Genomic DNA, 56933 nt, shown 5'->3' with positions numbered 1-56933 from the left:
CGAAGACCGTGGACAGATGCGGTGTCGTGGCGAGCGGCGACCAATCGTGCCGGGGCCACAGCTGTTTCGCCAGGCGCAACAGACCGCGGCCCTGGGCACGGGACGCGGCCCGCGCCGCGGGTGCGGGCGTGCGCGCGTCGGCTTCCGCTTCGGCCCGCGCCGGATCCAGTTCGCCCGCGCAGACCGCCGCGGCCAGCGACGCGGTCACCAGCCCCGAGGTCCGGACGCGGCGGCGCAGATACAGCTCGACCGTCACGACGTCGCGGACCAAGCCGGACGCGACGGCTTCTTCCACACCGCCGGAGTGCACGTGGCCGCCGATCGGCAACCGTGAGTCGGCGAGCGCGAGCACCATCGTGAGACCGGACGCGGCCGGACCGATCGCAGCGGGTTCGCGCATCCGTCGATCCTATGTCCCGGCGTGTCGGATGGATGTCCCGGTCGTTTCGCGGAGGTTCCGGTCCGCGCCGGACATGTCCCGCACGAGCCGCGGCAGGTCTTGGCGGGCGAGGTAGGCGGCGATGCTCAGCTCACCTTCGGCACGCAGGACCGGGAAATCGCTGTAGAGGTCGAGGGTGGGCGCGTCGCCTAGGGTCATCGTCCAGTGTGCCGAGCTGAGCCAGCAGTGCCCGCCGATCGCGATGGTGGACTGGGTGGCCAGCGTCGCGCGCGGTGCGGCGAGTCCGTGCGCCCTGGCGCGAGCGGCGGCGATGAATTCCTCCCTCATGACGCACCGGCTCGTCGTGGGCGTGACCACTCACGAGCGGTATTCGACTCGCGGGAGGCGCGCCGGTGCGCGACTCGAGCATTTCTACTCACGCACCTGGCGGCGATCATGTGTTCGAATGTTGCGGGCGCACAGAATTCTTCACCAGGGCTACGCCCGGTGCATCTACCGAGGGGGCGAGGTGTCGACGCCGGACACGCGAGTATCTGCCGCACAGTGGATCGCGCGCGCGATCGCGATCGTGGTGCTGGTTCCGATCCGTCTGCTGTGGGAGGGCGTTCTGCTTCTGTGCCGCGCCACGGCGGCGGCGCTCGGGTACATCGCGCGACATCTGCTGGTCCCGGCGGCCGAGCTGATCCGGCACTGGGTGCTGCGGCCCGCGTGGATCGTCGTGAAGGATTTCCTGTGGGGCTGGGTGGTGCAGCATCTGCTGTGGGGCTCGGTGCTCACGCCGCTGCTGTCGCTCCTGCTGGAACACCTGTTGCGACCACTGCGGCGTGCGGTGGAGGTCTTCCTGTGGCGCAAAGTGATTCGTCCCGCTGGGGCCTGGTTGCTGCGCTGGGTCGTGTATCCGATCGCGTATGCCATCGCCTGGGTCTGCCACCAGACCGTCAAGTGGCTGATCGTCTGGCCCCTGTCGCGATTGTGGCGTTGGGTGCTGCACCCGCTCTGGAAAACGGTGCGCGTGACCGCGCGCTACGGGTGGCGTGTGGCCACGCTCATCGTGGGTGTGCTCGTGGTGCTGCCGTGCCGCGCGCTGTACCGCTACGTGCTGCGCCCGGTGTTCGCCGCCTTCGCCGTCGTCTGGCTCGCTGTGGTGGTGCGCCCGGTCCGCTGGGTGCACGGCACGATCGTCCGGCCGATGAACCGCTGGGCGGCCGAGATCATGACTTCCGTCTTCGGCCACTGATCCCGGCCGCACAACTCAGCGCGAACGTGGAGCGGCGAAGCGGGCGATCAGCGCCATCGCCGTGAGCACCGTCGCGCCGACGGCCACCGCGACGTGCATGCCGTCGACGAAGGATCCGCGCGCCGCCTCGATCAGCGCCGCGTTCCCGCCGGCCTGCTGGATGGTCTCGCCGAGCGTCGCCGCGTAGTCGCCCCCGGACCGGAAGATGAGCGCCGCGAGCGAACCGAGCAGCGCGAGACCCAGCGCGTTGCCGAGTTCGAAGCTGGTTTCCGAGATACCTACCGCCGACCCGGCCCGCTCCGGCGGCACCGAGGACACCGAGACCTCCGACACCAGCGTGAAGGCCAGACCGTAGCCGATTCCGGCAATCGTGGAACCGGCGAGGTACCAGCCGAGTCCGTCGTGCGCGCCGACACCGAGCAGCATCAGGTTGCCCGCCGCGGAGGCGAGCAAGGCGAACACGAAGGTCGCGCGGGCGCCGAAGCGATGCCCGACCCGGGCGCCGCCCACCGAGCAGACGAAGACCGCGATCGCCATGGGGATGCCGAGCAGCGCCGCCGCCAGCGGCGTGCGCCCGGTCACCGATTGCAGATAGACGCTGGTCAGATAGCTGAGGCCGGCCAGCGACATCATGCCGGTCAGGCTGGCGCCGATCGCCACCGAGAACTGGGGCCTGGCGAACAGCCGCAGATCGAGCAGGGGCTCACGCAGCTGTCGCTGCCTGCGCACGAAAACGGTCAGGATCACCGCGCCGACCAGCGCGACGACGATCGCTTGCGCATCGATGCCCTTGGTGGCGGCGTGTTTGATCCCGTACACCACCGGCAGGATGCCGCCGATCGACAGGACGACACTCGGGAGATCCAGCGGTCCCCGCACTCCCGCCCGATGCTCCGGCAGCACGAACGGGCCGAACGCGAGCAGGACCAGCAGCACCGGGATGTTGATGAGGAACACCGAACCCCACCAGAACTGGTGCAGCAGCACGCCACCGATGATCGGTCCGACAGCAGAGCCGCCCGCGAAGAACGCCGTCCAGACGCCGATCGCGGCCGCTCGCTCCCGCGCGTCCGGGAACAGGCTCGAGATCAGCGCCAGGCTGGACGGCAGCAACGTCGCGCCGCCGATGCCCATCAGCGCCCGCGCGGCGATCAGCACGCCCGCGCTGGGCGCGAACGCCGCGATCACCGACGCGATGCCGAAGACCACGGCGCCGGTCAGCAAGATGTTGCGCCGCCCGATCCGGTCGCCGAGATTGCCCATGGTGATCAGCAGGCCCGCGATCAGGAAGCCGTAGATGTCCAGAATCCACAGTTGCTGGTCCGCGGACGGATCCAGATCGAGGGTCAGTGTCGGCAGCGCGAGGAACAGCACCGAGATGTCCATCGAAACCAGCAGCACCGGCAGCAGCAGGACCGCCAAGCCCAGCCAGGCCCGCCGCGAGCCCGTCGTGGCCGGCTCGGTCCGGACCGGCTGCACGTCTGTCATCACCGAACATCCTCTCCATGACGCGTACGTCGTACGCATGATTCCGGGTACAGTGTACGCATGCTGCACCGCGCCGCCATCATCGACACCGCGATCGAGCTCGCCGACACCGAAGGCTTGGACGCGCTGTCCATGCGGCGCATCGCCGATCGGCTCGGGGCGGGAGCCATGTCGCTGTATCGCCACGTCGCGAACAAAGACGAACTGCTCGCGCTGATGACCGACGAAGTGGCCCGGCGCAACCCGTACCCCTCCCCCGAGGGACAGCGGTGGACCTGGCGCGACCGGGTCCGCATCGCCGCCGAGGTCGACTGGGCCCTGTACCGGCAACATCCGTGGGTGCTGCTCACCTTCGCCACTCCGCGCTACAGCTTCGGGCCGCAGAGCTTGGCCTGCCTGGCCTGGTTGGTCGACGGGTTCCTGGAACTCGGCGTGTCCACCCGCGAGGCGACCGGCATGTCCTTCACCGTCTGGAACTACATCTCCGGCGCGACGCTGCCCGAGATCAGCGCCGAACTGATGGCGCGCAAAGGCATGGATCCCGCGGGCGACAACGGGCTGCGGACGCTGCTGCACGGCACAGCAGAGGGACCGGTCCCCTCCGCGTTGGCCGATCTCGCAGGCAGCGGTGTACGCGATCTGACCCAGGAGGAGCTGCTCTACGACGGGCTCGACGCGCTCTGCGACGGCTTCCAGGCCAGGGCGGCCCGGCGCGACCGGTTGACCTCAACCTAACTTGATGCTGGAGGCTGACCGGCGACGCCAACGAACAGGAGCCACCGTGCACGCCATCCGCCTCCACGCTTTCGGCCCGGCCGAGAACCTGCGCTACGAAATCGTTCCCGATCCGGTGCCTGGCCCCGGCGAAGTCCGCATCGCGGTGGCGGCGGCCGGTGTGCACCTGGTCGATACCGCCCTGCGCAAGGGCGAGCCCGGGCCGTTTCCCTTGCCGCAGTTGCCGACCATCCCCGGGCGCGAAGTCGCGGGCACCGTGGACCGCGTGGGCGCCGATGTGGATGCGGGCCTGCTGGGCGCGCAGGTGGTGGCCCACCTCGGCCCGGTGCCCGGCGGTTACGCCGAATTCGCCGTGACGGACGCCGCCCGGCTGCACGAGATTCCGGCGAACCTCGATGCGGCGGAGGCGGTGGCGATGATCGGCACCGGGCGAACGACCATGGGCATCCTGCAGTTCACCGAGTTGAAGCCCGGCAGTGTCGTCCTGGTGACGGCCGCGGCGGGCGGCATCGGCACGCTGCTGGTGCAATTCGCGAAGAATGCCGGAGCCACGGTGATCGGGTTGGCCGGTGGCCCCGCGAAGGTCGATCAGGTGCGACACAATGGCGCCGACCTGGCGGTCGACTATCTGTTGCCGGATTGGCCGGACCGGGTCCGCGCTCGAATCGGCGACCACGGGGCGCACGTGCTGTTCGACTCGGTGGGCGGCGCGGTCGCCCGCGCCGGAATCGATCTGCTCGCACCGGGCGGGCAACATCTCGTCTATGGCTGGTCCGGCACATCGAACGACGAAGGGCCGGTCCGACTCTCCGCCGCAGAACTGGCCGAACGGGGTATTACCTCCGAGACGGTGATCGGTCCGCCGATGCTGGCGCGCGCGGGCGGCGATCTGCGCGTCCTGGAGAACCTCGCCATGGCCGAGGCGATCGCCGGACGGCTGCGACCCGGCATCCAGCGCTTCGCGCTCGCCGACGCGGCCGTCGCGCACCGCGCGCTGGAAACGCGCGGGACGACCGGCAAAGTGGTGCTGGAGCCCTGACTCACTCCACGTTGTCGCCGTTCACCACGGCATAGGCGAAGCCGTCCCAGCCCTTCGCACCAACGGTCTGCACCACGGTCGCGTCCAGGCTCGGTTCGGCGGTGAGCAATTCGACGAGTTCGCGACTGGCCTGCGCGTTCGGGTCCTCGGACCGCTCGTCGGCGATCGTGCCGCCGCGCACGACGTTGTCGACGATGATCACCGAGCCCGGCCGGGTCAGCCGCAGCGCCCACAGTACGTAATTCGCGTTGTTCACCTTGTCGGCGTCGATGAAGACCAAGTCGAACGGTTCCGGATCCTCCTGCGTGAGCACGGGCAGGCTGTCCAGCGCGGCGCCGACCCGGATCTCCACTCGGTCGCCGACGCCCGCACGGTCCAGATTCGCCCGCGCCACCTCGGCGTGCCGGGCGGCGAACTCGAGCGTGACCACCCGCCCCTTGGGGCCGACCGCGCGGGCCAGCCAGATCGTGCTGTATCCGCCGAGCGTGCCGATCTCCAGCACGCGTCGCGCGCCGACCGTCCTGGCCAGCAGATGGAGAAACTTCCCCTGCGGCGGTGACACGTCGATCGCGGGCAGGCCGGCCGCCTTGTTCGCCTCCAGCGCCGCGTCGGAATCGGGATCCGCCACCAGTGTCTCCACCAGGTAGCTGTCCACATCGGCCCATCCAGATGTCGTCATACCTCGCAGTCTGCCACCCGATTCCACCCGCGGGCACGCCTCCGGCGAGTAGCGTTCGGCACGGAGAGACGTACATGTTTCGTGAGCGCGCCGACGAATGGACGGACAGAAACGACATGACGAATCTTGCGCGGGCCACAGCGGTCACCGCCTGTCTGATCGCCCTGGGCGCCACCTCCCCCGCCGCGGCCGATCCCATCGGCGGGGCCGAATACGTCGCCGTGGGCGATTCCGGGGCGGCCACCACGGGCGTGCGGAACTTCGACATCTCGGCCCCGTTCCGATGCCTTCGCTCGACCGCGAACACACCGCAACTGGTCGCCCGGGACCTGGGCCTGCGGATCGACGACCGCACCTGCAACTCCGCCCTCATCGCGGACCTCACCGCCCCGCAGCAGCCGGGCATTCCGCCCCAGTTCGATCCGCTCGGCCCCGCCACCAGGTTGGTCACCGTGCACATCGGCGCCAACGACGCGTTGATGGCCGAACACATCGTCGCCTGCCACGTCTACGGCCTCTCCGGGGCCGGTATCTGCGCCGGTCCGGACTGGGACGTCGACATCGATGCGATCGCGGCGCCTTACGCGGCCGCATTGCAACAGATCTCGGCCCGGGCGCCGCACGCGCTGATCGTCGTCGACGGCTGGCCGCGCTACGTGCGCGACGGCGGCTGCCCGGCGCTGGTCGGTCTCCGCCCGTCCGACGCCGCGCCCATCCAAGCCGCCTTCGATCATCTCAATTCCGTGGTGTCCCGCGTCGCCACCGCGCACGGCGCGATCTACGTGGACACCGGCGCCGCATCGGAGGGCCGCGACGCGTGCGCGCCCGTCGGCGTCCGCTGGATGGAGCCCGTCCTCGCCACCGAGACGCTGCTGCCCTACCACCTCAACCCGCAGGGCATGCGCGGCATCGCCGATGTCGTCGTCCCGGCGATCCGCGCCGCCGGGCTGCCCGGCTGAGTGATTCGGCCGCGCCGACGCGACCGCCCCGAACTCGGGCGGAGTCCGGGGCGGCGCCGGCGCGAGGTTATTTCGTGAAGTTCTCCGGCGGCTGCCAAGGACGGCCGTGCGGGTCGTCCGGGCGCTGGGCCGGAGGTTGCTGCGGCGGCTGCTGCTGAGCCGGGAAAGCCTCATGCGGAGGGATGACCGGCTGGTGCGGCGAAGGTTCGAACGCCGGCGGGGGCGGTGTCGGGGTCAGCCCCTCGACCGGGGTCCGCGCCGTGGCCTCGGCGGCGCGCACGGCGCGCTCGATGGTCGGGTCGGGCGCGGTGTCGAACCAGTCCGCGACATCGGAGTCGTCCTCGGGCTTTGCTTCCGCGCCGTCGGAGGCGGGCGGCTCGTACCGGAACACACCGTCCTCGCCCTGCGTGCCGAAGCTCTTCGCGAACCCCTCCAGCGCCTTGCCGAAATCGCTCGGCACCAGCCACACCTTGTTGGCGTCACCGCGCGCGACCATGGGCAGCGTCTGCATGTACTGGTAGGCAAGCAATTCCGGCGTCGGCTTGCCGGATTTGATGGCGGCGAAGACCTTTTCGATGGCCTTGGCCTGGCCTTGCGCCTGCAGGTAGGAGGCGGCGCGCTCACCTTGTGCCCGCAGGATACGGCTCTGCCGTTCGCCTTCGGCCGACAGGATCGCCGACTGCTTGGCGCCCTCGGCGGACAGGATCTGCGCCTGCTTCGAGCCCTCGGCCGTCTTGATCTGCGATTCGCGCTGTCCCTCCGCGGTGAGGATCATGGCGCGCTTCTCGCGATCGGCCTTCATCTGCTTCTCCATCGACTCCTGAATCGACGGCGGCGGATCGATGCTCTTCAGCTCGACCCGCGCGACGCGCAGTCCCCAGCGCCCGGTCGCCTCGTCCAGCACGCCGCGCAGCTGGCCGTTGATCGAGTCGCGCGAGGTGAGAGTCTGTTCGAGCGTCATGCCGCCGACGACGTTACGCAGTGTGGTGACGGTCAACTGCTCGACAGCGGCGATGTAGTTGCTGATCTCGTACACCGCCGCCTGCGGGCTGGTCACCTGGAAATAGACCACCGTGTCGATGTGCAGGGTGAGGTTGTCCTCGGTGATCACCGGCTGCGGCGGGAACGACACCACCCGCTCCCGCAGATCCACCTTGGCGCGGACGCGGTCGGCGAACGGCACGAGGAACGTGAGTTGGCCGGAAACCGTCCGCGAATACCGCCCCAGCCGCTCGATCACCGCGGCCTCGGCCTGCGGCACCAGCGCGATCGACTTGAAGACCACCACCACGACCAGCAAGATGAGGACGGCGGCAACGATCAGTACAGCCATCAAGGCCCCTTCCAGACGACGGCGGTCGCGCCGTCGATCTTCATGACATAAACGGTCGTACCCGGTTCATAGACTTCGGTCGTGTCCATCGGCCGCGCGGTCCACACCTCGCCGTTCAGTTTCACCTGGCCGGAGTGCGCCGCCACCTGCTCGAGCACCAGAGCGGTCTTGCCCGGCAGGGCGTCCACGTTCGTCGGCGTGGGCGGAGGAGTTCCGTAGCGACGCCGGATGATCGGGCGCACACCGAGCAGCAGCACCGCCGAGATCACCGCGAAGACGACGGCGTCGGCCACGACGGAGGTATCCGCCGCCGCGCTGACACCCGCGGTGCCCAGCGCGGCGACACCGAGCATCAGCAAGGTGAGGTCGCCGGTGAGCATCTCCGCCGCCGCGAGCAGAATGCCCGCGACCAGCCAAAAAATTGCGGCCACACGACCACTGTAGTGCGCGGATCATGATCTCGGGCGCATCATCGACGAGTACTCCCGATGAATTCCACGCGTGGACGCGCGGTGCCCCTGGTCCGCCGAAAGCCACAGCGGCGGTGCTAGCTTCAGGCAGGTGAGCGGGCGTGACAGGTATGGCGACATCTTCTCCGGGCATCCTCGATCGAAGAAAAGGGCGGTGCCGACGGTCACCGCGGAACGCGACCTGGTGGTCGAGGATGCCGCCACCGGATTCTGCGGCGCGGTGGTCGGATTCGATCGCAGCTACGACGGCGAGTTCGTGAAGCTGGAGGACGCTCGCGGCACGGTGCGCCTGTTCGCGCTGCGCGAGGCGGCGTTCCTCATCGACGGCGAGCCGGTGACGCTGGTGCGGCCGCGGGCCGCCGCGCCGCAGACGCCGAACCGCTCGGCCTCCGGCTCCACCAGGGTGGAGGGCCTGCGCGCCCGGGTCGCCCGTGGCAGCCGGATCTGGGTGGAGGGCGTGCACGACGCCGCGCTGGTCGAGCGGGTGTGGGGCCACGATCTGCGCGTCGAGGGCGTCGTCGTCGAGCAGTTGGAAGGCTTGGACAATCTTGCCGCTCGGCTGGCGGACTTCCGGCCGGGCCCGGGCAGGCGGGTCGGCGTGCTGGTCGACCACCTGGTGACCGGATCGAAGGAGACCCAGCTGACCACCGGGCTCGGGCCACATGTCCTGGTGACCGGGCACCCGTTCGTCGACGTCTGGCAAGCCGTGCGCCCGGCCACCCTCGGCATCGCGGAGTGGCCGCGGGTGCCGCGCGACGAGGACTGGAAGACCGGCGTCTGCCGACGCCTGCGCTGGGGCTCCCCGCAGGACGGCTGGCGGAAGGTGTACGAGGCGGTGTCCTCCTTCCGCGACCTGGAGACGCCACTCATCGGCGCGGTCGAGCGACTCATAGATTTCGTCACCGAGCCGGACTAGCGACGGCGGAGGATGAGCGCCCCGCTCCGATGCCGGACGGTATCCGCACGGACTCGCTCGGCGCGGGCAGCGCGGCGCCCGCGGTTTCCGTGCTGCTCACCAATGCCCTTGCGTATGGATGCCCACCGGTAGCGCCCACCCTTTATGCTCGATAATTATGTGCTCTCCAAGTGCGACGCTGACGGTGTGGGCGAGCTCCTGGCTGGCCGGCTGCAGTGCGCCCGACGACGTTTTGGCCGCCTTGCACGCGTGGGCGCCGAAGCACACCATCGCGGCTGGTGATCCGCTCACCGGCGGCCGCACCGACCTACCCTGGTCCGCCCACGGCAACCTGCCGGGGAGCGGAGTCATGGCACTGCTCAAGGTGATTCGCGAGACGATGGCGCAACCCGGCGCGCAACTGCGGTTGGTGCTCCCGGTCCCAGGAGACATCCGCGGCGTCCCCGCGGGCACGGCGTTCGCCGCCGACGCGATCGAGGCGGGCGAGGGCATGCTGATCGGCGTACCCGGCACCGAGGGCACCGGCCTCATCCCGCGCTGGGCCGAGGACGACACGCTGCAATGGACCGTCTACAGTGCGCCCATCCCCTCGGCGCCCGGCCCCGACATGTCCCTCGGCGAAGCCGAATACGCGATGCGCGAAGCGGTTCGCGATGCCGCCGACGCGCTGATGAAGCTGCACACCACATCGCTGGGCGCGCCCGACTCCGATCCCCGCGAGCTCATCGAAGCCGAACTGGCCGACTATTCGCGGCACGACTATCCCGAGTCGATTTCATTGCGCGCCAGGCGCATTCTCGACACCGCCGATCATGTCGCGGCCATCCTCACGGTGGCGCAGCGGGAGCCCGCTTCCGCGCCCACCTCCGCCAGCGCGATCGGTGCGCAGGAATCGCTGCTGCGGCCGCTGTGGGACGCGATCCGCGCCGCGCGCCTGGTCGCCGTGCACGCCTCCGCGCGCGGAAGCCGCTGACATCATGCCGGGGCGGTGTGAGATGCGTTTTTCCCATCGTTGCCGCATGGCCGCCGTCACCATCGCGACTGTTCTGTTCGGTCTCACCCTGCACGCCCCGGCCTCGGCGATCGTGGGCGGCGCCGACGCGACGACATCGGAGTATCCGTGGCTGGCGGCCATCGGCACGCCGTTGTTACTCACCCGCGCCTCCGGGCAGTTCTGCGGCGGCGCGCTCGTCGCACCGGACCAGGTGATCACGACGGCGCACTGCGTGGCCCTGGCACAGACGCTGACCCAAACGCTCACCGTCACCTTCGGCCGTGACGACCTTCGCGGAAGCGACGGAAAAACCGTGCATGTCAAGAACATTCGCATGCATCCGGGTTTCCTGGCAACCGTTCTGGACATGACGACCGCGTATCGCAACGACGTGGCGATCCTCACCCTGGACGAGCCGCAGCCCGGTCCGACGATCACCGTCGCCCCGCCCACTTCGGGCAGCGCGACCATCCTGGGCTGGGGCGCGACCTCCGAAACCGACGAGACCAACACCCGGTTGCGCGCGGCGAACGTCCCACTGGCCGCCGATGGTGAGTGCGCCACCGCCTATGGTCCGGCCTTCGATCCGTACACCATGCTCTGCGCGGGCACTCCCACCGCGGACACCGCCCAGTACGACAGCGGCGGCCCGATTCTCGTCGACGGGCGACTTGCCGGTCTCACATCCTGGGGCGTAGGCGCGGCCCGCCCTGGCTTCCCCACTGTCTACACCCGCCTGACCAGCCCGGGCTTCTGAGTCACAGGCGCGGCGAGTTTCACTGCTGCGGCGGGTACGGCGGCTGCTGCGGCGGGTACTGGTGCTGCGGCGGATATTGCTGATACTGCTGTTGCCCCTGCGGCGGATAAGGCTGTTGGTACTGCGGCGCCGGATACTGAGGTTGTCCCTGCAAATTCTGCTGCGGAAGATACTGCTGGGGGTACTGCTGCTGCGGATATTGCTGGGGCTGGTTCGATTGATTCGACTTGTTCCGCTTGCTCAGCCAGATCACGAGCCCGATGACCACGGCGACGACCCCGATGCACAGCAGCAGACCTCCGATCGAGAAACCACCGCCGCCACCGCTGCGACCACGGCGCCTGGCCTCGGTGACGTCGAGCGCCACGGTCCATACGTTCGTGTCGGACCAGGCGTGCGGATCGAGCACGGCGGCATTGGTCAGCATGTCGGCATAGGTCATCTAGAGGTACCCCCCAGAAAGTCGGATTCGGCGATCGGTCGCAGGCGATGCTATCCGCGACCGCTCCTCCTCAATTCCCAGCAGTGGGACGGCGCGTGACCGCACAGCAGCCGACGGCGCACGGCGCGCCGTCGCGCGTGCAGCCGTAGCCGGGCACCGCGCCGAGCCGCCGGGGTTCGGCTCCGCGCAACTGCTCGGACACCAGTTCGACGACCAGCTTCGCGAAACGCGGATCGCTTCCCGGCGTCGCGGCCCGCGCGAAGCCCATACCGAGTTCGGCGGCTTTCCGCGCGGCCTCGTTGTCCAGATCCCAGATGACTTCGAGATGGTCGGAGACGAAGCCCACCGGACAGACGACCACGGCCTCGACCCCCTTGGCCGCGAGATCGTCCAGGTGGTCGACGATGTCCGGTTCCAGCCACGGCACCTGCGGCGGACCCGAACGCGACTGCCAGACGAGGTCGTAATCGGTGAAATCGGTTGCCGCGGCGCACAATCGGGCCGCGTCGGCGACCTGACGACTGTACAGCCGACCGCCGTCGGCAGGCGGACCCGCGGCGGCATCGGCCGACACCGGAATGGAATGCGCGGTGAACACCAGCCTTGCCGCGGCGCGCTGCCCGGCCGGGAGCCGATCGCGCGCCGCGCGAATGGCATCGGCGAACGTCTCGATCAACAGCGGGTGATCGAAGTACTGACGCAGCTTCAGCAGTTCCGGCGCGCCCGCACCGAAAGCCGCACGCGCCCGGGCGATGTCCTCGTGGTACTGCAGGCATCCGGAGTAGCCGCCCCACGCCGAAGTCGGGAAGACCAGTGCGGCGCCGACACCGTCGGCGGCCATCCGCCCGACGGTGTCCTCCACCATGGGATGCCAGTTCCGGTTACCGAAGTACACCGGCAGCTCGATACCCGCGGCGGCCAGTTCGGCCTCGACCGCCGTGATGATGTCGCGATTGAGCGCGTTGATCGGCGAGACACCGCCGAAGTGCAGATAGTGCTCGGCGACCGCTTCCAGGCGCTCACGCGGCACTCCCCTGCCCCGGGTGACGTTCTCCAGGAACGGCATCACGTCTTCGGGACGCTCCGGACCGCCGAAGGACAGCAGCAGCAGCGCGTCGGCGGTTCGAACCACGGTGTCTCCCATCCGATCGGCTCAGTTGATCGCCATGTTCTCCGGGAACCAGGTGTTGTGGCTGGCTCCGCCGTCGACGTAGATGATCGAACCGGTGGTGCCAGGCAGCCAGTCCGACAGCAGCGCCACGATCGACTTCGCCACCACCGTGGGGTCGTCGACGTCCCAGCCGATCGGCGAGGCTCCGTCCCAGTAGACGTTGAGCTGATTGAGCTTGGCGGCGTCGTCGGTCGCGGTGCCCGCGATCGCCTTGGCGGCCAGCGTCTTGATCGGCCCCGCGGCGATGAGGTTGGACCGGATCTTCTTGGCCGCGCCCACCTCGCGGGCGACATACCGGTTCACCGACTCCAGCGCGGCCTTCGCCACGCCCATCCAGTTGTAGAACGGCATCGCGGTGCGCGGATCGAAGTCCATGCCGACGATCGAGCCGCCCTCGTTCATCACCGGCAACACCGCGCGCGACAGCGACGCGTAGCTCCACGCCGAGATCTCGAACGCTTTGGCGGCATCCGGGCCCGGGCCGTCGAGGAACGGCCGAGCCTCCGGCCCCATGAGGGTGCGTGGCGCGAACGCGATCGAGTGCAGCACCCCGTCGATCCCCTGCGGAGCCAGTTCCCGCAGCTTGTCGGCCAGGCCTGCGAGATCCTCTTCGCTGGTCACGTCGAGCCCGATGGCCGGCGGGACCTCCTGGGGCAGGCGTTTGGCGATCCGGTCGATCAGCCGCAGCCGCTCCGGGATGCCGGTGATGAGCACCTTCGCGCCCTGCTCCTGCGCGACGGCCGCCGCGTGGAACGCGATCGACGAGTCGGTGATGATGCCCGTGACCAGGATGGTCTTGCCTTCGAGCAGTCCGCCCATGAGTTCTCGGTTCTCCTGAAATTCGAATGTGGGGTTGGCTGCGGGCGGCCTGGACCGGCCGCGCTACGCGTTCGGTGTGGTCAGTGGCCCATGCCCATGCCGCCATCGACCGGGATGACGGCGCCGGAGACGTAGGCGGAGTCCTCGGAAGCCAGGAAGCTGACCACGGCCGCGATGTCCTCCGGCTGGCCGAGCCGCTGCAAGGGGATGAACTTCTTGGCCATGTCGCGCATGTCCTCGGGCAGGTCGGCGGTCATGTCGGTCTCGATGAAACCCGGGGCGACGACATTCGCGGTGATCGAGCGCGAGCCGAGCTCGCGGGTGATCGAGCGGGCCAGACCGATCACACCGGCCTTGGAGGAGGCGTAGTTGATCTGACCGGCTTGGCCGCTCATGCCGACCACCGAGCCGAGGAAGATCATCCGGCCCCAGCGCGCGCGCAGCATGGCGCGGTTCGCGCGCTTGGCGCACCGGAACGCACCGGTCAGATTGGCGTCGAGCACCCGGGTGAACTGCTCCTCGTTCATCCGCATGAGCAGCGTGTCGTCAGTGATGCCCGCGTTGGCCACCAGCACCTCGACCGGACCCTGGTGCGCCTCCACCTCGGCGAAGGCGCCGTCCACCGATTCGCTGTCGGTCACATCGCATTTCACACCGAACAGGCCGTCCGGCACCCCCGAGCCACGATGCGTGACGGCCACCTTGTGACCGTCGGCAAGCAGACGCTGCGCGACCGCGAGTCCGATGCCGCGGTTTCCGCCGGTCACCAGGACCGACCGGGATGTGATGTTCGACATGGGGTTCAACCTACCTGGTCGAATCGGCAGGCAACGACCGGGCCGCCACGTTCGTCCGACCGCCATCCGAGCCCGGCCGCGTTCGTGAAACGCCACAATGACAGCGCGAAACGAAGCCCGATCACGCGGACCGGCCGGTGGTGTGCAGGACACCACCGGCCGGTCGGCATTCGATCGATGCGCCGCCTTTCACTCACCTTCGGCGAGCGACGCGAGAGGCGCTGCTCAGCAGCTGGGGCACCAAGTCACAGACAGCGCGTCGAACCCCAGATCCTCCACCTGCTTACCCGGCCCCACGTAACGGTACGGTTGTCCGCCGCCACAGTTGGAACCGGAGCTGAACAGCAACTCGACGTTCGTGTTGTTGATCACCGATCTGGTGCTCGGATCTCCCGCGGGTCCGCAGTAGTTCCGGAAGTTCTTGGTGTTGAGCGTGACCACCTTCGCCGTACCGGAAAAGCCGACACCGGAGTACTGACACAGACTGCCGGTTGGACAGCCTGCCGCTGAAGCTTCCGGAAGCGGAGCCACGACAAAGGCCAGCGCGGCGAACGCGATTGCGGTGACGATTGCAGAAATTCGCATGATTCCTCCCCAAATGGAGGGCGGCACTCCCTTACCGCCCGTCCTGGGCACGGTAACACACTTTCCCGGCTATGGGCCGTGTAATCGCCTGCGCGCCTTGCTGTTCGCAGCGCTAAGGCAAACGCTGGCGATACACCAGACCGATGACCACTCCCGCCGCGACGACCACCAGTCCGAGCAGCAGCCACGGACGACTGGCGTCGCCTCTGGTCAGCTCGTACCCGATCTGTTGCTCCAAGGTGTCGTATACCTTGGTCAACTCCTGCAAGGACGACGCGGTGTAGAACTCCCCGCTGGACAGTCGCGCTATCTCGCGCATGGCGTCGTCGTCCACCTCGACGCGTACCTGGTCTTTGCTGCCGTCCTCCCGGGGGATCTCGACGACGCCCCAGCGAGTGCCGAAGGAAATGGTCGAGATGGGGACGTTCTTGCTCTTGGCGAGCCGGGCGGCGACGTACTCGTGCCGGGGGTTGTCGACGTCCTTGAAATCCGGAACGGTCTGCTTACCGTCCGACATCAGCACGATCCTGGCAGGCGGTGGCTCCTGGGCGCCACCGAGCACCGTGGCGAGCGTCTCGATCGCCTGCAGCGCGGTGAGAATGCCTTCACCGGTAGCGGTGCGCTCGGCCAGCCGCACATTGTCGATCGCGGCTTTGACCGATTCGTGGTTCGTCGTGGGCGAGACCATCACCGAAGCGGTGCCCGCGAAGGTGACGAAGCCGATGTTCACGCCCTCGGGCAGTCCGTCGACGAACTCCTTGCCCGCCTTCTTGGCGACCTGGATGCGGCTCGGGGCGACGTCGGTCGCCTCCATCGACAGCGACACGTCCATCACCAGCATGACGGTCGCGCGGTTGCGCGGCACCTTCTTGACCGCGGTCGGTCCGGCCGCGGCGACGGTGAGGAACACCAGGCCGACCAGCAGCAGCGCGACGGCCACATGCCGGAACGCGCTCGGCCGCGACGGAGCGACCTTCTCCAGCAGCGCCATGTTGGTGAACTTCAACATGTGCTTGCGCCGGTTGCGCTGCACCAGGACGTAGCCGAGCGCGATCAGCGCGATGACGACGAGGAATCCCAGCCAGATCTGTGCGGTGAAATGCGAAATACTCACTGGCGTGGCACCCGCCCGGTCGGGGCGCCGAAGCTGTGGCGCCGGGTGGACACGAACCGGACCACGTCGGCGATCCAGTCCCGATCGGTTCGCAAGGTGAGCACCGGAGCGCCACAGCTGCGCAGAGCCTGTTCGACCTGCTGCCGGTGGCGCTGCGCGGCAGCCGCGAAATCGGCGCGCAGCGTGGAAGTCACGCTGAACTCGCGGGTGCGCCCGGTCTCCGGGTCGTGCAGTACGACGTCGCCCATGTCGGGCAGGGAGAGGTCGCGCGGGTCGAGCACCTCGACCGCGAGCAGATCGTGCCTGGCCGAGATCGCGCGCAGCGAGCGCTGCCAATCGATGTCACCCAGGAAATCGCTGATGATCACCGCGAGTCCACGTTTGCGCTGCGGACGGCGCAGCGATTCGATGCCGCCGCGCAGGTCGCCGCGCACGCCGTCGCGCGCGTGCGGTGTGGTCGCGATGCCGCGCAGCAGCGACTGGGCGTGGACGCGCCCGCCGCGCGCCGGGATGCGGGTCAACCGTTCGCCGGTGGCGACGACCGCACCGATCCGGTTGCCGCCGCCACTGGTCAGATGGGTGATGGCGGCCGCGGCGGCGATGGCGAGATCACGCTTCTGGCAGGCGGCGGTGCCGAAGTCGAGGCTGGCCGACAGATCGACCACCATCCAAGTCTCCAGCTCCCGGTCGGCGATCATCTGCCGCACGTGCGGATGAGTGGTGCGGGCGGTGACCGACCAATCCATCTGGCGCACGTCGTCGCCCGGTTGGTAGGCGCGCGCCTCACCCGGCTCGGAGCCGGGACCGGGGATGAGACCGAGGTGATCGCCGTGCAGCACGCCGTCGAGCCTGCGGCGCACGGTGAGTTCGAGGGTCTTGAGCGCGACCGTGAGCCTGGGGTCGGTCAACTCCCCCGCGTGGAAGGACGGCGGTGCGTGGGACGGCGACGTCGGCACTGGCGCGACCCGATCCGATGCCGAGGTCACTTCGGCGGAACGGTGCCCGCGGGCTGCGACTGCTGCCCGTTGGGCGGCTGGGGCACGGCCTGCTGCGGCGACGGCGGCTGGGGAACCTGCTGCGGGGCGCCCTGCGGCGGCGCGGCGGGCACGCCGGGCGCGACGGCCTGCGGGGCGACCTGTGGCAGGCCGACGGTCTGCAGAACGCGCTTGATGACGTCCTCCGGGCTGATCTCGTCGGCGAGCGCGTCGTAGGACAGCACCAAGCGATGGCGCAACACGTCCGGGATCACTTCGACGACGTCCTGCGGCACCACGTAATCGCGGCCGCGGATGAGCGCGACGGCGCGGGCCGCGGCGATGATGCCGAGGCTGGCGCGCGGCGACGCGCCGTAGGAGATCCAGCTGGCCACGTCCTGCATGCCGAAATCGGCCGGTTTGCGGGTCGCCGCGATCACCCGGACCACGTAGTCGACCAGGGCGTGGTGCACGAAGGTGTTGGCCGCGACCTTCTGCAGACGGATCAAGTCCTCCGGCTCCAGGATCCGGCTCGCCTCCGGCGGGGTGACGCCCATCCGGTAGATGATCTCGCGCTCCTCCTCCACGGAGGGGTAGTCGACGACGACCTTGAACAAGAAGCGGTCGCGCTGCGCTTCGGGCAGCGGGTACACGCCCTCGCTCTCGATCGGGTTCTGCGTCGCCATGACCAGGAACGGGTCGGGCATCGGGTAGGTCTTGCCGCCGATCGACACGTGCCGCTCGGCCATCACCTCGAGCAGCGCCGACTGCACCTTGGCGGGCGCGCGGTTGATCTCGTCGGCGAGCACGAAGTTGGCGACGACCGGGCCGAGTTCGGTGTCGAACTCTTCGCGGCCCTGCCGGTAGATGCGAGTACCGATGAGGTCGGTGGGCACCAGGTCGGGCGTGAACTGCACGCGGGCGAACGAGCCGCCGACCACCCTGGCGAAGGTCTCCACGGCGAGGGTCTTCGCGATGCCGGGAACACCTTCGAGCAGAACGTGACCACGTGCGAGCACGCCCACGAGCAGTCGTTCGACCAGGCGATCCTGGCCCACGATCACCCGCTTGACCTCGTAGATCGCCTTCTCCAGGGTCTGGACGTCACGCTCGAGGGTGCTGGGCGTCGAGACCGGCGCATCCTTCGCCGAGTTCGCTCCGCTCACACCGTCCGTCGAAGTCACCAACATCCCCGCTTTCGCCTTGGTCCTGTGCGTGCTGCCACAACTATTCCAGGTAATCACCGCCTGTGCCGCAACCGGACCCGACAGAATGGGAATTTCCGCGGTCCTCCGGCCGGGCGGGGCACCCGGAATGTCCGATATCAGGAGACGACGCGCACCGCGAACGGCATGATGCCGCCCTCGCGGACCGGGGACACCTTCACCACGTCGCCGGATTCCGGCGCCTCCACCATCTTCCCGTCGCCGAGATACAGCGCCACGTGCTGGCTGCCGTTCGGCCCCCAGAACAGCATGTCGCCGCGCTCGCGATCGCCGACCGGCACTCGGGTGCCCGCGTTGTATTGGTAGCCGCTGTAGTGCGGCAGTGAGACCCCCACGCCCGCGAACGCGTAGACCATCAACCCCGAGCAATCGAAGCCGACCTTCTCGAAGTCCCCGTAACTGTCGGCGACGCCGCCGTCCCGGATGCCGCGGGTCGGCCCGTCCTCGTCGCCGCCTCCCCAGGCGTAGGTGACGCCGAGTTGTGACATGGCGCGATCGACCACGATCTCGATCGCCGCGGAGCCTTCGACCGGTGGCGACTTCGGTCGTGGCGCGCTCCGCCGCGGTGGCGGCGCGTCCTCCAGCTGAGTGTGCGGGCGTTTTCCGGTGCCGAGTTCGGCGGCGCGATCGCGAGCGGCCTGGTCCGCGGCCGCGCGCGCGGCGGCCGCCGCCGCGGCGGCACGCACCGCCGCTTCCTCCACCTTGCGCATGGCGTCCCAGGCCAGGTACGCGTCACGCTGGTCCTGCAGGCCGGCCACGTTCTGCCGCGCTTGATCCAGCCTGCCCTGCGCGTCCTGGCGCCGCCGCAGCAGGTCGTCGCGCTGGGCGGTCTGCCGGTCGAGTTCGGCCTTCGCCGCGGCGACCGCGTTCTCGGCGTCGGCCCTGCGCGCGGCGGCGACGGCGGTGGCCGTGTCGGCGTCCGATTTCGCCCGCCGCGCGGTGGAGTTCTTGTTGCCTTGATCGATCTGCGCGCGCCGCAGGCCGTCCAGCACCTGCTGACGATTCTTGGAGACCAGCTCGAGGAGCTGGGCCCGGTCCAGTGCGACCGCGGGGGTGGCCGCGGCGAGGTAGGTGACCATCGAGCCGGAGCCCGGATTGGTATAGGCCTGGGTGGCGAACTGATCGAAGTTGCGTCGCGCCTGGCCCACCTTGGCCGCGGCATCGGCGAGGTCGAGCTGGGTGTCCACCACCACGACGGCGGCCGCGTCGGCGGCGTCGCGCGCGGTCTGCAGGTCCACCAGCGCTCGGTTGACGTCCTCCCGGCGCTGCGCGACGGCGTCGTCGAGTTGCCCCAGTTGCTGATCGACCACGGCGACCTGGTTGATCAGGGTGCCCACCTCGGCGACACCGGCGTCCACCTGCGCGCCCGCCTGGGCGATTTCGCCGTCGCTGGGATTTGGCGGAGGAGGTGGCACAGCAGCGACAGGTCCAGTCGTGACCACTACAACGACCGCAATCAGCAACCCCACAGCGACCGATAGTCGGCGCCGGTTGATGAGCCCGCCGTTGTTGCGCATCACACCTCCAAGGACCGGATTCCGGCAATCCTCGAGGGCATCAGGCGAACCAGGATGCACTGTGGTCGACAGATGGCCTCTGGGAACACTTATTCCCCATCAGGGACCATTCGAACCGTACGACACTTACGTCACCGACAAAACGGCATCGACCTTGTTGCCGCCCACATCTTCTTCATTGCTAGAAATTTGCTGTACTGTGCGCCACGCTTTCTCCGAACACAACAGACCAACCGTTCGGAAAATTAGCTACATGGATGCTGACGGCCCGATTTCGCCCCATATCGGACACAGCTCGGCTTCGCATCGAGCGAAGGCGGTGTCAGCGACGCACGCCTGCGACGCGCAGAGGTACCGCGCCTGCGGCCGAGTGGCGATGGACAACCGCGCCGTTACCAGGCGCGGGTTACCACCAGAATGTCGAATCGGCCGCAGCCGGCTTCGCAGAAAAGCGCCGCGACCTCAGATGGCGCGCGCGTCGGACGACTCGCCGTCCGGTGTCCGCCGGGCGCTCGCCACACGCTCCGGACCGTCGGCCGCCGCCCGCCGGACCTTGACCCAGTACAGTCCGGCGATGACCGCCACCATTCCACCCAGCAGTGCGCAGGTGATGGCGGTCCAGGACATCGACTCCGGCGTCTCCAAGCGGGCGGTGAAGATGCTCGCGGCTTCTCCGCTCTTACCCTGCGTGCCCTTGGCGGCGTCCTCGGCCCACTCCAGCCGCACACGGCTGATCGTGTCGCTGTAGGTGCCCACCCAGTCGTCGCTGAGAACGACCACGGTGCCGTGCTGCGTCTTACCCACCTCGGTGGCCAAGTCCCGTAGGCTCGAGTCGTGTCCTGGATTGCCGGGGACGACCACGATGCTCAGCGGGATTCCTTGCGATCGCGCCTCCGCGGCGATGGCGGCCAGTTCCTTCTTGTCCTTACCGGTCAGTGTCGCGACGTGATCGTCGGCCAGATCGGCGTTGAGCGAGCGCACGGTGTCGGCGGTGACATTCGGCGGCAATTCGGCGGCCATAGGGGTGAAAACCGAGTTGTGCGGGGCGGTCATCTTCCATCCGGTCTGTCGAGCCGCATCGGCAACCGAAGCGACGGGCATCCAACACTGCAGGGCGAGCAAGATCCCCCTTGCTGGCTCGAAAGCACAGTACGCGACGGAGTGTCGCATCTCGCGCGCGCGGCACGCCGAACCGCCCCCTGGTGTTTCACAGGACAAGCGTACTGTTAAGGTCGTAGGCGCGAGGAACCAGCGCCGGAGCGGCGCCGGAGCACCTCCGAAGACTCGGCCGCCGGCACAGCCCCGCCGGTGGCCACCCGCACAGACGAGTGGAGCTGACGTGACGACAAGTATCGATACTTTCGGCGCCAAGGGCACCCTCGAGGTGGGAAGCAACTCCTACGAGATCTTCCGCCTCTCCGCCGTGCCCGGCACCGAGAAACTCCCGTACGCACTGAAGGTCCTCGCGGAGAATCTCCTCCGCACCGAGGACGGCGCCAACATCACCGCCGATCACATCCGCGCCATCGCGAGCTGGGATCCCACGGCGCAGCCGAACACCGAGATCCAGTTCACGCCCGCCCGCGTCATCATGCAGGACTTCACCGGCGTGCCGTGCATCGTGGACCTGGCCACCATGCGCGAGGCCGTGGCCACCCTGGGCGGCGACCCGGACAAGGTGAACCCCCTCGCCCCCGCCGAGATGGTCATCGACCACTCCGTCATCATCGACGTCTTCGGCCGCGCCGACGCCTTCGAGCGCAACGTCGACATCGAATACCAGCGCAACGGCGAGCGCTACCAGTTCCTGCGCTGGGGCCAGACCGCGTTCGACGACTTCAAGGTCGTCCCGCCGAGCACCGGCATCGTGCACCAGGTCAACATCGAGCACCTGGCCCGCGTCGTCATGGTCCGCAACGGCCAGGCCTACCCCGACACCTGTGTCGGCACCGACTCGCACACCACCATGGTCAACGGCCTCGGCGTCCTCGGTTGGGGCGTCGGCGGCATCGAGGCCGAGGCGGCCATGCTCGGCCAGCCCGTCTCGATGCTGATCCCGCGCGTCGTCGGCTTCAAGCTGACCGGTGAGATCCAGCCGGGCGTGACCGCCACCGACGTCGTGCTCACCGTCACCGACATGCTGCGCAAGCACGGCGTGGTCGGCAAGTTCGTCGAGTTCTACGGCAAGGGCGTGGCCGAGGTGCCGCTGGCCAACCGCGCCACCCTGGGCAACATGAGCCCCGAATTCGGTTCCACCGCCGCGATTTTCCCGATCGACGACGTGACCGTCGACTACCTGCGCCTGACCGGCCGCTCCGACGAGCAGGTCGCGCTGGTCGAGGCGTACGCCAAGGAGCAGGGCCTCTGGCACGATGCCGACTCCGAGCCCGCCTACTCCGAATACCTCGAACTGGATCTGAGCACCGTGGTGCCGTCCATCGCGGGCCCGAAGCGCCCGCAGGACCGGATCCTGCTGTCGGAGTCGAAGATCGCGTTCCGCAAGGACATCCACAACTACACCAACGACGCGGAGAGCGGCCCCGCCGCCGACACCCCGCACAGCAAGCTGGACGAGGCCGTCGAGGAGTCCTTCCCCGCGAGCGACCCGGCCGTGCTGTCCTTCGCCGACGACGGCGCCGAGTCGCTGGTGTCGGCCGCCAACGGCGCCGAGGGCCGTCCGTCCAAGCCGGTGACGGTGCGCAGCGAGGAGTACGGCGACTTCGTGCTCGACCACGGCGCCGTCGTGGTCGCCTCGATCACCTCCTGCACCAACACCTCCAACCCGTCGGTCATGCTCGGCGCGGCCCTGCTGGCCCGCAACGCGGTGGAGAAGGGCTTGGCCCGCAAGCCGTGGGTGAAGACGTCCATGGCTCCGGGTTCGCAGGTGGTCAACGGCTACTACGAGAAGGCGGGCCTGTGGCCGTACCTGGACAAGCTGGGCTTCAACCTGGTCGCGTTCGGTTGCGCCACCTGCATCGGCAACACCGGCCCGCTGCCGGAGGAGATCTCCAAGGCGGTCAACGACAACGACCTCACCGTCACCGCGGTGCTGTCGGGCAACCGTAACTTCGAAGGCCGCATCTCCCCCGACGTGAAGATGAACTACCTGGCCTCCCCGCCGCTGGTCATCGCCTACGCGCTCGCGGGAACCATGGACTTCGACTTCGAGAACGACCCGCTGGGCAAGGACACCGAGGGCAACGACGTCTTCCTGAAGGACATCTGGCCTTCGCCGCAGGAGATCCAGGACACCATCGACCGGGTCATCAGCCGCGACATGTTCCTCGAGGACTACAAGGACGTGTTCCGGGGTGACGAGCGCTGGCGCAGCCTGCCCACCCCGGAGGGCAAGACCTTCGAGTGGGACGCCGAGTCGACCTACGTGCGCAAGCCCCCGTACTTCGAAGGCATGCCGCAGACCCCGGAGCCGGTCACCGACATCAAGGGCGCCCGGGTGCTCGCGCTGCTCGGCGACTCGGTCACCACCGACCACATCTCCCCGGCGGGCAACATCAAGCCCGGCACCCCGGCCGCGCAGTACCTGGAGGCCAACGGCGTCGAGCGCAAGGACTACAACTCCTACGGCTCGCGGCGCGGCAACCACGAGGTGATGATCCGCGGCACCTTCGCCAACATCCGGCTGCGCAACCAGCTCCTCGACGACGTCTCGGGTGGCTACACCCGCGACTTCACCCAGGAGGGTGGCCCGCAGGCGTTCATCTACGACGCCTCGCAGAACTACCAGGCCGCGGGCGTCCCGCTGGTCGTGCTCGGCGGCAAGGAATACGGTTCGGGCTCCTCGCGCGACTGGGCCGCCAAGGGCACCAGCCTGCTGGGTGTGAAGGCCGTCATCACCGAGTCGTTCGAGCGCATCCACCGCTCCAACCTCATCGGCATGGGCGTCATCCCGCTGCAGTTCCCGGCGGGCGAGTCGGCCGCGTCGCTGAAGCTGGACGGCACCGAGACCTTCGACATCGAGGGCATCACCCAGCTCAACGAGGGTGCCACCCCGAAGACCCTGAAGGTCACGGCCACCAAGGAGAACGGTGACAAGATCACCTTCGACGCGGTGGTCCGCATCGACACCCCCGGCGAGGCCGACTACTACCGCAACGGCGGGATCCTGCAGTACGTGCTGCGCAACATGATCCGTGCCTGATCGCGCCACCTTCGCTGGCGCGTGTTCGCGCCACTGAAGTCTCGTGTCGGACAACCCCCGCGTCGGTCTACCACCGACGCGGGGGTCCGTGTTTCCCCGCTGGAGGATTCCGTGCCCAAGGTCAGTGACGATCACCTCGCCGCCCGGCGCAGCCAGATCCTCGACGGAGCACGCCGCTGCTTCGCCGAGTACGGCTACGACGGCGCCACCGTGCGCCGCCTCGAGGAAGAGATCGGGCTGTCCAGGGGAGCCATTTTCCACCACTTCCGGGACAAGGACGCGCTGTTCCTCGCCCTCGCCCAGGAAGACGCCGAACGCATGGCCGATGTCGCGGCCAATCAGGGCATCGTGCAGGTGATGCGCGACATGCTCGCCCACCCCGAGCAGTTCAACTGGCTCGGAACGCGTTTGGAGATCGCCCGCAGGCTGCGCACCGATCCCGAATTCCGGGCGGGCTGGACCCAGCGTTCGGCCGAACTCACCGCCGCCACCTTGGCCCGCCTGGAACGTCGTAAGGCCGCGGGCGCGCTGCGCGACGACGTGCCCACCGACGTGCTGCTCGGCTACCTCGACCTCGTCCTCGACGGTTTGATCGCCCGGATCGCCTCCGGCCACACCAACGAGAACCTTTCCGCCGTATTGGATCTGGTCGAGGCGTCGGTCCGACGCAAGCAGTGAGGGCGGCTAGTACGCCGCGTTGAGGTACTCCGCGGCGTGCGTGGTCCACAGCACGTTCGTCCCCGGCATGTTCCGTCCGGAATAGAGCACGTGCTGACCGTCGGGCCACGGGGTCAGATAGCCGATGACGCCGCGTACGGCCGTCGTGTAGCGCTCGAGGTTCGCGATCGGGTCGCGCAGCAGGACTTCGAGCAGTTCGGCGAAGATCAGCGGCGCGACGTTGCCGATCCGAGCGCCCTCCACGAACGAGAACGGCGAGATACCCACGTCGATGACGCGCAACGGCGAATCCGCTGGCGACGCGGTGATGATGTCGCCGGGATTCGCGTACTCGCGGATGTCGATCGACGCGGGCCACGCGCCGCGCTGCCCATGCAGGCCGAATGTATTCGCCGGGCAGAGGTTTCCGACCGACTGCCCGGCTCGGCGCAGCGGGTTGGCGATGTTCACCACGAAGGCGATCTCCAGCGGCGTTCCGTCGGTGTTCTTGTACTTCCCGGACCGCACGCCCTCCAGGATCCGGCTGGCGCAGATGCCGCCGAGCGAATAACTCAGCAGGCCGCAGACGTTCGGCGAGTCCTGGATCGCCCGCACGCCGGCGGCGATGCCGAGCCGTACCGACGTCTCCAGCGAAGGACCCCAGACCTCCGGCACGGGGCCGACGGAAGCGGGCCAATCCGGTTCGAAGCAGCTGAACTTCCCGGTGTCGAGTAGTTTCACGACGTCGTGCAGCATGCCCGCGGGCGTTCCGTCGGAGTTGCGCGGCTCCCCGGTGCCGCGGAGAGTGATGATGTCGATCATCGTGGCCTCCTTGCCCCACCGCACCGACCCCTTCGGTACGGAATCTCAAGGTAGAGCAGGGACGCCCACTCGGCACGAGTATCGGGCTACCTCATCGCGGCACGAGTTCGCCCAAGTAGAGCGCGATTCGGCGGATCGAAGGGTGCGTGAGCTACCGCGGCTACGCGTCCGGTTCCATGCTGCTGAGCAGGATTCGCGCGAGCCGGTCCAGTTCCCGTCGCTCCCCCGCGGTGAGCACGGACAGCATGCGCGTCTCGTTCGCGGTGTGCTCGGTGACCACGGTGTCGACCAATTCCCGTCCTGCCTCGGTGAGGCCGACGCGCACCGCCCTGCGGTCCCGCGCGTCCGCGACGCGCCGCACCAGTCCCGCCGACTCCAGCCGGTCCAGCCGTCCGGTCATGCCCGCCCTGGACAACATCAGCGTGTCGGCGAGCACCGACGGGCTGAGTTCGAACGGCGCGCCCGAACGACGGAGCGCGGCGAGTACGTCGAATTCGCCGCGTTGCAGGCCGTGCTTGCCGAATACCGCCTCGATCTCACGCTGCGCCACCACCAACAGCCTGCCCAGACGTCCGGCCACGGCCATCGCCTCGAGATCCAGGTCGGGTCGTTCCCGCTGCCACTGCGCCACGATCGCGTCCACGGCGTCCGTTTTCCGCTCGGTCATGGACAGGATCTTATTCGGCACGATATAGTTCGGTAGCGAATTATCAATCACCGAACTAATCTGGAGGCTCCGATGGCCATTCCCGCGCCACGCAAGGACGTCGCGATCCGTCAGCCGCAGGATGCGGAGACCCTGCGTACCACGTCTGTCACCATGCGCCTGCTGATCGACGCCGAGGAGGCGGGCGGCGGGCTGAGCACACTCGAGGTCGACATGGACCGTGGAGCGGACGGCGCGGCGCCGCACTATCACACGCTTTCCGACGAACTGTTCTATGTCGCGGACGGCGAACTGCAACTGCTCGCCGGTGACCGCATCGTCACCGTCGGCGCGGGTGGTTCGATCGTGGTCCCGAAATTCATGCCGCACGCCTTCGGCGCCGCACCGGACAGTACGGCACGGATCCTCATCGCGCTCACGCCCGGCGTGCAGCGCTTCGAGTACTTCCGGCTGCTGGAACGAATCGCCGCGGGCGAATCCCCGATGACCGATCTCGCCGCCGCTCAGGACGAGTTCGACAACCACTTCGTCGACGCCCCCGCTTGGTGGGCGGAGCGCAACGCGAACCGGAAGTGAAGTCGGCGCCCTTCCGGATCCGCCCGCGGACAATCAATTCGGAGCGAGTCGAGCACGGCGCGGCACGGGAGGAAATACGATGCCGCACAGCAGCCGTCGTCGCGGGCCACCTGCGCCCAGCAGGACGAGAGTACAGATGCACAGCCGCCAATATCGGGCTATGAGCAGCATCCGCGCCTCACGGGAGATTAGCTTCTCGATTGCTATCTCAGCATTTCCAGGCTACCGGAAAACTTTCGGTACTCGGGCGTTATGAATCGGAATTCGGTTTGCCATAGGCCGGGAAATCTCGCGATCCGAGCCGATAACGCCGCTCATCGCGATATGATCGCTCACACGCTTGGGGGTCGTGGCAAATCGCGAGCAGATCGGAGAAACGGCTATGACCGACGCAATCCACCTTCCCGGGACGACGCCGAGGGGTGACCGCGTTCCTCCGCTCCAGGGTCTGCTGGTCGCGGAATCGGACCGGCAGATCAGCGTGCGCGTCGCCGAGGGAACGTGGACCTTCAGTCGGTCCGATGTCCTGCGCGTGGTCGATTCCGCGGCGCCCCACGCCGATCAGGACGGGCGCCCGGTGCTGGTGGACATTCGCGCGGGCGCCACCGCCGATTTCACCCGCAGGCTGCGGATCGACCTGGTCGATCGGCCGATGACCATCCCGGAGTCACCGTCGGAGGCGCTCGGCGACGAGCAGTTGCGCCGGCTCACCGAAACCTGGGCCGACCGGCTGCAACTCGTCGACTGCCCGGGTGCGAGCGGTGCGACGTTCACCTACTGCCAGACCAAGTCGATGAACGGCAGCGACGACGGCATCAACTGCGACAGCCTCGACTGAGCGGCAGGCGGATGGCCGCACGCCGGCGCGGTTCGGTCCTGATCGTGTCCGAATCCGATGATCTACACGCCACCGCGATGGCGGCGACGCTGCGAGAACACCACGGGCTCGGCCCGATCCACCTCGACCTGCGCGATTTCCCCCAGGAGTCCGGCAGCTTCCGGCTGGACCGACTCGGCACCACACGCTCGCTGTCGCACCTGATCGGCCTCGACGACGTGCGGTCGGTGTGGTGGCGGCGACCGCATCCCGCGCGGGTGCCCGCGGGTGTCCGCGCCTCGGACAACGAGTTTCGCCAGGCCGAGTGCGACGGATTCATTCAAGGGCTGCTCTGGTCCATCCCCGCTCACTGGGTCAACGACCCCGGCGCCGACCGCACCGCGGCACGCAAGATCGTCCAGCTGGAGACGGCGCTGCGGGCCGGGTTCGCGGTGCCGGAGACGTTGATCACCAACGATCCGGACGAGGCGCGCAGCTTCGTCGAATCCCGGCCCGGTCCGGTCGTTTACAAGCGCACCGGCACCAGCCGGGCGGAGTTCGCCGAGACCAGGATCATCTCCAGGGACGATTTCGGCAGGCTGGCCGCGATCCGTTCGGCGCCGACCACCTTCCAGGACTACGTCGACGCCAGCTGCGATCTGCGCGTGGTGTGGGTGGACGGGGTCGAATGGACCGTGCGCATCGACTCCCAAGCGGGCGTCGGCAAGGTCGACTCCCGCTTGGACACGTCGGTCGATTTCGCGCACGATCACCTGCCCGCCTCGGTGAGCAAGTCACTGGCCACGCTGATGGGCGCACTCGGATTGTCCTTCGGCGTGCTCGACATTCGGCTCGGCCGTGATGGCGAGTACTACTTCCTGGAGGTCAACCCGCAGGGCCAGTTCGCCTACCTGGAGATCAAGACCGGGCTGCCGATCTTTCGCAGCTTGGCCAACCTGCTGGTGGACGGTGACGGCATGGTGGAGGGCTACTGAACCCGGTCACAGGTCCGGCGGCACGATATCGAGACCGGAAACGCCACGGTATGCGGCAACGGCGGCCCCGCATTCGCCGCGCAGCGGCGCTCCACCGGACGACAACAGCAGCCGAAGCCCGTCGCTGGACGGGGTCCCGCGCGACGACCAACGGCGCGAGCGCCGCTGAATTGCATTGCGGCTCCACTCGATCGCCGACATGCGCCCGAGGACCTGGCATCGACGCCGCCGTGCAGCTCGGCGAGGTAGACATCCAGTTCGGGGGCGTCGACGTCGATCCGGTTGGGGGCTCCGCCCGTGGCGGCCGCGTAGCCGTCCGGCGGCAAAGCACGCCGTTGCGGCGCTATGGGCTCTTGCGGCGATTGGCTCCACCCCGGCTGCGGAGCTGCACATGCGACTCCACGAGGACGTTGTGGATGAAACCGTAGGAGCGGCCGGTGGACCGCGCCAGTGACCGGATGCTCGCACCGGCCTCGTACTGTTTCTTCAACTGGGTTTGTAGGCGATCGCGTGACTTGCCGGTGACGCGTGTGCCCTTACCCAATGTGGCCTTGCTCTGTGGCCTGTCGCTCATGGCTTCCTCCGAGTCGCCGAGCAGCGTCTTTCCAGGCTAAGCACTCAGCAGGCCGTGATCAACGGGTACCTGTGATGAATCTCACGCGAGCTGAATAAGTTCCAGATATTCGGCCGACCAATGGTCTTCTGTCCCGTCCGGGAGCAGGATCACACGTTCCGGAGACAATGCCTCCGCTGCACCCGGGTCGTGGGTCACGAGCACCACCGCGCCCGCATAGGTGCGCAAGGCGTCGAGAACCTGTTCCCGCGACACCGGGTCGAGATTGTTCGTCGGCTCGTCCAGCAGCAACACGTTCGCCGCCGAGGAGACCAGTCCGGCCAGCGCGAGACGGGTCTTCTCACCGCCCGAGAGCGTGCCCGCGGGCTGGTCGAGCTGCGGGCCGGAGAACATGAACGCGCCGAGCAGGCCGCGCAGCTCCTGCTCACCGGCGTCCGGCGCGGCGTGGCGGATGTTCTCCCACACGGTGGCGTTGTCGTCCAGGGTGTCGTGCTCCTGGGCGAAGTAACCGACCTTCAGACCGTGCCCCGGCACCAGACCACCCGCCGTCGGCTGCTCGACTCCGGCGAGCAGGCGCAGCAGCGTCGTCTTTCCCGCGCCGTTGAGCCCCAGCACCACCACCCTGCTACCGCGGTCGATCGCGAGGTCGACGCCGGTGAAGATCTCCAGCGAGCCGTAGACCTTGGTCAGGTTCTCCGCCATCAGCGGCGTCTTGCCGCAGGCGGCGGGCTCGGGGAACTTGATCCTGGCGACCTTGTCGGCGACGCGCACGTCGTCGAGTTCGGCCAGCAGGCGATCGGCGCGCTTGGCCATGTTCTGTGCCGCAGTCGCTTTCGTGGCCTTGGCGCCGAGCTTGGCCGCCTGGGCGCGCAGCGCGCTCGCCTTCTTCTCGGCGTTCGCGCGTTCCCGCCGCCTGCGCTGCTCGTCGGTGGCGCGCGCGTCCAGGTACTTCTTCCAGCCCATGTTGTAGACGTCGGCCTCGCCGCGCACCGCGTCCAGGAACCACACCTTGTTCACCACGTCGGCGAGCAGGTCCACGTCGTGACTGATGACGATCAGGCCGCCGTCGTGGTTCTGCAGGAAACCACGCAGCCAGGTGATCGAGTCGGCGTCGAGATGGTTGGTCGGCTCGTCCAGCAGCAAGATGGTGTCCGACCGCCCGCCGCTGCCGTCGGAGGCGGCGAACAGGATGCGCGCCAATTCGATTCGGCGCCGCTGTCCGCCGGACAAGGTGCGCAGCGGCTGACCGAGCACGCGGTCGGGCAGACCCAGGCTGTTGCAGATGCGCGCCGCCTCGCTCTCGGCGACGTAACCGCCCAGCGCCGAGAAGCGTTCCTCGAGCCGGCCGTACTTGCGGACCGCCTTCTCCCGCTCTTTGTCGTCGGCGACCTCGGCCATCAGCGCCTGTTGCTTCTCCATCTCCCGGATCAGCGTGTCCAGGCCGCGCGCCGACAGCACCCGGTCGCGGGCCAGCACGTCGAGGTTGCCTTCGCGCGGATCCTGCGGCAGATAACCGATATCGCTGGAGCGCAGGATCTTGCCCGCGTACGGCTCCCCCTCGCCTGCCAGGATGCGCAGCGTGGTGGTCTTCCCCGCGCCGTTGCGCCCGACCAACCCGATCCGGTCGCCCGCCTGCACCCGAAGCGCCGGTCCGGGAGCGGACAGCAGGGTGCGGACTCCGGCCCGGACCTCCAGGTCGGTCGCGGTGATCACAAACTTCTCCTAGCGGATCGTGGTGCTGGACGCGTGCTCGATTGTGCGACCCGACGCGCACAAGAACCACCGATTTTACCCGGGGCGCAGGGTGCGCCCGCATACCAGCACCCCGCATGTGACGGCGATAACGGCCCCCGCGGTGGCCTGCGCTACCGTGCGATGCCATGAGTACCGATCTATTGGGCAAGAGCGCTCTGGTCACGGGGGCCAGCCGTGGCATCGGCAAGGCGGTCGCGGCGGAGTTGCTCGCCCGCGGCGCGAACGTGCTGATCACCGCGCGGAAGAAGGATCCACTGGAGGAAGCCGCCGCGGAGCTGCGCGAACTGGGGCACCAGGGTCAGGTCGTCGCTCTGGCGGGCAACTCGGGCGTCGCCGAGGATCGATCCGCCGCGGTCGAGCGCGCGGTCACGGAGTTCGGTTCGCTGGACGTCCTGATCAACAACACCGGCATCAACCCGGTCTTCGGCTCCCTGATGGACGCCGACCTCGATGCCGTGCGCAAGATCTTCGACGTGAACGTGGTCGCGGCCCTGGGCTACATCCAGGAGGCGTACAAGGCGTGGATGCGCGACCACGGCGGCGCCGTGGTCAACGTGGCCAGCGTCGCGGGCATCCGCTCGACCGGCGTGATCGCCGCCTACGGCGCGTCCAAGTCCGCGCTGATCCATCTCACCGGTGAGCTCGCCTGGCAGCTGGGGCCGAAGATCCGGGTGAACGCGGTCGCGCCGGGCGTGATCAAGACGAAGTTCGCCGACGCGCTGTACTCGACCGACGAGGAGCGCGCCGCGAGCGTGTACCCGATGAAGCGGCTGGGCAGCCCGGAGGACGTGGCGCGCTTGATCGGATTCCTGGTCTCCGACGAGGCGGCGTGGATCACCGGCGAGACGGTCCGGGTGGACGGCGGGCTGCTCTCCACGGGCGGAATCTGACCGCGAACGGGAGCCGCCCGCGCTAGCGGAACGCCAATGCGCCGATGGTGTCGGCGTGCCGGTAGCGCAGGTACTTCTCGACGGCCGTGGCGTCGACCGCGCCGGTGGCCGTCGCCAGCGTCACCACCACGAATTCCTTCTCGCTGCCGTCCTTCCACTTGCCGGTGGCGTAGCCCTTCAGGTAACTGCCCGGACGCAGCGCGAGGTCGGCGTCGGTGAACCGGCCCTTCGCCGCGGCGGCCCGGCCCTCGTCGGCCATGCCGAGCACGAACTGCGTGAGCATCAGCGCGCCGCCCTCGGCGCGGTACACCAGCTCCGCCGCGTAGACGCAGCCCAGACCGGTGAGTTTGCCCGCCGCCTCGATGGGGTGGCAGTCGGCGTGGTCGCGGCCGTCGACCCACTCGGCGTGCAGTTCGACGCGATCGAACCGGAAGTCCCAGTCCTTCGCGAACTCCGTGTAACTCAACCGGCCCGCCGAAGGGTGTGCACCACGCGACGACGGGCTCGCCGGTCGCGTGCTGGTACCGCCGCCCGCGCGGGTGGTCGCTTCGGCGGTGGCGACCGCGGCTTGCGGGTGCCCTTCCTCGCGCGGCGCCGGCGCCACTCCGATGCCGACCGCGACCAGCACGGCGACGACGCCGATCACCAGCGCGACGACCACACCGGTTCGGGACTCGGGCGGCGGCGGCAGGGGCGGCGCTTCCCACTCCGGCATCGGGTACACGCTCGGCGGGGACATGCTTCCCCAGTCCGGCGCGTACCGCGCGTCCTCCGGTTTCCCCGACGGATAGGTCATCGCGGTCGCCCTCCCACATCTCCCAGCAGCCGTCCCACCCCGCGTGGGCCTCCCCGAGCCGCCCGAGCGACCCTATCCGATCGAGCCTGCCCCGATCGCCCCGAAATCAGAGCCGGACGGGCTGGAGCCAGTCCTCGCGCCCCGCGGTCGCCGGAGCGGCAGGAGCCTCCTCGATTCCGAACCGCTCGTGCAGTCGGCGCAGCGGGCCGGGCGCGTACCAGTTCCAGTGGCCGAGCAACTCCATCGCCGCGGGCAACAGGAAGCCGCGCACCAGCGTCGCGTCCACCAGCACGGCGAGTGGAAGCCCGATGCCGAATGCCTTCATGAAGGTGATGTCCGAGGCGAGGAAGCCGAGGAAGACCAGTGAGATCAGGACGGCGGCGGCCGTGACGATCCGGCCGATCCGCTCCAGTCCGGACGTGACGGCCAGCGCGTTGGACCTGGTGCGCAGGTACTCCTCGCGGATGCGGGCCAACAGGAACACCTGGTAGTCCATGGCGAGACCGAACGCGACGCCGAACAGCATCACCGGGACGGTCGGCGGGAGGTCGCCGGTGACGGTGAAGCCGAGCAACCCGGACAGGTGCCCGTCCTGGAAGATCCAGACCAGCGCGCCGAAAGTCGCGGTGAGGCTCAGGAAGCTGAGCACGACGGCCAGCAGCGGCAGCACGGCGCTTCCGGTGAGCAGGAACAGGACCACCACCATGATCAGCACGACGAAGGCCAGCGCGTACGGCAGCGCCGAGACGACCGAGCCGATCGCGTCCGTGTTGGCCGCCGCCACGCCGCCGACCAGCACCGGCGAGGCGGCGGGCGTCGCGCGCACGTCGGCGGCGATCCGATCCAGCACCGTGGGATCGGTGGTGTCCGGGACCACCGTCAGATAGGCGGCGTTCTCGGCGCGGAAGCGGTCGGCGGCCGCGGTTGGCGCGACGAGCAGACCGCCGTGGCTGTAACTGCCGGTGACGGTGTCGACCCGGCGGACGTCCTCGATCTCCGACAGCTCACGAGCGTAGGCGTCCAAGCCTGCGGCGCTGTAAGCGCTTTCGGGCAGCACTACGAACAGCCCGTTCTGCTCGGTGGCGGCGAAGTCGCGCTGGATGGTCTCGGTGACCTGGCGGTTGTTCATCGACTCCGGCAGCGACCGTTCGTCGGGGAAGCCGAGATTCACTCCGAGGAACGGCGCGCCCAGCACGAGCAGCAGGGCGGTGACCCCGAGGCCGATGGGCACCGGCCGCATCATCACGAACCGCGCCAAGCGGTGCCAGGCGCCCTCGCCGGGTGCGGGACGGGCCGCGCGCAGGAACCACCACAACTGACCGTTGTCGATCTTGGTGCCGAGCAGGAACAGGATCGCGGGCAGCACGGTCAGCGACACCGTCGCGGCGATCACCGCCACGGCCAGGCCCGCGTAGCCCATCGACCGCACGGCCAGCAGCGGGAAGAACAGCAGGCCCGACAGCGCGACGGCGACGGTGACGGCCGAGAACGCGACGGTCCGGCCCGCCGAGCGCATGGTGGCGGCCACCGCGGCGGCGGGCTGCTGACCGGCGACCAGTTCGTCGCGGTAGCGGCTGATGATCAGCAGGCTGTAGTCGATCGCCAAGCCGAGGCCGAGCAGGGTGGCGACGTTGGTCGCGGTGGCCGCCAGATCGGTGACGCTCGCGATCAGCCACAGCGCGCCCATGGTGATCATCACCGTGATCATCGCGATCACCAGCGGCAGGCTGGCCGCGACCAAGCCGCCGAACACCAGCAGCAGGGCGATCAGCGTGACCGGGAATGCGATGGATTCGCCCAGCACGACGTCTTTCTCGCTCTGCTGCACCGTCTCGTGCAGCAGCATGGCGTAGCCGCCGACGCGCACCTCGAGCGGGCCGTGGGTGCCGCCGAATCGGTCGGCGAGATCGCCCACCCGCTTGTCGACGTCGGCCTCCTCACCGAGGATGCTGGCCACGATCAAGCCCTTGGTTCCGTCGGTGCTGCGCAGTGCGGGCGATTTGTCGGTCCAGTACGACGTGACGCCCGCGACGCCGGACTCCGACTTCAGCTCGGTGACCAGATTCGTCGCAGCGGTGGCCGCGGCGTCGTCGTCCACCGACCGGCGAGTCTGCACCAGCAGCACGAAATTCGGGGTGGCCTCGCCGAAGGTGTCGCGCAGCACCGCGGTCGCCCGGCTCGATTCGCTGTCGGGGTCGATATACCCGCCGCCCTGCACTTTGTCGAACAGCGTCGCGCTCAGCGTGCCCATCGCCAGTGCGAGCACCACGAACACGGCCAGGATCCACCGGCTGCGCCGCCTGGTCAGCTCGAACACTCCGTCTACCCCTAACTCGTTCCGGTCGTGCCGCTTTCGCGCTCGGACTCCAGCGGTCGCCGGTCGGCAACCTGCCCGGCGTGCCATCCGCGGCACGCCGGTGCGCCGACACCTGACACTCGGCACCGGAGCCGGATGCGTACGCCAGCGCCCCGGCATCCTAGCAACGCGGGACAAACTGCGGTGAGCCCGAACACATTCCGTCAGTGCGCCCGGTCCGGCCACCTGCCTGCACGCTCCGGCATGGGAAGGCAACCGAGCCAGGCCGGACGCATTTCCGCACGCGGGGCGGGCGATCCGGAATCCGCGACAGCTTTCGCGAAACGTTCACTTCGCGAGTCCGGACCTCCGCGCCGGAACGTGTTCGACGCCGTGGCTGCGCGACGCTCCAGCGAGCAGATGAGAGGCTCGAACCCATGCATCGCAACACGCTCCAGCGGATCCGGACGAGCCCGGCATGAAGCCGGACGTGGTCGTCTGCGGGCTCGGCCCGGCCGGACGCGCCCTCGCGCACCGGGCAGTGGAGCGCGGACTCACGGTCACCGTGGTCGATCCCGCGCCGGAGCGCCGGTGGACGGCCACCTACGCGGTGTGGGCCGACGAACTGCCTGATTGGCTGTCGCCTCGGGTCGTCGCGGCGACGGTACCCCGGCCGATGGCCTGGGGAACGCGCGCTCACCGATTGGACCGCCCGTACGTGGTGCTCGATACCGCCCGGCTGCAAAGGTCGCTGCACCTGGCCGACGCGAGCGTGGTCTCCGAGCGCGCGATCGATGTCGGCCCCGAGCGTGTGACCTTGGCCTCCGGCGCGACGATCACCGGCGGCCGGGTGGTCGACGCGCGCGGACTCGCCCGCTCGCCCGCCCGGGCCGAGCAGACGGCCTACGGCGTCATCGTGGACGCCCGGCGCTGCGCCGGGCTCGAACCGCTGTTCATGGACTGGCGTCCGGACAACGGCGCCGCCCCCGAGGCGCCGCGTTCGTTCCTCTACGCCGTTCCGCTGGACGACGAGCGGGTGCTGCTCGAGGAAACTTGCCTGGCCGGCCGCCCGGCCTTGACCGGTGCGCAACTGCGCACACGCTTGTGGGCGCGCCTCCGCGCCAGAGACGTCCCGCTCACCGGTGACGAACCCGTGGAGCACGTCCGTTTTCCGGTGCAAGGAGGCCGTCCCGGGTCGAGGAGGTTCGGGGCCGCGGGCGGGTTCCTGCATCCGGCGACCGGGTACAGCGTCGGCGCCGCGCTGTCCGCTGCCGACGCGGTGGCCGCGGGCCGGGACGTATGGCCGGCCGCGGCGCGCGTCGTCCACCGGTTGCGCGGCGCCGGGCTGCGCGCGCTGCTGGCGTTGCCGCCCGATGATCTCCCGCTGTTCTTCGACACGTTCTTCGCGCTTCCCCCGGACGCGCAACGCGCGTATCTGTCCGGCCGCACCGACCTCGCCGGCACGGTCGCGGCGATGAGCGCACTGTTCGCCGCGCTCCCGGGACGGCTGCGTCGGCGTGTCGCGACCGCGACACTCGGAGTTCCGGTTCCCTCGCGCGGTCGGTGGGCTTCGGCCATGATGGGGGTATGAGATCGATCTGGAAGGGCTCGATCGCATTCGGGCTGGTGAACGTTCCGGTGAAGGTGTACACCGCCACCGAGGACCACGACATCCGGTTCCATCAGGTGCACGCCAAGGATGGAGGCCGGATCAAATACGACCGCGTCTGCAGCGTGTGCGGCCAATCCGTCCAGTACACCGAGATCGACAAGGCCTACGAGTCGCCGGACGGCGACAAGGTGGTGCTCAGCGACGAGGACTTCGCGAAATTGCCGGTAGCGGAGAAGCACGAGATACCGGTGCTGCAGTTCGTGCCGTCGGACCAGATCGATCCGATCCTGTTCGAGAAGAGCTACTACCTGGAACCGGACTCCAGCACGCCGAAGGCCTACGTCCTGCTGGCCAGGACGCTGGAGCAGATCGAACGCACCGCCCTGGTGTACTTCACGTTGCGGCAGAAGACCCGGCTTGCCGCGCTGCGTGTACGGGAGGGCATTCTGGTGGTCCAGACGCTGCTGTGGCCCGACGAGGTCCGCTCCGTGGAGTTCGAATCCCTCGACGGTGTCGCCGAGCCCAGGCCGCAGGAGATCAAGATGGCCGAGAGGCTCGTCGAGGCCATGTCCGACGACTTCGATCCGGAGCAGTTCACCGACGAGTACCAGATCGAGCTCAAACGCCTGCTCGACGAGGCGATCGCCAGCGGAACCGGCAAGGTGCCCGAACAGCCGGAGCTCGCGCCGAGCGGGATGGACGCCGAGGTGGTCGATCTGGTCGCCGCGTTGCAGCGCAGCCTGGAGGCCAGCGGGCGCAGGACGGCGGGCGGCGACGGGGCCGAGCCGAAGAAGACCGCGAAGAAGGCCGCGGCCAAGAGCGCCGAAAAGAGCGGAGCAGCCAAGAGCACGGCGTCCAAGAGCGGCGCGTCCAAGAGCGCGGCGAAGAAGACGCCTGCGAAGAAGGCGGCCAAAAAGGCTCCGGCTCGCAAGGGCGCCTGATCTTCCTACGGCGGGGCCGCCACCACCGCCGAATCAGTCTTGTGCCGCGCGCTGCCTGCCCTCTTCGAAGAACTCCAGCAGGGCCGCGACCGTGTTCACCGCGGTGCGGGGCCGGAGCGCGCCGAACGGCGCGTTCCAGAAGTCGCCGGTTCGCGGGGTCCACGGCCCGATGTAGGCGTAGGGCCCGGGATGAGCGTCGTCTCCCGGCGAAACCCCGTAGTTCACCTCGTCGACCGTGCTCGACAGATCGAAATGCTCCGGCCACAGCACCGGTGTCACGCCGGACGCCAGGCACCGCAACGCCTTGTCCCCCAGCGCGAACCAGTCCTCGATCAGCCCCGCCGCCGAGGGATCCACTTCGATCGCCGAATCGGTATCCACGCCGGTGGTGTCCGCGTACACCCCTTCCGGCGGCCCGGGTTCGAAACCCGCGGCCTCGGCGACCTCCCGATACGTCCCCTTCAGCCGCACCCGCCCTTCCGGCCACACCAGTTCCTCCCCGACCACCGAAACCGGCCAACGCACACCGGCGAAACCCCGGTGCACGACTGCCAACCGAATGGTGCCGAATTCTCGGTACTGCGGCCCGGCGATCAGCAACTCCGCGACCGCGTGCAGCCCGACGCGCGATCGCCGATACGTCATCTCGTCCACCACCGAATCATCTCCGCTGCCGCCGCCCCACCGCACGGGTTCGGCACGGAAGCGGCCGGTCACCTCCGCGCTGTCACGAAGCTCACCCTGATTTCGCGGAAATCCCCTCGCTGGCGCCGAAGCTGGCTTCCTCGTGACTGACCAGCCCCAGCAGGGCGAGGGGGCGGGGTGTGACCGCGATGGTCAGGTAGGAGACCGTGATCGCCCAGCGGTTGACCGCTCGCGGCACGGCGAACGTGTGGTAAGCGCGGGTCACCGCCTTGGCGGGCAGGCCGGACAGGCGGATGCCCATCGGGTTGGCGACCGCGAAGCGCGGCCCGAGGTCGACGACCAGACCCAGGTCGCGGTGCTTGTAGTCGGCGGCCGTGCCGATGCCCAGGCTCGCCGCGACGTTCCTGGCCAGCGTCTTGCCCTGTCGCGTGGCGTGCTGCGCGGTGGGCGGAGTGATCCGGCCCGGCTTGGTGAGGTCGGGCACCGCCGCCGCGTCGCCGCCCGCGAAGACGTCCGGGTGGCCGGGCACGTTCAGTTTCGCGTCGACGACCAAGCGGCCCTTCTCCAGCGGCAGGCCGAGCGTGCCGAGCACCGGTGCGCCGGTCACACCCGTCACCCAGGCCACCGTGCGGGTGGGCACCACCGTGCCGTCGGTGAGCACGACCGAGTTCTCGTCGAGTTTCGTCAGCGAGGTCTCCAGCCGGATCTCGATGCCACGTTTGCGCAGCACCTTCAGCACCTTGTCACTGAGCCGCTCGCCGACCTCGGGCATCACCCTCGGCGCCGTGTCGAGCAGAAGGAAACGCACTTCGGCGGGGTCGAACCCACGGCGCGCGGCGTAGGCGTCGGCGAGGGCGCGCAACTGCGCCACGAGCTCGGTGCCCGCGTAGGACGCCCCCACGACCACCACCGTGCGGCGCGCCCGCCGCACCTCGGGGTCCTCCTCGTCGTCGGCGAGCTCGAGCTGGCGCAGCAGCTGCTCGCGCAGGTACAGCGCCTCGGCGACGGTCTTGAGCCCGCGCGCGTGCTCGGCCAGACCCGGTATGTCGAACAGGCGGGTGACCGACCCGGGCGTGAGCACCAGCCGATCCCACGACAGCTGCCGCGGCGGATGATGCTCGTCTTCCACCGTGAGCGTCTTGTTCCGCAGATCGACCGACCTGGCGTTCGCAACCACCAACCGGACCCGCGGCAGCGAATCCGCCAGTGAGATGGCGACGAACCGAGGGTCGATCAGGCCACCGGCCACGTCCGGCAGCAGCGGCGTATAGAGCATGTAGTCGTTGGGCGTGACGAGCACGATTTCGATGTCGCGGTTCGCCTTGGCCACGATGCGGCAGAGCTTCTGGGCGCAGGTGAACCCCGCGAACCCGCTCCCGACGATCACGACCCGCTGCGGGCTCGCAGCGTTCCCATCCGGCACGGGGACCTCCTCGGTGTCAGCTCCCGACGCGATTCCCGCTCAGGCACATCCGAAACCGCGCTACCGGTCGCCCGTGGCTCCGCCGACCGGCCCATCGGCAGGACCGATTCGTGGTTCGGCAGGCCGAGCGGGCGCGGGGCAGGTTCCCTACCTCCGGAACCGAGCTTCCAGTTCGGCGAGCGTCGCCTGGAGATCGGCCGCGCTGTTGGATTTGAAGATGCCCTGGTACCCGGTTTCCGCGCGGACCGCGGCCTCGACCTCTGGGTCGTGATAGAGCTGCGCGAGTTTCAGCAGCGTCGGGTTGTCCTTGTCGGCGGCGCGGGCGGCGAAGACGTTGATGTACTGCTTCAGTTCCGGACGCTCGGGGTCGTCGGTGTAGATCACCTCGTTGGATGTCAGTCCGGCGGGGCGGGCGAAGGTGTCGTCGACGAACGCGGCGTCCACGCTGCCGAGCGACTGGGCGGTCAGGGTCGGATCGATGGGCGTGAGCTTCACCCGGGAGGCGACCGGGTCGACGTCCTCGATTTTGGAGTCCCAACTCGCGCCGCCCTTCAGCACGATGAGCCCGGCCGCGGCGAGGCCGAGCAGGGGCCGCACCTGGTTGGCCGGGTTGTTGCTCAAGGTGATCTCGCCGCCCTTCGGAATGTCGGCCACCGACTTGTGCTTGCGCGAGTACAGCGTCAGCGGGAAGATCTCGGTCGCGCCGATCGGCACCAGCGTGTCGTTGTTGCGGACGTTGTAATTGGCCAGGTACCGCACGTGCTGGAACTTGTTCAGATCGATGCGCCCCTGCGCCAGGGCCGGATTCGGCTGGTTGTAGTCGGTGAAATTGGTGAACTCCACCGTGATGCCCTGCTCCGCCGCCTTCTTGCGGTAGACCTCCCAGTGCGGCAGCGACAGATCGTTGACCCCGATGTGGACCGCGTCGGATCGGTCTTCACCACCGCAGCCGACCGCGGCGACGGCCAATACGGACACGAGCGGGATCAGCAACAGCCGGAGACGCGAGCGCATTATCAGCAAATTAGACGCTCGTTCAGTTCATGCGGAGGGTTTCGCTCACCACAATCGAAACCGTTGTCGCCCGCTGCGCCCCGTCGCTTGGATTACCGGGTCATATCGCGACGAGCAATCGGGAGCACGAGTGAAATTCCATCGGGTACTGGCGATCCCGGTCCTGGTAGCGACCGCGGCCTTGACCCTGACCGGCTGCGGCGGTGACGACGCTTCCTCGGACAAGGTAGTGCGCATCGGCACCACCGACAAGGATCACTCCTGGGACGTCTTCGAGCAGCGCGCCAAAGACAAGGGCATCACGCTGCGGATCACCAACTTCTCCGACTACAAGCAACCGAATCTCGCGCTGTCGCAGAAACAGATCGACATCAATCTCTTCCAGCATCTGCAATTCCTGGGCGCCTACAACGTCGCGAACAACGACACCCTGACGCCGATCGGTTCCACCTACATCGTGCCGCTGGGTCTCTACTCGAAGAAGCACAAGTCGCCGGCCGACATTCCGCAGGGCGCGGAGATCGCGATCCCGAACGACCCCACCAATCAGGCACGGGCGCTGTTCGTGCTGCAAGCCGCCGGGCTGGTGAAACTGTCGTCCGACACCAAGGCGCCGACCCCTGCCGACATCGACAAGGGCGCGTCCAAAGTGCGCGTCACCCCCGTCGACGCCGCGCAGACCGCGCTGTCGCTGGCCTCGGTCGACGGATCGATCATCAACAACACCTTCCTGGAACGTTCCGGCATCGATCCGCATTCGGCGCTGTACAAGGACGACCCGAAGAATCCCGCCGCGGAGCCGTACATCAACGCGCTGGTCACCCGCGCCGAGGACAAGAACAATCCGGTCTATCTGCAGCTCGCCGAGCTGTGGCACGACCCGGAGGTGCAGAAGGCGCACGACGAGGTGACCAAGGGCACCGCCGTCGAGGTGCGGCGCAGCGGCCAGGAACTCGAGCAGATCCTGCAGCGGGTGCAGCAGACCATCCGCGACGGCAAGTGAGCGACACGGCCGTTCCCGCCGTCGAGTTCCGTTCGGTCACCAAGGTTTTCGGCAAGGGCGCGCAGCGCAATGTAGCGCTCGACAACATCGACCTGCGCATCGAGCAAGGCGAGATCTTCGGCGTGATCGGGTATTCCGGCGCGGGCAAGAGCACGCTGGTGCGGCTGATCAACGCGCTGGAGAAGCCGACGAGCGGCACGGTCGAGATCTCCGGCACACCCATCTCCGGCGTGCCGGAGCGCCAAGTGCGGCGGCTGCGGCGCGACATCGGAATGGTGTTCCAGCAATTCAATCTCTTCCGCTCCCGCACGGCCGCGGGAAACGTCGAATATCCGCTGAAGGTGGCGGGCTGGAAGCGCGCCGAACGCAAGGCGCGGGTAGCCGAACTGCTGGAGTTCGTCGGCTTGTCCGACAAGGCGCGCAGTTACCCTGATCAGCTGTCGGGCGGCCAGAAGCAGCGGGTGGGCATCGCCAGAGCGCTGGCCACGTCGCCGTCCTTGCTGCTGGCCGACGAGTCCACCTCGGCACTGGACCCGGAGACGACCGGTGAGGTGCTGCGGCTGCTGCGCAAGATCAATCGCGAACTGGGCGTCACCATCGTGGTCATCACCCACGAGATGGACGTCATCCGCGCGGTGGCCGACCGGGTCGCGGTGCTCGCCGAAGGACGCATCGTGGAACTCGCCGACACCTTCGAGGTGTTCGCCACGCCGCAGGCGGCCCCCACCCGCTCCTTCGTCGAGACCGTCCTGCACAACCGCCCCTCCGAGAAGGAACTGCGCCGCCTCGCCGGTCGCCATGGGGGCCGTTTGGTCACCGTCGACGTGGACGACGAGCGCGGCATCGGCGCGGCGCTGGCCGCCGCGGCGCACGCCGAGGTCAGGTTCGAGGTGGTCTACGGCGGGGTGAGCAGCCTGCAGGAGAAGACCTTCGGCAGTCTCACCCTGGCGCTGCACGGCCCCGACGACGCCGTCGACAAGGTGGTCGCCGAACTCGAGCGCCGGTCGGCCTGAAAGGAGTTGCCATGCATACCGATTGGGACAAACTCCGGCCGGTGCTGAACGAAGCGATCGGCACCACGCTCTATCTGGTGGCGCTCACGTTCGTGGTCGGCGGCTTCATCGGGTTGCTGCTCGGCACCGCGCTCTACACCACCCGCAAGGGCGGTTTGCTGGCGAACGCGCCGATCAACCTGCTGCTCAACGTGCTCGTCAACGTGGTGCGCCCGATCCCGTTCATCATCCTGCTCGCCGCGCTCGGCCCGGTGACGCTGGAGGTGGTGGGTACCACGATCGGCACCGAGGCGGCGGCCTTCGTCATGATCGTCGCGGCGTCGTTCGGCATCGCGCGCATCGTGGAACAGAACCTGGTGACGGTCGATCCCGGCGTGATCGAGGCGGCGCGCGCGGTGGGCGCGGGACCGCTGCGCATCATCCTGTCACTGCTGATCCCCGAGGCGCTCGGGCCGCTCATCCTGGGCTACACCTTCGTGGTGATCGCCATCGTGGACATGTCCGCGATGGCGGGCACCGTCGGCGGCGGCGGTCTCGGCGATTTCGCCCTCGTCTACGGCTATCAGCGCTTCGACTGGCAGGTCACGCTCGTCGCGACGCTGATCATCATCGCGGGCGTACAGGGCATCCAGTTCTTCGGCAACTGGCTGGCGCGGAAAGTCCTGCGCCGCTGAGCTACCCGGCGGTCGAGGTGCACGCCGTCAAGCGCACGCTCGCGGGCCGGGGAATCGCGCTGCCGAGACTCGGGAACGGCGGGGCACTGGGACCGAGGACATCGATGGCCCGGCGTTCGGCTTCGGCGCGGGTGGGTCCCCACGCCCATCCGTGCTTGCCGTCGGCGCCGCGCACGACAGACCCGCAGGCGTTCCAGAACTGCACGACCGTCTGGCAATCGGTGACACCGCATTGGGCGCGTGCCGCGGCATCGGCGGCGGCCGCGCTCGCATAGTCCACCGCCGATGTGACCGCGCCGGTGCTGGGCGAAAGCGCCAGCGCGCCATAGTAGGTCGCCGCATGCGCCGCACCCGCGGGAGCGCCGACCACGGCGCAGGTGGCGGCGGAGACCGCCGCGAGCCCGAGGGCAGCCTTGTGCGGCACCGACATGTGAGGATCCTCCCCGTTCCGAACGACTCGAAGCTCAAATCTTCATTCGGCCGGTGCGCTTTTGTCGAAATGGGCACTTCCCACCATCGGCGGGTGCGCCGGATCGACCCGCGCGACGAACCCCTTTTTCGAGCGTCCGTCTTCGCCGAGAGCGGAGCGCCGGTCGATTCGGCCGTGCGCGCTCAGGTCGGAACGCGTCGATGATCGTCCCCGAGCGCTCCGCCGGGAAGGCGCATGCGGCGGATACGACTCAGCCGCCGGGCGCCTTGTTCAGGCGCTACCGGCGGCTGCGTCAGTTGCGGCGAATTACACCGTGAAGCCGAGGGCGCGCAACTGTTCGCGGCCGTCCTCGGTGATCTTGTCCGGACCCCACGGCGGCATCCAGACCCAGTTGATCTTCAAGTCCTCCACCAGGCCGCTGCGCACCAGCGCGTTGCGGGACTGGTCCTCGATGACGTCGGTCAGCGGGCAGGCCGCCGAAGTCAGCGTCATATCCAGGACCGCGGTGCTGTCCTCCTCGACGCGCAATCCGTAGACCAAGCCGAGGTCGACGACGTTGATGCCGAGTTCCGGGTCGACGACGTCACGCATCGCCTCTTCGATGTCCTCGAGCAGCTTGATGTCCTCGGCGGACAGCTCGGGCAAATCGGCGGCCGGCGCGGCCTGTTCGGTCTGCTCGGTGGCCGGTGTGTCACTCATGACGCTTCCCCGTTTTCCATCGGACGGTTCAGTTCTCTTCCGCGGCCGGCGCGGGCGGCTCGGGGCCGATCCTGAGGACGGCGTCCTTGAACGCCATCCACCCGAGCAACGCGCACTTCACCCGCGCTGGGTATTTCGAGACGCCTGCCAAGGCGACGCCGTCGCCGATCACGTCCTCGTCGCCCTCGATGGTGCCGCGGCTGGAGATCATCTCACTGTAGGAGTCGACCACCTTCAGCGCCTGCTGCACCGGAAGCCCGATCACCTGATCGGCGAGGATCGAGGTGGCCGCCTGGCTGATCGAGCAACCCTGGCCGTCGTAGGAGACGTCGGTGACGTCGCCGTTGTCGTCGAGCTGCACGCGCAGGGTCACCTCGTCGCCGCAGGTCGGGTTCACGTGGTGCACCTCGGCCCCGAACGGCTCGCGCAGCCCCCGATGGTGCGGGTGCTTGTAGTGATCCAGGATCACTTCCTGGTACATCTGCTCCATGCGCATGATCTATGCAACCCCGAAGAAGCTCTGGGCCTTCCGCACCGCGGCGACCAGCGCGTCCACCTCGGCGAGCGTGTTGTAGACCGCGAACGAGGCGCGTGCGGTCGCGGCGACGCCGAAACGCCGGTGCAGCGGCCACGCGCAGTGATGGCCCACCCGGATGGCCACGCCCTCGTCGTCCAGGATCTGCCCCACGTCGTGGGCGTGGATGCCGTCCACCACGAACGACACCGCGCCGCCACGATCGATGTTCTCGGCAGGCCCGATGATCCGCACGCCGTCGATCCCGGCCAGCCCGTCCAGCGCCGCGCCGACCAGCGTGTGCTCGTGCGCGGCGACGGCGTCCATGCCGATCTCTTCCAGATACCGCACGGCCGCGCCCAATCCGACCACCTGGGAGGTCATCGGCACGCCCGCCTCGAAGCGCTGCGGCGGCGGCGCGTAGGTGCTGTGGTCCATGAAGACCGTCTCGATCATGGACCCGCCGGTGATGAACGGCGGCATCTCCTCCAGCAGCGAGCGGCGAGCGAAGAGCACGCCGACACCGGAGGGGCCGAGCATCTTGTGCCCGGAGAACGCGGCGAAATCCACACCGAGCGCGCGGAAGTCGACCGGCATGTGCGGCACCGACTGGCAGGCGTCGAGCACGACCAGCGCGCCCACCGCCTTCGCCCGGCGGACCAGCTCCTCGACCGGAGCGACCGCGCCGGTGACGTTGGACTGGTGGGTGAACGCGACCACCTTGGTGGCGGGCGACAGTTCCAGCGAATCCAGGTCGATCCGGCCTTCGTCGGTCACGCCGTACCACTTCAGCGTGGCACCGGTGCGGCGGGCCAGCTCCTGCCAGGGCACCAGATTCGCGTGGTGTTCCAGCTCGGTGATCACGATCTCGTCGCCATGGCCCACGTGGTGCGGGAACCGGTCGTCGGCGAAGGCGTAGGTCACCAGGTTCAGCGACTCGGTGGCGTTCTTGGTGAACACGATCTCGCCCGCGTCCACCCCGACGAACCGCGCGATGTCGGCCCGCGCGCCCTCGTAGGCGTCGGTCGCCTCCTCGGCCAGCTGGTGCGCACCGCGGTGCACCGCCGAGTTGCTGGTGATCAGGAAGTCGCGTTCGGCTTCGAGCACCTCGATCGGCCGCTGCGCGGTCGCGCCGGAGTCCAGGTACACCAACGGTTTCCCGTCCCGGACCGTGCGGTTCAGGATCGGGAAGTCGGCCCGGATACGGGCGACGTCGAGGGTGCGGACCGTAGCGGTCATATCAAGCTCCAGCGGTGGCGGTCTGAGTGAAACGAACGTAGCCGTTGGCGTCGAGTTCCTCGGCGAGCTCGGCGCCGCCCTCGGCGACGATGCGGCCGCCGACGAAGACGTGCACGAACTCCGGCTGGATGTAGCGCAGGATGCGGGTGTAGTGCGTGATCAGCAGGATGCCGCCGTTCTCGCGCTCTTTGTAGCGGTTGACGCCCTCGGAGACGATGCGCAGCGCGTCGACGTCCAGACCCGAGTCGGTCTCGTCCAGGATCGCGATCTTCGGCTTGAGCAGGCCGAGCTGGAGGATCTCGTGGCGCTTCTTCTCGCCGCCGGAGAAGCCCTCGTTCACGCTGCGCTCGGCGAAGGCGGCGTCGATCTCCAGTTCGCTCATCGACTCCTTCACCTCCTTGACCCAGTGCCGCAGCTTGGGGGCCTCGCCGCGCACGGCGGTGGCGGCGGTGCGCAGGAAGTTCGACATCGAGACGCCGGGAACCTCGACCGGGTACTGCATGGCGAGGAACAGGCCCGCACGGGCGCGCTCGTCCACCGACATCGCCAGCACGTCCTCGCCGTCGAGCGTGATCGAGCCGGAGGTCACCGTGTACTTCGGGTGACCGGCGATCGCGTAGGACAGCGTCGACTTGCCGGAGCCGTTCGGGCCCATGATGGCGTGCGTCTCACCGGACTTCACCGTGAGGTTCACGCCCTTGAGGATCTTGATGGGCTCGCCGGACTCGTCGGGGTTCGCGACCTCGACATGCAGGTCCTTGATTTCCAGGGTGGTCATCGAATTCGAATTCCTTTGCCAGGTATGGGGTCGTTGATCAGGCGCCGATGGCGGCGAGTTCGGCCTCGATGGCCGCCTCCAGCCGCTCCCGGACCTCGGGCACCGCGATCTTCTGGGTGATCTCGTGGAAGAAACCGCGCACCACCAGGCGGCGGGCGGCGTCCTCCGGGATGCCGCGGGCGCGCAGGTAGAACAGCTGCTCGTCGTCGAACCTGCCGGTCGCGGACGCGTGTCCGGCGCCGACGATCTCGCCGGTCTCGATCTCCAGGTTCGGCACCGAGTCCGCCCGCGCGCCGTCGGTGAGCACCAGGTTGCGGTTCACCTCGAAGGTGTCGGTGCCCTCGGCGGCGGCGCGGATGAGCACGTCGCCGACCCACACGGTGCGGGCGTCGCCCTTGGGCGAGTGCGGGTCGCCTTGCAGCGCGCCCTTGTACAGCACATTCGACTTGCAGTTCGGCACGGCGTGGTCGACGAGCAGACGCTGCTCGAAGTGCTGGCCCGCGTCGGCGAAGTAGAGGCCGAGCAGTTCGGCGTCGCCGCCGGGGCCGTCGTAGCGGACGTTGCCGGTGAGGCGCACCAGATCACCGCCCAGGGTGACCGAGGTGTGCCGCAGCGTGGCGTCGCGGCCGAGCTTCGCGTGGTGGGCGGTGGCGTGCACCGCGTCGTCGGCCCAGTCCTGCACGGCCACCACGGTCAGCTTGGCGGAATCGCCGAGCACGAATTCCACGTTCTCCGCGTAGGTTCCGCTGCCGCGCTGGTCGATGACCACGGTGGCCTTGGCGAAGTGCTCCAGCCGGATCTGCAGGTGCCCGTAGGCGGTCCTGCCCTCGCCGGGCCCGGTGATCGTGACCGTCACCGGTTCGGCGACCTCGACCTCCTTGCCGACCGTCACGACGGTGGCCTGCTCGAAGCCCGAGTACGCCTGCGCGGCAACGCGATCGGACGGCACGCCGGCCTCGCCGAGGCGGGCGTCGGAGCGTTCGACCGTCTCCACCGTGACGCCCTCGGCCGCCGCGACCTCGACGCTCGTGCGGCCGTCCCCGACCGCAGTGCCGTCCTGCAGTCCACGCAGACGGCGCAGCGGGGTGAACCGCCACGCCTCGTCCTTCGCGGAAGGCACTTCGAAGGCGTTCACGTCGAACGACGTGAAGACCTCGCCCTTGTTGATCGCAGGGGTACGAGCCTCGGCGGCTTCGGCTACGTTCTCCACGGCCATCAGCCGACGGCTCCTTCCATCTGCAGTTCGATCAGGCGGTTCAGCTCGAGCGCGTATTCCATGGGCAGTTCCTTGGCGATCGGCTCGACGAAGCCGCGCACCACCATGGCCATCGCCTCGTCCTCGGTGAGGCCGCGGCTCATCAGGTAGAACAGCTGGTCCTCGGAGACCTTCGAGACGGTCGCCTCGTGACCCATGGTCACGTCGTCCTCGCGGATGTCGACGTAGGGGTAGGTGTCGGAACGGCTGATCGTGTCGACCAGCAGCGCGTCGCACTTCACCGTCGACTTCGAGCCGTGGGCGCCCTTGTTCACTTGCACCAGGCCGCGGTAGGAGGCCCGGCCGCCGCCGCGCGCCACCGACTTCGACACGATGGTCGAGGAGGTGTGCGGCGCGAGGTGCAGCATCTTCGCACCGGTGTCCTGGTGCTGGCCCTCGCCGGCGAACGCCACCGACAGCACTTCGCCCTTGGCGTACTCGCCGGTCATCCAGACCGCCGGGTACTTCATGGTGACCTTGGAACCGATGTTGCCGTCGATCCACTCCATGGTCGCGCCCGCCTCGGCCTTGGCCCGCTTGGTGACCAGGTTGTAGACGTTGTTCGACCAGTTCTGGATGGTGGTGTAGCGGCAGCGGCCGCCCTTCTTCACGATGATCTCCACCACCGCGGAGTGCAGCGAGTCCGACTTGTAGATCGGCGCGGTGCAGCCCTCGACGTAATGCACGTAGGCGCCCTCGTCGACGATGATCAGGGTGCGCTCGAACTGGCCCATGTTCTCGGTGTTGATCCGGAAGTAGGCCTGCAGCGGGATGTCGACGTGCACGCCCGGCGGCACGTAGATGAACGAGCCGCCCGACCACACGGACGTGTTCAGCGCGGAGAACTTGTTGTCGCCCGCGGGGATCACCGAGCCGAAGTACTGCTGGAAGATCTCCGGGTGCTCTTTCAGACCGGTGTCGGTGTCAAGGAAGATCACGCCCTGGGCCTCCAGGTCCTCGCGGATCTGGTGGTACACGACCTCGGACTCGTACTGCGCGGCGACACCGGCGACCAGCCGCTGCTTCTCCGCTTCGGGGATGCCCAGCTTGTCGTAGGTGTTCTTGATGTCCTCGGGCAGCTCGTCCCAGGACGCGGCCTGCTTCTCGGTCGAGCGCACGAAGTACTTGATGTTGTCGAAGTCGATGCCGTCGAGGTTGGAGCCCCAGATCGGCATGGGCTTGCGATCGAAGATGCGTAGCGCCTTCAGCCGCTGTTCGAGCATCCATTCCGGCTCGTTCTTCTTCGCCGAGATGTCGCGGACAACCGCCTCGGACAGACCTCGTTGCGCGCTGGCGCCGGCCACATCCGAATCGGCCCAGCCGTAACCGTATTTGCCCAGGGAGGCGATCGCCTCTTCCTGGGTGAGCGGTTGCACCTGGTCGGTGGTCGTCGTCATTCGGCACTCCTTCCGGAGTCGTTCGTTCGTACCGCTGCGGGCTGTGCAGCGGTTGGTGCTGAAGTTTCGGTCCGGCCTGCGGGCAGGACGAGCAGCGGCACGTGCGTAGTGCACGCGCAATCGCCGTTGGCGATCGTGGCCAGCCGCTGCACATGGGTGCCGAGCAGCTCACGGAACGCCTCGAGCTCCGCCGCGCACAGCTGCGGGAACTCCTCGGCGACGTGCGCCACGGGGCAGTGGTGCTGGCAGATCTGCACGCCGGTGCCCACCTTGCGGGTGGTGGCCGCGAACCCGGCGTCGGTGAACGCCTCGGCGATCTCCTCGGCCTTGGCCGTGGTCTGTTCCGTGGTGTGCTCACCGACCGGTTCGATCCCGGCCACGATAGTGCGTGCTCGTTTGCGGGCGAACTCGGTGATGGCCTGTTCGCCGCCGATCTCTCCGAGCTGCCGGATGGCGGCTCCGGCCAGATCGTCGTAGGCGTGGCCGAGTTTGCCGCGTCCGGCCGCGGTGAGCTGGTACTGCTTGGCCGGGCGGCCCCGGCCTTTCTGCTGCCAGGGCGCCGATCGACCGGCCCGCGCCTGACCCGAATCGATCAGCGCGTCCAAGTGCCTGCGCACGCCCGCCGGGGCCAGGCCGAGCCGGTTCCCGATAGCGGTGGCGGTGATCGGTCCTTCCTCCAGCAGCAGCTGGACGATGGCCGCTCGGGTATGCCCTTCGCCGCCGACCGTCGCGGGCGCAGCAACCGACCCGGCGTCGGCCTTGCGACCGGCTCCTTCGTCGTTCCTCCGCAAACCCACGGTTTTCACAACATCAGTGTGGCGGAATTCGTTCCCGAAAGCTAATAAGGGTGCCCTGAGTCAGCGGCCCCGTCGACCTGCGGCGATTCCGGCACGGTGGAGGGCCCCATGCCGCCGTGCCGGACAGGTGTCCACCCGACGCGATGCCGGGTCGCAGCACAACTTTTCCGGCTGACCTGCGCAGAAAAAACGCCGCTCGGAACCAGGCGAGCCGCGTCCGCACGACTCCGGGCGTCGAACGCCGAGCGGACAGCCCTCCTATCGGAGTCGGGGACAGGGCACGCAGTGCGATTCGTCACAGGCGCTCAGCGCACGGCGACCAGTTTCATCGGCGTCTCCAGCAGCGCGTCCACCGCCTCGTCCCACGCGGCCGTCACGGTGGTGACCAGCGACGGGTCGAAGCGCCCCGCGGCGACGAGATCGAGCACCTCGGGAATGACCGGGCGGACGTGCGCGCGACCTGTGTGGAAGGTGCAGCAGCGGGTGTACATGTCCAGGATCGGCAGGGCGACATCCTGCGACTGCACGCTGACGCTCGTGCACCAGCCGTCGTACGCCGCCGCATCGATCGCCGCGCGCAGCGCCTTCGCCCCGCCGGCCGCCTCGACCACGATCGGGAACCGTCCCACCCGGGCCTCGCGCGGGCCTTCGATCGCCTCGGCGCCGAGCGATTTCGCGATCTCGAGCCGCTGGTCGGAGTCGTCGAGATAGACCACACGGGCAGAGCCGAGCGCGACCGCGAGCCCGGCGGCGTACAGACCGATCGACGGCGCGGCGGGGCCGCCGATCACCAGGACTTCGGCGGCGGGATCGGCGGCCAGCTGGGGGCCGACCGAGCGGTAGGCGTCCGGGATGTTGTCGCTGGCGCTGGCCACTGCGGCCGGGTCGACGCCGGAGGGCAGCCGGACCAGCATGGCGTCGGCGTGCGGCACGAGCGCGAGGTCGGCCCACAACCCGCCCCAGTCCAGCCCGCCCATCGGACCGAGGCCGAAACTGGACAGCCGCGGATGGCTGGTGCAGTTCCCGGTCCGGCCGCGCGCGCACGCCCGGCAGGCGCCGCACGAGATCTGGAACGGCACCACCACGAGGTCGCCCACCGCGACGTCGCGGACCTCCGGCCCCACCTCGACCACTTCGGCGACTCCCTCGTGCCCGAAGGGATACGGCCCGGGTAGCGGGAAGGCGCCGCGCAGCACGGCCGGATCGATGTCGCAGGTGGCCAGCGCGACCGGCCGCACGAGCGCCTGATCGGGCCCGCTCAGTACGGGTTCGGGGTGGTCTTCCCAGCGCATCGCACCGGGGCCGGTCAGCAACAGTCGCTTCATCGTCCGAGTGTCGCTAGAACGTTCTTTCTAGTCAACGGCTTCACTTCGAATCTCCCTGCTCCGCGCGCATTTCCGGAAAATTTCCGGTCGACGATGCCGCATCGGCTTCGATTTCGTCCGAACCTTCCGCCGCCGAGACCGCGCCACCGATTCCCGCCGCCGCGAATGTCGCCCGGATCAGCCGCTCCATCGACTTCGCGACCGTGCGCAGCGGTGCGTCCGTCTGGCGGATCCGGGCCAGGATGGTGGCCCCCTCGTAGGCGGCGACCACCGTGGCGGCGAGTTCGGCCGCATCCTCCCCGCCGAGGCCGAGTTCGGCGAGCAGCCCGGCGAACGCCTGCTCCATCGTGTCGAAGGCGCGCACACAGGCCGAGCGCACCGCCGCCACGTCGCTGCCGCCGTCCAGCGCGGGCGTCCCGATCGGGCACCCGTCGGTCCATTCCGAATCCGCGAGCTTGCCCACCATGAATTCGAACAGCGTGGCCAAGGTGGCGAAGACGTCGGTCGGCGCCTGCCGGATCATCCGGCCGGTCAGCACGCCGGTCCCGGTGATCGCCGCGACCGCGATCTCCTCCTTGCCGCCCGGAAAGTGGTGGTAGATCGAGCCGTACGGCAATTCGGCCGCCTCGCTCAACGCCTTCAGACCGAACCCGTGATACCCGTGCCGCGCCAGCAGCCCGGAGGCGGCCACCTCGATCCGCCGCCTGGACTCCGAAACCATGCGTCGATTGTGCCGTGTGAGCCGGGCGGGCCCGGGCGGAACGACCGGGGTCCGTTCGCGGTGTGTGCTCGCCGTTCGAACTAGGCTTCGTGGCGTGGCGGTACTGGAGGGCGCGCGGCGCAGGACACTGGCGTTCGGGCGCCGGGCACTCGGACTCGACGTGCCCGCGGCCGATCACACGATCGCGGTGTTGCATCGCGACGAGTCGGAGGTGCCCGGTCTCGATCGCAAGGAGCTGGCGCAGCTCGACCGGATCCGCCTGATGGGCGCGACCGGCACGGTGCTGATGGCGATCAGCGCGCTGGGCATCGGCGCGCAGCCGGTGCACCAGAACCCTACGTCCGGCGTCCGGGTGCTCGGCATCTTCGCCCGCGCCCATACCGGCTCGCTGGCCATGTGCATGACCGGCACCGTCGTCGTGGTGCTGGCGTGGCTGCTGCTGGGCCGGTTCGCGGTGGGCGGTATCGGCGGTTCACCACTGCACCGGCTGACCCGATCGCAACTCGATCGCACGCTGCTGCTGTGGCTGATCCCGCTCAGCGTCGCTCCTCCGCTGTTCAGCAACGACGTCTACTCCTATCTGGCGCAGAGCGAGATCGCCGCGCGCGGCATCGACCCCTACGAGGAAGGCCCGGTCGCGGGGCTCGGGATCGACAACGTCCTCACCAACAACGTCCCGACCATCTGGCGTGACACCCCCGCGCCCTATGGCCCGCTGTTCCTTTGGATCGGCCGCGGCATCGCCGAACTCACCGGCGACAACATCATCGCGGGCGTGTGGGTGCACCGGATCCTCGCGCTCGGCGGCGTCGCGCTGATCGTCTGGGCACTGCCCCGGCTCTCGGTGCGCTGCGGCGTCGCGCCGGTCAGCGCGCTGTGGCTCGGCGCGGCCAACCCGCTCGTGCTGTTCCATCTGGTCGGCGGCGTGCACAACGACGCGCTGATGCTCGGCCTGATGCTGGCGGGCCTGGAGTTCTGCCTGCGCGCCATCGAGGACACCCACCCGTTCGACGGCCGCGCCTATGCGCGGCTGATCGGCGGCGCGGTCATCATCACGCTGTCGTCGTCGATCAAGTTCACCTCGATCATCGCGCTCGGTTTCGTCGGCATGGCGCTGGCTCGCAGGTGGGGAGCCTCACTGCGCACGGTGGCCATCGCGGCCGCCATGCTCGGCGCGATAGCCATCGGCACAACGCTTTTCATCAGTTCGGTGAGCGGGCTCGGCTTCGGCTGGATCTACACGCTGAACACCGCGAGCGTGGTGCGCAGCTGGATGTCGCTGCCCACGGTGCTGGGCATCATCACCGGATTCGGCGGCGTGCTGCTCGGGCTCGGCGATCACACCACCGCGCTGCTGAGCATCACCCGCCCGATCGCGGCACTGGTCGCGGGCTTCTTCACCGTGCGCATGCTGGTCGCCACCGGCACCGGGCGGCTGCATCCGGTCGGCGCGCTCGGCGTGGCGCTCGGCGCGATCGTGCTCCTGTTTCCGGTGGTGCAGCCCTGGTATCTGCTGTGGGCGATCGTCCCGATGGCCGCGTGGGCGACCAGGCCGGTGTTCCGCGTTCCGGCGGTGGCGTTCTCGGCGATCGTGAGCGTGATCCTGATGCCGCGCGGCGCCGATCTCGAGGTGTTCCAGATCGTGGGCGCCGCGATCGCCACCGTGATCGTCGGGGTGCTGTTCATCGTGATCACGCGCAATTCGCTGCCCTGGCGCGGGCAGACGGGGGTGTCGGCTCCGTCACAGGTGCCCACCTCTTACGGTGTGACATCGTGACCGAGCGTGGCGAGGGAGCCATCTACACAGCATCACCGGGTGCGCCGGAATCGAGCGCCGGCGAGGCGGCGTCGTGACGACAGCTTCCGGGCCTGCTGTCAGCGTGGACGGCGTCGTCAAGCGGTACGACCAGATCACCGCGGTGGACGGCCTGACGTTCGAGGTGGAACCGGCGCGGGTGCTCGCGCTGCTCGGCCCGAACGGCGCGGGCAAGACCACGACGGTGGAGATGTGCGAGGGATTCGCCGCGCCGGACGCGGGCACGGTGCGCGTGCTCGGCTTGGACCCCGTCGCCGATTCCGAACGACTGCGCCCCCGCATCGGCGTCATGTTGCAGGGCGGCGGCGCGTATCCCGGTGCGCGGGCGGGCGAGATGCTCGATTTGGTGGCCGCCTACTCCGCGGACCCGCTCGACCCCGACTGGTTGCTGCGCACGCTCGGCCTCCAGGACAACCGCCGCACCCCCTACCGCCGCCTCTCCGGCGGACAACAGCAACGGCTCGCTCTCGCCTGCGCACTGGTGGGCAAGCCGGAAATCGTGTTCCTCGACGAGCCAACCGCGGGGCTGGACGCTCAGGCCCGGTTGATCGTCTGGGAGCTGATCGATGCCCTGCGCCGCGACGGGGTGACCGTCGTGCTGACCACGCACATGATGGACGAGGCCGAGCAGCTCGCCGACCAACTGGTGATCATCGACCACGGCCGCATCGTCGCCTCCGGCACCCCGGCCGAGGTCACCGCCCACGGCGCGGCCGGGCAGCTGCGCTTCTGCGCCCCGCCCAAACTGAACTTGGAACTGCTGGCCAACGCCCTGCCCGAAGGCTTCACGCCCCGGGAGACCACGCCGGGCACCTATCTGGTGGAGGGCGAGATCAATCCGCAAGTGCTCGCCACCGTCACCGCGTGGTGCGCGCGGATGGACGTGCTGGCCACCGACATCCGGATCGACCAGCGCCGCCTCGAGGACGTCTTCCTCGAACTGACCGGACGGGACCTGCGCGGATGAGCGAGCACGACCGGACCGCCAACCGTTTCTCGCCGGGCACTTTCGCTCCCGCCCCGCGTCCGAGCACCCGCGCCGCGATGCTGCTCGCGCAGACCAGGCTCGAACTGATCCTGTTGCTGCGCAACGGCGAACAACTGCTGCTGACCATGTTCATCCCGATCACCCTGCTGGTCGGCCTCAGCCTGCTGCCGTTCGGCGACCTCGGCGCGGACCGGGTGGACAAGATCGTGCCCGCGGTGATGATGGTGGCCGTCATGTCCACCGCGTTCACCGGTCAGGCCATCGCGGTCGGCTTCGACCGCCGCTACGGCGCGCTCAAGCGGCTCGGCGCGACGGCGCTGCCGCGCTGGGGCGTCATCGCGGGCAAGTGCGCGGCCGTGCTCATCGTGGTCGTGCTGCAAGCCGTGCTGCTCGGCCTCATCGGCTTCGCGCTGGGCTGGCGGCCGGAACCGCTCGGGTTGCTGCTGGGCGCGGCGGTGATCGCGCTCGGCACCGCGACGTTCGCGGCGATGGGCCTGCTGCTGGGCGGCACTCTCAAGGCCGAGGTGGTGCTCGCGCTGGCGAACATCCTGTGGTTCGTCATGCTCGGCGTCGCCAGCATCGTGTTCGCCTCCGACGACCTGCCCACGGTGGTGAGCGTACTGGCCAGGCTGGTGCCCTCGGGGGCGTTGGCCGAAGCGCTGGAGAGCGCGATGCACACCAGCGTCGACTGGTTCGGGATCGCCGTGCTCGCGGTGTGGGGCGCGGTGTCGGGCGTCGCGGCCACCCGCCTGTTCCGCTTCCACTGAGCTTCAACGACGAAATGTAGTAGACCGGATGAAACCGCCGGATCCGGCCCGGCTACCATTTTCGACGTGCTGTATCGCGCGTTCTTGCGACTCGTCGACAAGCTGCCGCTGCCCTCCTCGCGGGTGCAGCGCCTGATCGCGCTCGCGGTCATCCTCTCCCAGGCGGGCATTTCGGTGACCGGCGCCGTCGTGCGGGTCACCGCCTCCGGCCTGGGCTGCCCGACCTGGCCGCAGTGCTTCCCCGGTAGTTTCACGCCGGTCGCGGTGTCGGAGGTCCCGGCCATCCACCAGGCGGTCGAGTTCTCCAACCGGCTGCTCACTTTCGTGGTCACGCTGTGCGCGGCGGCGATCGTGCTGGCCGTTACCCGGGCGCGCCGCCGCCGCGAGGTGCTGGTTTACGCGTGGCTGATGCCCGGCGGCACCGTCGTGCAGGCGGTCATCGGCGGCATCACGGTGCGCACCGGACTGCTGTGGTGGACCGTGTCGACGCATCTGCTCGCGTCCATGGTGATGGTGTGGCTCGCGGTGGTGCTGTACGCGAAGATCGGTGAACCCGACGACGGCATCGACACCGTGCAGGCTCCCGCGCCGCTGCGCTGGCTGACCGCGCTGGCGGGGGTCGCGCTAGCGGCGGTCCTGGTCGCGGGCACCCTGGTGACCGCCGCAGGCCCGCACGCGGGCGACAAGAGCATCGAACGTCCCGTAGAGCGGTTGCAAGTGGAGATCGTCACCCTGGTGCATCTGCATTCGCAGCTGCTCGTCGGCTACCTCGCTCTGCTGATCGGCTTGGCCTTCGGTTTGTTCGCGGTCGGTATCACACCCGCTGTGCGCACCCGCCTTTTCGTGCTGCTGGGACTGGTCTGCGCACAGGGTCTGGTCGGCATCGTGCAGTACTTCACCGACGTCCCTGCGGCGCTGGTCGTCGTGCACGTGGGCGGGGCCGCGGCGTGTACCGCCGCCACCGCCGCATTGTGGGCTTCGCTGCGCACCCGGGAACGGGTCGTCGCCCCGAAGCCGGACCCCGCGGCACAGGCCGCCTGACGAAAACTGCGCGAACTGTGATCGTCCAGCGGGGAGCGAGCCGGGGTGATTCGGGGGCGGTCACCTCGGGCGGCGCCCACTCCGTAGGTCCTCCGGCGGGACGGGCCGCACGCTGGACGCCGCACCACAACCGCGACTGCGAGCGGTGGGTTCGCCGGCAGGCCTGACCGGGCAGTGAACTGCAT

Annotated in this window: 57 protein-coding genes (1 of these 57 cut by a window edge); 22 read left to right on the top strand and 35 right to left on the bottom strand. The window is 68.7% G+C overall.

The genetic code is table 11. From position 1 onward, the window contains the following. Both ABZW96_RS03545 and ABZW96_RS03540 read right to left on the bottom strand, forming a co-directional pair. A protein-coding gene (locus tag ABZW96_RS03545; RefSeq protein WP_355070916.1) for an urease accessory UreF family protein crosses the window boundary here: on the bottom strand, positions 1 to 400 show its 5' portion. 266 nt of this gene lie to the left of the window's left edge; only the first 400 of its 666 coding nucleotides appear in the window; the start codon lies at positions 398 to 400; the stop codon falls past the left edge of the window. A gap of 9 nt (positions 401 to 409) precedes the next feature. Then, entirely contained in the window at positions 410 to 727 is a 318-nt protein-coding gene (locus ABZW96_RS03540; RefSeq protein WP_355070914.1) for a hypothetical protein, read from the bottom strand. A gap of 181 nt (positions 728 to 908) precedes the next feature. Between ABZW96_RS03540 and ABZW96_RS03535 the strand changes: the two genes are divergently transcribed. After that, a complete protein-coding gene (locus ABZW96_RS03535) occupies positions 909 to 1637 on the top strand; it encodes a hypothetical protein (RefSeq protein ID WP_355070912.1) in 729 nt (242 codons plus the stop codon). A 15-nt stretch (positions 1638 to 1652) separates the two neighbouring features. Here the strand turns inward: ABZW96_RS03535 and ABZW96_RS03530 are convergent, their stop codons facing one another. Further along, entirely contained in the window at positions 1653 to 3125 is a 1473-nt protein-coding gene (locus ABZW96_RS03530) for an MFS transporter (protein ID WP_355070910.1), read from the bottom strand. 60 nt (positions 3126 to 3185) lie between these two features. Between ABZW96_RS03530 and ABZW96_RS03525 the strand changes: the two genes are divergently transcribed. Together ABZW96_RS03525 and ABZW96_RS03520 are read left to right on the top strand one after the other, a co-directional pair. After that, complete coding sequence (locus ABZW96_RS03525; RefSeq protein WP_355070908.1) at positions 3186 to 3860, top strand: helix-turn-helix domain-containing protein; 675 nt, start codon at positions 3186 to 3188, stop codon at positions 3858 to 3860. Between the two features lie 46 nt (positions 3861 to 3906). Then, entirely contained in the window at positions 3907 to 4899 is a 993-nt protein-coding gene (locus tag ABZW96_RS03520; protein ID WP_355070906.1) for a zinc-binding dehydrogenase, read from the top strand. A 1-nt stretch (position 4900) separates the two neighbouring features. Here ABZW96_RS03520 and ABZW96_RS03515 read toward each other — a convergent pair whose 3' ends face one another. Beyond that, positions 4901 to 5578 (bottom strand): O-methyltransferase, encoded by a 678-nt coding sequence (locus ABZW96_RS03515; protein ID WP_355070904.1) that lies wholly within the window; start codon positions 5576 to 5578, stop codon positions 4901 to 4903. A gap of 116 nt (positions 5579 to 5694) precedes the next feature. Here ABZW96_RS03515 and ABZW96_RS03510 point away from each other — a divergent pair, with 116 nt between their 5' ends. Further along, the gene (locus ABZW96_RS03510) at positions 5695 to 6537 is read left to right on the top strand and encodes an SGNH/GDSL hydrolase family protein (protein WP_355070902.1); all 843 of its coding nucleotides are present in this window, start codon (positions 5695 to 5697) and stop codon (positions 6535 to 6537) included. A gap of 67 nt (positions 6538 to 6604) precedes the next feature. Here the strand turns inward: ABZW96_RS03510 and ABZW96_RS03505 are convergent, their stop codons facing one another. Both ABZW96_RS03505 and ABZW96_RS03500 read right to left on the bottom strand, forming a co-directional pair. Further along, positions 6605 to 7870 (bottom strand): SPFH domain-containing protein, encoded by a 1266-nt coding sequence (locus ABZW96_RS03505; protein ID WP_355070900.1) that lies wholly within the window; start codon positions 7868 to 7870, stop codon positions 6605 to 6607. Beyond that, the gene (locus tag ABZW96_RS03500) at positions 7870 to 8301 is read right to left on the bottom strand and encodes an NfeD family protein (RefSeq protein ID WP_355070898.1); all 432 of its coding nucleotides are present in this window, start codon (positions 8299 to 8301) and stop codon (positions 7870 to 7872) included. Before ABZW96_RS03500 ends, ABZW96_RS03505 begins: the two co-directional genes overlap by 1 nt. A gap of 130 nt (positions 8302 to 8431) precedes the next feature. On the opposite strand from ABZW96_RS03500, the gene ABZW96_RS03495 reads away from it, so the two are divergent. The 3 genes from ABZW96_RS03495 (at position 8432) to ABZW96_RS03485 (ending at position 11007) form a co-directional block, all read left to right on the top strand. After that, positions 8432 to 9256, top strand: coding sequence for a DUF3097 domain-containing protein (locus tag ABZW96_RS03495; RefSeq protein WP_355070896.1), 825 nt, complete (start codon positions 8432 to 8434; stop codon positions 9254 to 9256). A 157-nt stretch (positions 9257 to 9413) separates the two neighbouring features. Further along, on the top strand, positions 9414 to 10229 hold the full coding sequence (locus ABZW96_RS03490) for a hypothetical protein (RefSeq protein ID WP_355070895.1): 816 nt from the start codon (positions 9414 to 9416) through the stop codon (positions 10227 to 10229). A gap of 46 nt (positions 10230 to 10275) precedes the next feature. Next, the gene (locus tag ABZW96_RS03485; protein WP_355070893.1) at positions 10276 to 11007 is read left to right on the top strand and encodes a serine protease; all 732 of its coding nucleotides are present in this window, start codon (positions 10276 to 10278) and stop codon (positions 11005 to 11007) included. A 19-nt stretch (positions 11008 to 11026) separates the two neighbouring features. On the opposite strand, the gene ABZW96_RS03480 is transcribed toward ABZW96_RS03485, so the two are convergent. From ABZW96_RS03480 to ABZW96_RS03435, 10 genes are all read right to left on the bottom strand, one after another. Then, the gene (locus ABZW96_RS03480) at positions 11027 to 11449 is read right to left on the bottom strand and encodes a hypothetical protein (protein ID WP_355070891.1); all 423 of its coding nucleotides are present in this window, start codon (positions 11447 to 11449) and stop codon (positions 11027 to 11029) included. A gap of 70 nt (positions 11450 to 11519) precedes the next feature. After that, entirely contained in the window at positions 11520 to 12581 is a 1062-nt protein-coding gene (locus tag ABZW96_RS03475) for a ferrochelatase (protein ID WP_355070889.1), read from the bottom strand. Between the two features lie 21 nt (positions 12582 to 12602). Next, complete coding sequence (gene inhA / locus ABZW96_RS03470; protein ID WP_355070887.1) at positions 12603 to 13439, bottom strand: NADH-dependent enoyl-ACP reductase InhA; 837 nt, start codon at positions 13437 to 13439, stop codon at positions 12603 to 12605. An 80-nt stretch (positions 13440 to 13519) separates the two neighbouring features. Next, positions 13520 to 14236 carry a 3-oxoacyl-ACP reductase FabG1 gene (gene fabG1 / locus ABZW96_RS03465; RefSeq protein ID WP_355070885.1) on the bottom strand — a complete coding sequence of 239 codons (717 nt, stop codon included), beginning with the start codon at positions 14234 to 14236 and terminating at the stop codon, positions 13520 to 13522. Between the two features lie 225 nt (positions 14237 to 14461). Continuing rightward, positions 14462 to 14821 carry a peptidase inhibitor family I36 protein gene (locus ABZW96_RS03460; RefSeq protein ID WP_355070883.1) on the bottom strand — a complete coding sequence of 120 codons (360 nt, stop codon included), beginning with the start codon at positions 14819 to 14821 and terminating at the stop codon, positions 14462 to 14464. Positions 14822 to 14933: 112 nt separating this feature from the next. Continuing rightward, on the bottom strand, positions 14934 to 15935 hold the full coding sequence (locus ABZW96_RS03455) for a VWA domain-containing protein (protein ID WP_355070881.1): 1002 nt from the start codon (positions 15933 to 15935) through the stop codon (positions 14934 to 14936). Further along, positions 15932 to 16891 (bottom strand): DUF58 domain-containing protein, encoded by a 960-nt coding sequence (locus tag ABZW96_RS03450; RefSeq protein WP_355070879.1) that lies wholly within the window; start codon positions 16889 to 16891, stop codon positions 15932 to 15934. The genes ABZW96_RS03455 and ABZW96_RS03450 overlap by 4 nt, the downstream gene beginning before the upstream one ends. Positions 16892 to 16917: 26 nt before the next feature. Next, complete coding sequence (locus ABZW96_RS03445) at positions 16918 to 18099, bottom strand: MoxR family ATPase (protein WP_355070877.1); 1182 nt, start codon at positions 18097 to 18099, stop codon at positions 16918 to 16920. A gap of 134 nt (positions 18100 to 18233) precedes the next feature. Continuing rightward, positions 18234 to 19550 (bottom strand): NlpC/P60 family protein, encoded by a 1317-nt coding sequence (locus ABZW96_RS03440; RefSeq protein ID WP_355070875.1) that lies wholly within the window; start codon positions 19548 to 19550, stop codon positions 18234 to 18236. Positions 19551 to 20114: 564 nt separating this feature from the next. Beyond that, entirely contained in the window at positions 20115 to 20705 is a 591-nt protein-coding gene (locus ABZW96_RS03435) for a DUF6676 family protein (RefSeq protein ID WP_355070873.1), read from the bottom strand. A gap of 286 nt (positions 20706 to 20991) precedes the next feature. Between ABZW96_RS03435 and ABZW96_RS03430 the strand changes: the two genes are divergently transcribed. Together ABZW96_RS03430 and ABZW96_RS03425 are read left to right on the top strand one after the other, a co-directional pair. Further along, positions 20992 to 23811, top strand: a complete 2820-nt coding sequence (locus ABZW96_RS03430; protein ID WP_355070871.1) for an aconitate hydratase — start codon at positions 20992 to 20994, stop codon at positions 23809 to 23811. 111 nt (positions 23812 to 23922) lie between these two features. Next, entirely contained in the window at positions 23923 to 24489 is a 567-nt protein-coding gene (locus ABZW96_RS03425; RefSeq protein WP_039798681.1) for a TetR/AcrR family transcriptional regulator, read from the top strand. 6 nt (positions 24490 to 24495) lie between these two features. Here the strand turns inward: ABZW96_RS03425 and ABZW96_RS03420 are convergent, their stop codons facing one another. Both ABZW96_RS03420 and ABZW96_RS03415 read right to left on the bottom strand, forming a co-directional pair. Further along, positions 24496 to 25290: a hypothetical protein gene (locus tag ABZW96_RS03420; protein WP_355070869.1), complete on the bottom strand. Its 795-nt coding sequence runs from the start codon at positions 25288 to 25290 to the stop codon at positions 24496 to 24498. Between the two features lie 160 nt (positions 25291 to 25450). Further along, positions 25451 to 25957, bottom strand: a complete 507-nt coding sequence (locus ABZW96_RS03415) for a MarR family transcriptional regulator (RefSeq protein WP_355070867.1) — start codon at positions 25955 to 25957, stop codon at positions 25451 to 25453. A 72-nt stretch (positions 25958 to 26029) separates the two neighbouring features. Here ABZW96_RS03415 and ABZW96_RS03410 point away from each other — a divergent pair, with 72 nt between their 5' ends. The 3 genes from ABZW96_RS03410 (at position 26030) to ABZW96_RS03400 (ending at position 28345) form a co-directional block, all read left to right on the top strand. After that, a complete protein-coding gene (locus ABZW96_RS03410; RefSeq protein WP_355070865.1) occupies positions 26030 to 26533 on the top strand; it encodes a cupin domain-containing protein in 504 nt (167 codons plus the stop codon). A gap of 382 nt (positions 26534 to 26915) precedes the next feature. Beyond that, the gene (locus ABZW96_RS03405; protein ID WP_355070863.1) at positions 26916 to 27371 is read left to right on the top strand and encodes a hypothetical protein; all 456 of its coding nucleotides are present in this window, start codon (positions 26916 to 26918) and stop codon (positions 27369 to 27371) included. Positions 27372 to 27415: 44 nt separating this feature from the next. Then, complete coding sequence (locus ABZW96_RS03400; protein WP_355070861.1) at positions 27416 to 28345, top strand: hypothetical protein; 930 nt, start codon at positions 27416 to 27418, stop codon at positions 28343 to 28345. 343 nt (positions 28346 to 28688) lie between these two features. Here ABZW96_RS03400 and ABZW96_RS03395 read toward each other — a convergent pair whose 3' ends face one another. Then, positions 28689 to 28919 carry a helix-turn-helix domain-containing protein gene (locus ABZW96_RS03395; RefSeq protein ID WP_355070859.1) on the bottom strand — a complete coding sequence of 77 codons (231 nt, stop codon included), beginning with the start codon at positions 28917 to 28919 and terminating at the stop codon, positions 28689 to 28691. 81 nt (positions 28920 to 29000) lie between these two features. Further along, positions 29001 to 30632: an ABC-F family ATP-binding cassette domain-containing protein gene (locus ABZW96_RS03390; RefSeq protein ID WP_355070857.1), complete on the bottom strand. Its 1632-nt coding sequence runs from the start codon at positions 30630 to 30632 to the stop codon at positions 29001 to 29003. A gap of 167 nt (positions 30633 to 30799) precedes the next feature. On the opposite strand from ABZW96_RS03390, the gene ABZW96_RS03385 reads away from it, so the two are divergent. Further along, entirely contained in the window at positions 30800 to 31564 is a 765-nt protein-coding gene (locus ABZW96_RS03385) for an SDR family oxidoreductase (RefSeq protein ID WP_355070855.1), read from the top strand. Between the two features lie 22 nt (positions 31565 to 31586). Here ABZW96_RS03385 and ABZW96_RS03380 read toward each other — a convergent pair whose 3' ends face one another. Next, entirely contained in the window at positions 31587 to 32360 is a 774-nt protein-coding gene (locus tag ABZW96_RS03380; protein WP_355070854.1) for a hypothetical protein, read from the bottom strand. A 106-nt stretch (positions 32361 to 32466) separates the two neighbouring features. Next, complete coding sequence (locus ABZW96_RS03375; RefSeq protein WP_355070852.1) at positions 32467 to 34677, bottom strand: MMPL family transporter; 2211 nt, start codon at positions 34675 to 34677, stop codon at positions 32467 to 32469. Positions 34678 to 35134: 457 nt separating this feature from the next. On the opposite strand from ABZW96_RS03375, the gene ABZW96_RS03370 reads away from it, so the two are divergent. After that, a complete protein-coding gene (locus ABZW96_RS03370; RefSeq protein ID WP_355070850.1) occupies positions 35135 to 36247 on the top strand; it encodes a lycopene cyclase family protein in 1113 nt (370 codons plus the stop codon). Next, complete coding sequence (locus ABZW96_RS03365) at positions 36244 to 37209, top strand: Ku protein (RefSeq protein ID WP_355070848.1); 966 nt, start codon at positions 36244 to 36246, stop codon at positions 37207 to 37209. Before ABZW96_RS03370 ends, ABZW96_RS03365 begins: the two co-directional genes overlap by 4 nt. A 33-nt stretch (positions 37210 to 37242) precedes the next feature. Here ABZW96_RS03365 and ABZW96_RS03360 read toward each other — a convergent pair whose 3' ends face one another. From ABZW96_RS03360 to ABZW96_RS03350, 3 genes are all read right to left on the bottom strand, one after another. After that, positions 37243 to 37926 carry a hypothetical protein gene (locus ABZW96_RS03360; protein ID WP_355070846.1) on the bottom strand — a complete coding sequence of 228 codons (684 nt, stop codon included), beginning with the start codon at positions 37924 to 37926 and terminating at the stop codon, positions 37243 to 37245. 19 nt (positions 37927 to 37945) lie between these two features. Further along, positions 37946 to 39277 carry an NAD(P)/FAD-dependent oxidoreductase gene (locus ABZW96_RS03355; protein WP_355070845.1) on the bottom strand — a complete coding sequence of 444 codons (1332 nt, stop codon included), beginning with the start codon at positions 39275 to 39277 and terminating at the stop codon, positions 37946 to 37948. A 147-nt stretch (positions 39278 to 39424) separates the two neighbouring features. Continuing rightward, complete coding sequence (locus ABZW96_RS03350; RefSeq protein WP_355070843.1) at positions 39425 to 40291, bottom strand: MetQ/NlpA family ABC transporter substrate-binding protein; 867 nt, start codon at positions 40289 to 40291, stop codon at positions 39425 to 39427. Between the two features lie 181 nt (positions 40292 to 40472). Here ABZW96_RS03350 and ABZW96_RS03345 point away from each other — a divergent pair, with 181 nt between their 5' ends. Genes ABZW96_RS03345 through ABZW96_RS03335 form a run of 3 tightly spaced genes read left to right on the top strand, consistent with a single transcriptional unit; the run spans position 40473 to position 42981 of the window. Then, positions 40473 to 41294 carry a MetQ/NlpA family ABC transporter substrate-binding protein gene (locus tag ABZW96_RS03345; RefSeq protein ID WP_355071059.1) on the top strand — a complete coding sequence of 274 codons (822 nt, stop codon included), beginning with the start codon at positions 40473 to 40475 and terminating at the stop codon, positions 41292 to 41294. Next, a complete protein-coding gene (locus ABZW96_RS03340; RefSeq protein WP_355070841.1) occupies positions 41291 to 42307 on the top strand; it encodes a methionine ABC transporter ATP-binding protein in 1017 nt (338 codons plus the stop codon). Before ABZW96_RS03345 ends, ABZW96_RS03340 begins: the two co-directional genes overlap by 4 nt. An 11-nt stretch (positions 42308 to 42318) precedes the next feature. After that, on the top strand, positions 42319 to 42981 hold the full coding sequence (locus ABZW96_RS03335) for a methionine ABC transporter permease (protein WP_355070839.1): 663 nt from the start codon (positions 42319 to 42321) through the stop codon (positions 42979 to 42981). Between the two features lies 1 nt (position 42982). Here the strand turns inward: ABZW96_RS03335 and ABZW96_RS03330 are convergent, their stop codons facing one another. From ABZW96_RS03330 to ABZW96_RS03285, 10 genes are all read right to left on the bottom strand, one after another. Next, the gene (locus tag ABZW96_RS03330) at positions 42983 to 43411 is read right to left on the bottom strand and encodes a DUF4189 domain-containing protein (protein WP_355070838.1); all 429 of its coding nucleotides are present in this window, start codon (positions 43409 to 43411) and stop codon (positions 42983 to 42985) included. Positions 43412 to 43717: 306 nt separating this feature from the next. After that, a complete protein-coding gene (locus ABZW96_RS03325; RefSeq protein ID WP_355071057.1) occupies positions 43718 to 44056 on the bottom strand; it encodes a metal-sulfur cluster assembly factor in 339 nt (112 codons plus the stop codon). A gap of 82 nt (positions 44057 to 44138) precedes the next feature. Next, positions 44139 to 44606 carry a Fe-S cluster assembly sulfur transfer protein SufU gene (sufU, locus tag ABZW96_RS03320; RefSeq protein ID WP_355070836.1) on the bottom strand — a complete coding sequence of 156 codons (468 nt, stop codon included), beginning with the start codon at positions 44604 to 44606 and terminating at the stop codon, positions 44139 to 44141. Positions 44607 to 44609: 3 nt separating this feature from the next. Then, complete coding sequence (locus ABZW96_RS03315; RefSeq protein WP_355070835.1) at positions 44610 to 45863, bottom strand: cysteine desulfurase; 1254 nt, start codon at positions 45861 to 45863, stop codon at positions 44610 to 44612. 1 nt (position 45864) lies between these two features. Beyond that, positions 45865 to 46641 (bottom strand): Fe-S cluster assembly ATPase SufC, encoded by a 777-nt coding sequence (gene sufC, locus ABZW96_RS03310; RefSeq protein ID WP_355070834.1) that lies wholly within the window; start codon positions 46639 to 46641, stop codon positions 45865 to 45867. A 37-nt stretch (positions 46642 to 46678) separates the two neighbouring features. Continuing rightward, positions 46679 to 47857: a Fe-S cluster assembly protein SufD gene (gene sufD / locus ABZW96_RS03305; protein WP_355070832.1), complete on the bottom strand. Its 1179-nt coding sequence runs from the start codon at positions 47855 to 47857 to the stop codon at positions 46679 to 46681. Continuing rightward, complete coding sequence (gene sufB / locus ABZW96_RS03300) at positions 47857 to 49293, bottom strand: Fe-S cluster assembly protein SufB (protein ID WP_355070830.1); 1437 nt, start codon at positions 49291 to 49293, stop codon at positions 47857 to 47859. Before sufB ends, sufD begins: the two co-directional genes overlap by 1 nt. Beyond that, complete coding sequence (locus ABZW96_RS03295) at positions 49290 to 50084, bottom strand: metalloregulator ArsR/SmtB family transcription factor (RefSeq protein ID WP_355071055.1); 795 nt, start codon at positions 50082 to 50084, stop codon at positions 49290 to 49292. Before ABZW96_RS03295 ends, sufB begins: the two co-directional genes overlap by 4 nt. 311 nt (positions 50085 to 50395) lie before the next feature. Next, the gene (locus ABZW96_RS03290) at positions 50396 to 51415 is read right to left on the bottom strand and encodes an alcohol dehydrogenase catalytic domain-containing protein (RefSeq protein ID WP_355070829.1); all 1020 of its coding nucleotides are present in this window, start codon (positions 51413 to 51415) and stop codon (positions 50396 to 50398) included. Positions 51416 to 51455: 40 nt separating this feature from the next. Beyond that, complete coding sequence (locus ABZW96_RS03285; RefSeq protein ID WP_355070827.1) at positions 51456 to 52136, bottom strand: TetR/AcrR family transcriptional regulator; 681 nt, start codon at positions 52134 to 52136, stop codon at positions 51456 to 51458. A 94-nt stretch (positions 52137 to 52230) separates the two neighbouring features. Between ABZW96_RS03285 and mptB the strand changes: the two genes are divergently transcribed. The 4 genes from mptB (at position 52231) to ABZW96_RS03265 (ending at position 56748) form a co-directional block, all read left to right on the top strand. Further along, positions 52231 to 53913 carry a polyprenol phosphomannose-dependent alpha 1,6 mannosyltransferase MptB gene (gene mptB / locus ABZW96_RS03280; protein WP_355070825.1) on the top strand — a complete coding sequence of 561 codons (1683 nt, stop codon included), beginning with the start codon at positions 52231 to 52233 and terminating at the stop codon, positions 53911 to 53913. A gap of 73 nt (positions 53914 to 53986) precedes the next feature. Further along, positions 53987 to 54919, top strand: coding sequence for an ABC transporter ATP-binding protein (locus tag ABZW96_RS03275; RefSeq protein WP_355070823.1), 933 nt, complete (start codon positions 53987 to 53989; stop codon positions 54917 to 54919). Further along, positions 54916 to 55707 (top strand): ABC transporter permease, encoded by a 792-nt coding sequence (locus ABZW96_RS03270; protein ID WP_355070821.1) that lies wholly within the window; start codon positions 54916 to 54918, stop codon positions 55705 to 55707. The genes ABZW96_RS03275 and ABZW96_RS03270 overlap by 4 nt, the downstream gene beginning before the upstream one ends. 66 nt (positions 55708 to 55773) lie before the next feature. Next, positions 55774 to 56748, top strand: a complete 975-nt coding sequence (locus tag ABZW96_RS03265) for a heme A synthase (RefSeq protein ID WP_355070819.1) — start codon at positions 55774 to 55776, stop codon at positions 56746 to 56748. The last annotated feature ends 185 nt before the right edge of the window (positions 56749 to 56933 follow it).

Source organism: Nocardia sp. NPDC004168 (assembly GCF_040610355.1).
Lineage (GTDB): Bacteria > Actinomycetota > Actinomycetes > Mycobacteriales > Mycobacteriaceae > Nocardia > Nocardia sichangensis.
This window is presented reverse-complemented; position numbering and strand designations above follow the sequence as displayed.

Coding starts and splice junctions, on each gene's coding strand:
- ABZW96_RS03445 (WP_355070877.1), bottom strand. CDS start 18,099: ATGTTGGTGACTTCGACGGACGGTGTGAGCGGAGCGAACTCGGCGAAG.
- ABZW96_RS03460 (WP_355070883.1), bottom strand. CDS start 14,821: ATGCGAATTTCTGCAATCGTCACCGCAATCGCGTTCGCCGCGCTGGCC.
- sufU (WP_355070836.1), bottom strand. CDS start 44,606: ATGCGCATGGAGCAGATGTACCAGGAAGTGATCCTGGATCACTACAAG.
- ABZW96_RS03480 (WP_355070891.1), bottom strand. CDS start 11,449: ATGACCTATGCCGACATGCTGACCAATGCCGCCGTGCTCGATCCGCAC.
- ABZW96_RS03415 (WP_355070867.1), bottom strand. CDS start 25,957: ATGACCGAGCGGAAAACGGACGCCGTGGACGCGATCGTGGCGCAGTGG.
- sufD (WP_355070832.1), bottom strand. CDS start 47,857: ATGGCCGTGGAGAACGTAGCCGAAGCCGCCGAGGCTCGTACCCCTGCG.
- inhA (WP_355070887.1), bottom strand. CDS start 13,439: ATGGGCGGACTGCTCGAAGGCAAGACCATCCTGGTCACGGGCATCATC.
- ABZW96_RS03380 (WP_355070854.1), bottom strand. CDS start 32,360: ATGACCTATCCGTCGGGGAAACCGGAGGACGCGCGGTACGCGCCGGAC.
- ABZW96_RS03515 (WP_355070904.1), bottom strand. CDS start 5,578: ATGACGACATCTGGATGGGCCGATGTGGACAGCTACCTGGTGGAGACA.
- ABZW96_RS03510 (WP_355070902.1), top strand. CDS start 5,695: ATGACGAATCTTGCGCGGGCCACAGCGGTCACCGCCTGTCTGATCGCC.
- ABZW96_RS03330 (WP_355070838.1), bottom strand. CDS start 43,411: ATGTCGGTGCCGCACAAGGCTGCCCTCGGGCTCGCGGCGGTCTCCGCC.
- ABZW96_RS03530 (WP_355070910.1), bottom strand. CDS start 3,125: ATGACAGACGTGCAGCCGGTCCGGACCGAGCCGGCCACGACGGGCTCG.
- ABZW96_RS03270 (WP_355070821.1), top strand. CDS start 54,916: ATGAGCGAGCACGACCGGACCGCCAACCGTTTCTCGCCGGGCACTTTC.
- ABZW96_RS03525 (WP_355070908.1), top strand. CDS start 3,186: ATGCTGCACCGCGCCGCCATCATCGACACCGCGATCGAGCTCGCCGAC.
- ABZW96_RS03370 (WP_355070850.1), top strand. CDS start 35,135: ATGAAGCCGGACGTGGTCGTCTGCGGGCTCGGCCCGGCCGGACGCGCC.
- ABZW96_RS03315 (WP_355070835.1), bottom strand. CDS start 45,863: ATGACCGCTACGGTCCGCACCCTCGACGTCGCCCGTATCCGGGCCGAC.
- ABZW96_RS03435 (WP_355070873.1), bottom strand. CDS start 20,705: ATGACCGCCCCGCACAACTCGGTTTTCACCCCTATGGCCGCCGAATTG.
- ABZW96_RS03505 (WP_355070900.1), bottom strand. CDS start 7,870: ATGGCTGTACTGATCGTTGCCGCCGTCCTCATCTTGCTGGTCGTGGTG.
- ABZW96_RS03385 (WP_355070855.1), top strand. CDS start 30,800: ATGAGTACCGATCTATTGGGCAAGAGCGCTCTGGTCACGGGGGCCAGC.
- ABZW96_RS03365 (WP_355070848.1), top strand. CDS start 36,244: ATGAGATCGATCTGGAAGGGCTCGATCGCATTCGGGCTGGTGAACGTT.
- ABZW96_RS03420 (WP_355070869.1), bottom strand. CDS start 25,290: ATGATCGACATCATCACTCTCCGCGGCACCGGGGAGCCGCGCAACTCC.
- ABZW96_RS03335 (WP_355070839.1), top strand. CDS start 42,319: ATGCATACCGATTGGGACAAACTCCGGCCGGTGCTGAACGAAGCGATC.
- ABZW96_RS03405 (WP_355070863.1), top strand. CDS start 26,916: ATGACCGACGCAATCCACCTTCCCGGGACGACGCCGAGGGGTGACCGC.
- ABZW96_RS03350 (WP_355070843.1), bottom strand. CDS start 40,291: ATGCGCTCGCGTCTCCGGCTGTTGCTGATCCCGCTCGTGTCCGTATTG.
- sufC (WP_355070834.1), bottom strand. CDS start 46,641: ATGACCACCCTGGAAATCAAGGACCTGCATGTCGAGGTCGCGAACCCC.
- ABZW96_RS03290 (WP_355070829.1), bottom strand. CDS start 51,415: ATGAAGCGACTGTTGCTGACCGGCCCCGGTGCGATGCGCTGGGAAGAC.
- ABZW96_RS03410 (WP_355070865.1), top strand. CDS start 26,030: ATGGCCATTCCCGCGCCACGCAAGGACGTCGCGATCCGTCAGCCGCAG.
- ABZW96_RS03540 (WP_355070914.1), bottom strand. CDS start 727: ATGAGGGAGGAATTCATCGCCGCCGCTCGCGCCAGGGCGCACGGACTC.
- sufB (WP_355070830.1), bottom strand. CDS start 49,293: ATGACGACGACCACCGACCAGGTGCAACCGCTCACCCAGGAAGAGGCG.
- ABZW96_RS03285 (WP_355070827.1), bottom strand. CDS start 52,136: ATGGTTTCGGAGTCCAGGCGGCGGATCGAGGTGGCCGCCTCCGGGCTG.
- ABZW96_RS03485 (WP_355070893.1), top strand. CDS start 10,276: ATGGCCGCCGTCACCATCGCGACTGTTCTGTTCGGTCTCACCCTGCAC.
- ABZW96_RS03490 (WP_355070895.1), top strand. CDS start 9,414: ATGTGCTCTCCAAGTGCGACGCTGACGGTGTGGGCGAGCTCCTGGCTG.
- fabG1 (WP_355070885.1), bottom strand. CDS start 14,236: ATGTCGAACATCACATCCCGGTCGGTCCTGGTGACCGGCGGAAACCGC.
- ABZW96_RS03395 (WP_355070859.1), bottom strand. CDS start 28,919: ATGAGCGACAGGCCACAGAGCAAGGCCACATTGGGTAAGGGCACACGC.